The following is a 57,671-nucleotide window of genomic DNA, read 5'->3' as shown; positions in this document are numbered from 1 at the left end:
GAGAGAACGGTATACAGGACTGGTACTGGAACAAGCCTCCGATTGTATAATCTCAGGTTCTGACCGAAGGTTCGCAGGCTAAAAAAGAGAAGTACTACACCTGCTACGGCATAGGAAGTGACGTTCAGCATGAACATGTCTTGATCTGAATGAACAGTAAATCCTATCACAAACTGCACAAGAATGGTGATTACAAAAACAGCAAGAAACTTATCCCTATCTCGCCTAAAATCATACTTCACTAGCTTTAGCATTCTGCGTACACCTCTCTGAACAGTTCGTCTATACTTTTACCTTGGCGCAGCCGGATATCTTCTACCGCCGTATGCATCACAATTTCTCCCTCTTTTATAAAAATCACATCATCAAAGATCCGCTCGATATCCGATACTAAATGAGTAGAAAGGAGAATGGTGCTGTCCTCTTCATAAAACTCTACTAACGCGTTAAGAATTTTAGTTCTAGCTACTGGATCAACACCACCGATTGGCTCATCCAGTAAATACAAGCTAGCTCGGCGTGATAAAGCAAGTGTAAGCTGTAGACGTTCATTCATCCCTTTGGACAAATCCTTCACCTTATCTTGAGCTCTTAGTTTCATAAACTCCAACATTCGAGAAGCCTTAGTCTGATCAAAATCCGGATAGAAATCACTTTGGAACTTTAGAGCATCCTTAACATTCATCCAGGATTCTGTAAGCGGCTTATCGGGCATAAATGACACTACTGCTTTACTATCTATGCCTACAGCCCCTCCAATAATGGATACACGACCGGAAGTAGGCTGTGTCAGCCCGGCGATGATTTTCATAAGTGTACTTTTACCGCTGCCGTTACTGCCCAGCAGTCCCGTGATTTTACCCGCACTCAGATTAAAGGATACTCCGCGGAGGGCGTGCTTGGATCTATATTTTTTTGTAACGTCATGAACCTCAAGTATATTTTCCAACTTGCTTCCCCCCCTATTCTCCATCCTTGTTTCGGATACTCTCTGCTACTGCCGCTAAAATATCTTCACCTTGAAAACCAAGGTCCTGCATGCCACGAATGAAACGATCTAGTACATCTTTTGCCATTTCTTTTTTGATGGTCAAAATAGTACCTTCATTACTAGTGACGTATCTTCCCATTCCACGCCGGGTCTCCACGATTTCTTCACGCTCCAGTTCCTGAAAGGTTCTTTGTACTGTATTCGGATTAATCTGCAGTTCATTGGCAAGCTCTCGTACCGAGAGAATTTTATCTCCTGGTTTTAACTTACCTGTGACGATTTCTCCTTTAATGAAATTCATGATCTGAATATAAATCGGCAGGTTGTTATCGAATTCGATTGTCATGATTAAGCAACATCCCTTCGTCTAAAGACGGAGAAGCCTATGAGTAGAAAGACAGCTGTGTATAGAAGTAGCATTACTATGGAAAAGGTCAGCGTCATTCCAGGCATAGGAGCTCCTCCACCTTCATAAGCAGCTAAATTTAGGTTGGGGAATAATACATATTTATAAAATTCACGAAAAATAACCAATTTGTCTATCATCAGCATAAACATTGTAGCACCAATTGTAACACCCGTAGATGTTGTCAAAATCCCGATCATAAAAGCAAGTGTTGTATATACAACTGTACTAACTGAGTTATACATTAAACTGGTTAACATCTCACGAATACCAGCCTCACCACCACTCAAGCCAAACCACAAAGCGCCTGATGCAAAAACCGCCAACATGCCGACAACTGCCACTGAGAACGCGTAAATCAATACAACAGCATATTTGGACGCAAGTATTGCTGTACGACTTCTCGCACGGATTAGAAGGAATTTGATAGTGCCCTGACTATATTCTTTTGAGACAATACCCGCTGTTCCGATAATTGCAAGAATGGTAATCACTTGCCCAATCCCTTGGGAAATCAGCATCATTGCTGAAAAATCATAAGCCGATCCAAACATATCAGGTGAGACAGAATGAACAATGTAACCTAACAGCAGAGATAATAAAATTAATATCAGGTAAGGCACAAAAAACGTGCGTTTCTTCGAGAGCTTGAGCCATTCATTAACCACCAAATTATTAAAACTACGCAATGCGGTTCCCTCCAGTCCATTTCAAGAAATCTTCTTCTAAGCTTTGTTTATTCTCTGTAATCCGGAAAATACCTACCCCTTTATCACTAAAAGCAGACACTAGCTCTGGCACTCTGCTGTCATGCAGACTTACCGTCACCTCAGAACGAGCACTGTCCATAGTTAATAGTTCTGCGTATTCTAACCTCCCCAAGAGGATTATTGCGGATTCAACTGAGGCTACGCGAATCGTTAGCTTTACTTCTGCAGTTGCTTCCTGATCCCCTCCGATCGCTGTAACGGTCACCAATTTGCCGTTCTGAATCACGATGGCCCGGTGACAAATTTGTTCAATTTCAGTCAGTAAGTGACTGGATATTAGAATTGAAATCCCTTCAACCTCAGCAATCCTACGCATATAATCACGCATTTCTCGTATACCTGCTGGGTCAAGACCGTTCGTAGGTTCATCTAGAATCAATAACTTTGGTCGGTTCAGTAACGCCTGAGCAATCCCAAGACGTTGACGCATACCGAGCGAATAGGCCTTCACTTTCTTGTTCATTGCTTCCTGAAGTCCAACCAATTCCACAACCTCATCAATTCTGCCAGCCTCAATATTATCTGTCATTCTCTGGTATTGTTTTAAATTATCAAGCCCTGTCATATACGGATAGAACTCTGGATTTTCAATAATCGCTCCAATATGTCCGATAGCTTTATTAAAATCATTCTTCACACTGTGTCCTTGAACGATCACATCGCCTTCGCTCATCCGTATTAGCCCCGTCATCATCCGAATCGTTGTTGTCTTACCTGCACCATTGGGTCCCAATAGCCCAACAATTTCTCCCTTACGGATATCAAATGTCAGCTTATCCACAATGGATTTTCCTTTAATGATCTTGCTTACCCCATTCATTTGCAGCACGATTGAATCCTGCATCTGTTCGTTATTTTCTGAATTCATAATAATCCTCCCTGCCATCTTCTTATTATTGATGATTCATTTTAATGTGTCGGTGTTATAGTTGAATAGTACACTAATGCAATGTTGATGTAAAGCCCAAAATTATGAATTTCCAAAAAGAAGGGCTTTCTATTAGACTATCTGCCAAACCAAAAATTGAAATGAACATAGATTAGATAGCAAAGGAGGAATGGCAAATGAAAAAAGAAGTTCATGTATCTCAGACTTTCCCACGTTTGACCGTGTACGATGAAGAAAACTTTAGGGGTAGCAGTAGAATCTTTACTGGTAACCTTGGCATTCGTAATACGGATAGGATTTTAGATGGCATTGAGAGTCTTCGTTTCTTCTCTACTAGCAGCAATGCAACATTGGTATTGTTCACTAGAACCCGGTTTAGAGGAAACTTCCGCGTGCTCCGTGGAAATCGCAGTATCCGTGATTTGGACGACTTTATATCCGGTAATGATGTGGAATCCATTATTTCAACTAATCAACGATTAACTCTCGAACAGATTCGCAATATCCGCAGCAGCGGCACTTTGCCTGCGGGATATCGCTTGATCTAACATTTCCATTCAACAAGAAAGGAGCAATCTGGAGCAAGAGCCCAGGTTACTCCTTTTAATAGATTAATCCCCTAAAGGGTAATATACATAAATGCCACAATTGAGGTAGAGTTATTATAAGATCAGAATGTAAAAGTCTACAGTAAGATGCCAGAGAAATCATTCTCATTTAACTGATGCTACAAACATAGGGATAGAAAAAGGCCAAGCCATCCTTCGCAAAGCAGCCGGAAATCCTGATAAGCTCAAGTCTGGGGATTGCAGTCTTAAACTGAATATCCAGTCTTCATACACACCAAAAAAAAGCCCGCGCTTGTCGGGCTTTATGACATTCAAATCAAACTTTACGGTGCTACAAAGAAGAATAACTGATTGTCCGCTCCGGTATAAGACCACTGCTGGATTTTAGTACCGTTCATGGTTGAAGTGCCTGGAATATCCAGCACTTTGCCGCTATTCTTATTCACAATCTTATAATAGCCTCCACCTGCAGCTTCAAGCTTCCACTGCTGATTATTTCCTCCCGTACCGGTAAGCGCCCACTGCTGAACGCCCGCACCGTCCGTGGTGGAGCCGTTTATCACATCCAAGGCTTTGCCGCTGGCTGCGTTAACGATGTTGACATACCCACTTCCTGCATCGCGGATCGTCCACCGCTGGTTATTTCCGCCTGTATACTCCCATTGCTGGACAAGAGCTCCATCCGCCGTAGAAACGTCAGTCACATCCAGGGACATTTCACTTGCTTTGCTCAAGATCTTATAGGTGCCGCCGGTCACCGGTGCCGAGGTGGACGACCATTTGAACGTGATCGCGCCTCCGGCAGGAACCATGTACGTGAATGACTGCGAATTCCACTGAATCTTGACGGTCTTAGCGCTGGAGAGCCGGTTGGACAGCACAAGAGCAATGGTGCCGTCCGGATTTTTATAGGCTACGTCCTCCATGCTGTCCTGAAACGTGTTCGAATCAATGCGGGACGCATTCAGGTCGACAAATTTGCTGCTGTGCCCCAGACCGTAAAACTGCGGGTTGTAGGTCACTGAGTCCATAGTGTCAGAGCGGATGGTCAGCAAGCCGCGGTTGGCAGCATCAATTCCGGCGAGCGCGGGGCCGCCATTCTGATCCAGCGCAACATTCCACATGATATAGGACTTCGCCCAGTTTCTGGGAAATCGGATCGTATGCATCATCAGATCCTGGAACATTCCCATGTTCGTGCCGCCGCCAATCCACGTTCCGCTGCCGCCTTCCGTGAACCAGATCCGTTTGGCCGGATACTCGTTATGCAGCGTAGTCAGATTGGAATGGCTGAGGGCCGAATAATAATGAAAAGCACTGCCCTGCGTATAGGCAGATGCGCTGGATCCCAGCACCGACGAGGCATAGCTGATATCGTCATAGTTGTGGTCATAGGCCATAATTTGAGTGTTAAGTCCGTTCTGTGCCAGCTTCGGACCCAGCACATTGATCAGATTGATTTGTTCACTGGCAGACATTTGCAATCCGGGATAGTGTGGGGCAAATTTCGGTTCATTCTGCAGGGAGAGGGCATAGACCGGTGTTCCAAGTGCGGCATACTGCTGCAGATATTTCACCAGATAATTAGCATAGGCATCATAGCTATCGGTACGCAGTGTGCCGCCCGTGTCGCCGTAGAGGCTTTTTTGCGTCTTCATCCAGGCTGGCGGACTCCACGGGGCGGCAAACAGCTTGATCCGGCCCGGATTAACGTTGTAGGCCTGATTAAGCATAGGGCGGATATAGGCATCTTCCCGCCAGAGCGAAAAAGCGCTCAGGTTCATATCATCACTGTTCCCGCTCGTATCATCATAGGTCCACATCTCCCAGTTGAAGTCACTCGCGCCGATCGGCTGGCGGAGGGCGCTGATGTTGATGCCGCTGGCGTTGAACAGCTGATTCATGACCTCAGTTCTTTTGGCTGTAGACAGCTTGTTTTGCAGCAGCCAGCTGGATGAATCTGTGAGTGAAGCTCCAAAACCGTCCATCGTCTGATAGGTGCTTCCTTCATTGACAGTAATCGTATAGTCTGCACCTGCGCTGGACGCAGAGAACTTGACATCCGATTGTCTTGCCAACCAAGTATTTGTGTTGGGGTTGGACAGCCATATTTGTACGGTTTCCCCTGCAGCCTGTGCCTGTTGCGGTGCGGACACCGCCCCCATGGGCACGCTAATGGCTAGAACAGTTGCCAGAGTCAGCATTTTTTTGATTGCCATAACAGTTCACTCTCCCTGAATAATATGAACTTCTCAAAATGCCCTTATAGTGTTAATAGCAAATGTGACGACAACGTGGGATTAGTCCAGTACAGCCACCCAGCAATAGGTCCCGGCTATCCCCGCTGGCAGAGACGTGAACTGCCAGCCTTCGTAGAGCAGTCGGAAGTCCTGATCACGGTGGTCAGTACAGTTGACCACTACCGCCATGAACCCGCCATCCGGCTTGCGGATGACGATAGGGGTCACGCTGTCCATACCTCCGCTGCTGGCGATTATTACCGCGCCTCACCGGACTTCGACTCGGTCCAGAGCAGATCCCGTAATCTGCTGCTTTGCCACATTCCCCTTTCTTTTCTGAATAGGAACTGGAACAGCAGCGAAATTGCCTCCGCCGCTGTTCCTCATAATTTCAAGTTCTATTTAATTCCTTTTTCGTCAAAAAACTGATTCGATTGTTCCTTCACATAAGTCAGGAGTTTTTCGATACCGGCACTTTTCAGCTTGTCGCGGTAGGTCTTGAGTGCAGCGTCCACATCAGGTATCAGCCCGAGCATCAGCGGCTTGCCGTATTGCTCAAACACTTGGTTGACCGCTGCAAGCTCGGTTTTAACCGGATCATAATCCATATAAATCGGTCCGAAAATATCCGGTTTGCTGATCGGCTTGAATTCCTCCTTCAGCTTATCGAGGCCATCCCAGCCTCCTTCTTCTTTCAGCATGTTGGGCTCATAGCGCCAGCCCCAGCTTGCGATATCGAAACGCGGCGTCACATTGAGATCGACACCCGGTGCCGGAATGACAATCGTTTTGGCGTCCTTGCCCTTGGCCCAGTGCTTGCCTTCGATCCCATAGGTCATCAGATCAAAGTAAACAGGATCGTTGCGAAGCTTATCGAGCACCATCAGCGTGCGCTCCGGATTCTCCGAGCTCTTCGGAACAGCCATCGCGTTCGAGCTTGGCAGCGTCGGAAGTACATAATTGTGGAACCGGGTGAATGGGAAGTAGCTGATTTCCATATTCAGTTTTTTCGACTTCACCTCATTAATAAAGCCTCCGGCGCTGGACGGGTTGCGCCAGTAGATCGCTCCTTGTCCGGTCTTGATGAAATCGCCGGCTTCTTGCTTCGAGGACAGCGAGTTTTTGTTCCAGTAGCCCTTGTCTGCCCACTCCTTCATCTTCTTGACCCAAGCTTCGTACTTGTCAGTAAACGGTACGATTTGAATGTCCCGCGGAGTATCGTAAGAAGTGGCCGCGATCACCTCACTTCCGCCAATCATCTGGAAATCATTCCAGTATTGGGATAGGAATTTCACGTTATCATAGACCAAGCCATTGATCGGGGTAACATGCTTCTTCGTCTTCACGGCATCCATGTAAGCCTCAATCGAATTCAGGTCGGTGAACTCCGGCAGGCCTAATTCCTTGCGCCAGTCCTCCCGGTAGACGTAGCCGGCTGGAGTGTATTCCGGAACCGTATTCGGCACCGCGTAAATACCACCGCCGACCGTGACGGAGCCCCAGTCATCCTTCGGCACATTGCCCCAAGTTTCCGGTGCATATTCAGGGAGCAGATTCGTCAGATCCAGGAACGCACCCTGCTTGGACAGCTTGTAGAAATCTGCCCAGCTGGATGCGAAGATCATGTCGATCTTCTCACCGGAGGTTAGCAGCAGATTATATTTAGTCTGCCAGTCGTTCCAGGTGGTAAACTTGAGATCGACCGTAGTGTTCAGGTCTTTTTCCAGCATTTTGTTCCATTCGGCTAACACCTTGTCCATATCCTTATGCGTATCGCCGACCAAATACCAGGTCAGCTTTACCTTTTTGAGCGGTTCCTTCGACGATGTGGCCTCACTTGCCGCTGGACTGGCATTGCCTCCGGACGTAGCCGGATTGTTCTTTTCCGACGCACCGTTATTCGATCCGCCGCAGCCTGCCAGCAACGATGCCAACATGGAGAGCGAGACGAGCAGTGTCCATCTTTTTTTGATTTTTCCCAACTTCATTCCTCCTCAATTAATGTGCTAAGTGCTTCGACTGTCTGACCTTGCCCTTTATTACTTATAAAAAAATACTATGTTAGCCGGCAAGCCGGTTCTAACCTTTGACCGCTCCAACAGTAAGCCCTTTCACGAAGTAGCGTTGGACGAAAGGATACAGTAGGATAATTGGCCCTGTCGCCACCACAGCAACGGCCATTTTGAGTGTTTCCGTCGGCGGTACGACATTAGCGGCCAGGTAGGCCCCGTTATTCGTCTGCAGCACCGCTGCACTGGACAGGATTTTATAGAGCAGGAATTGCAGCGGATATTTACTATCCGATGTAATGAACATATTGGCATTGAACCAGTCGTTCCAGTAGCCGAGTGCGAGAAACAGCCCGATTGTGGCGAGTCCAGGCGTCGACAGCGGCAGAATCAGCCTCTGGTAGATCTTGAAATCACCGGCGCCATCAATTTTGGCGGACTCTACAATGGATTCAGGGATCGACTTCATGAAGCTGCGCATCAGGATAATGTTCCAGGCACTCAGCAGAGGAGGCAGAATCAGCGCCCAATAGCTATCTTTGAGTCCCAAATTTTTGGTCATGAGAATATACCAGGGAATTAGGCCACCGCTGAACAAAGTCGTGAAGTAAATAAAGAACGAAATGCCGTTACGCATGGCGAAATCCTTGCGGGAGAGGACATATCCGGCCATCGAGGTCAGGAAAATGCCCAGCAGCGAGCCGGCGATCGTCACACCGATCGTTACACCGTAAGCCCGGTAAATTTGCTCCGGCGTACTGAATACGGACTTATAAGCCTCGAACGAGACCGTGTTCGGGAATAATTGAAAGCCTTTTGAGATAATCTCCAGCTCATCGGTAAAAGAACCGGCGACGATCAGCCAGAAGGGGATGAGACAGATCAGGGAAACGAATGTCAACAGTGTGTAGCCGATGATATTAAAAACGATGGTTTCCTTATCCTGCTTGATCCGGCTGCCCTTGAAGGCATCCGCTTTGGCCAGTTGATTGACTTGAGTACTCAAGCGTATACCTCCTTTCTAAAACAAGGAGTAGTCCTTGTTCGTCTTACGAATGATGAAATTGACGATCATGATCAAGGCAAAGCCGAAAAAGGATTGATACAGGCCGGCTGCCGTACCCATCCCGATGTCAAAATTGACCGTCAGGGAACGAAACACATACGTGTCGATAATGTCTGTGGCATCATACAGCATACCGTTGCTGCCGATAATCTGATAGAACAGATCGAATTGCCCCTTCATAATGGTGCCAAGGCTGAACAGAATCAGCAGGATGAAGGTAGGCTTCAGCAACGGCAGGGTGATATTGCGGATTTGCTGAAAAATAGTCGCCCCGTCGATTTTCGCCGCCTCATAATATTCATCGCTGATCGCCATAATGGCTGCCAAATAAATGACAGTGCCGTAGCCGAGCCCTTTCCAGATATTAAAGAACACAATAATGAACTTCCAAGGCGCCGTATGTAGGTAGAAATCATAGGGATGAAGTCCAATCTGCTTAAGTACGCTGTTGACTACCCCGAGGTCAGAGAACAGGTTGTAGACGAACGCGCCTACCAGCACCCAGGACAGAAAATAGGGAAGAAACATCAGCGATTGGGCCGTCTTCTTAAACAGCTTGCCGGACAGCTGAGCAAGGAATACGGCACAAATAATCTGCATGATATTGCCCAGTAAAATGAACGCCAGATTATACAGTACGGTATTCTTGGTCAGATTCCACAGTACTCCTGTCTTAAACAGGAAATTGAAATTCTCCATCCCGACAAACTGGCTTCCAAACAGCCCCCCGTCAAAATCAAACTTCGTAAAGGCGTAATACACGCCAATCATCGGGATGTAACTAAACACAATGAAAAAGACAATTGTTGGTGCAATCATCAGCAGTAGCGTCTTGCTCTGACGCAGTTCCCGGATGATCCCGCCCTTTCCGGACATCGAATCAGCCTCCTTCTCCTTCTATTTGAAAAATTCCGCCGGTACTTCCGGCTCAAGGTCAATACTAGGAGACAGCCTCTTTCCGGGCAACTTACCATATGCGATATGACTCACTTTTTGCTTAAAAAGCAGACTAATTTTTTCCGAACTGACTGCTTATTTGCTACCTCTGTACGTTAAAAAAGGCGATCCTGCGCAATTTTATCGCCATGGGTCGCCTTCTCTTCTAATCTGCTGCAATGCCTGCTTCTTCGCCGTTATCATCTGTTCGCCCCCGGCCCGTTCTGCGGTATTCCGCAGGCGTTACACCGTTGTACTTCTTGAACGCTTTAAAAAAGTACGGGCTATTCGAGAAGCCGGCGCGTTCTGCGATTTCTCCGACGGGAGCATCCGTATGCAGCAGCAGCTCGCGCACTCTGCTCATCCGCATTTCCTGGATATAACCTAGTATCGTCTGCAGCGTATGCTGTTTGAACACGCGCCCGATATAGGTGGCGGACATGCCAAGCTCCTCTGCCAGCATGTCCAGAGACAGATTCGGATCGGCATAACGTTCATCGAGAATTTTTTTGATCCGGCACGGTAATTCATCCTGCCGGCTCTTCTTCCGTTCATTCATCTGATTCTCCAACTGATCAAATAGGGACATACAACGTTCAATGAACTGCTCCATCGTCTCAGTCCGGGAGTGCGGCATATACAGCTGCAGATTAATGAACTCCCAGTCCTCGTTCGACAGTGAATGTGACCGGATAATCCGCAGCGCGTTCTGCAGCGCAAAGGTCAGATGTGAAACAGCAAACTGGTAGGAAATATAGGTATAAGCAGCTGTATCTACAATGATCTCGCGGAACAGCTGCCTTACATCAGCTATCCGCCCCAGCATTAGCTCATCAATCATCTGCTTCTCTTTATGCAGTGGATATTCATAACGTTTGGTCTTGTTCTGTTCCACTTCCTCGGCTTCGATATGGCTGCCGGCTCCGCTGAACACCCAGCTGTATGAGGCTTCCACCGCCTGCTGATACAAGGCGTGCACCGCTTCAATACTCGGGCCACTCAGGCTCGAGGAAACAGTGACTGACAGCTTTAAATATTCGCTGACTGCCGTCTGAATCCAGGAAGCAGACTCCTTGCACCGCTCCCGGTCACCTTCAGCATCGCCGGACATCTGAAGAAGCACCGCCGCCTGTTCATCCCCGATATCCACCGCGGTGGCGGGAATGCCAGCGGCGGCGAACAGCTCTTGGACAATGTTGAGCACTCCATAGATCAGCAGCTTGCGGTCCTCCGCTTTGTATCGGTTCACGAATAGCAGGTGATCGTCTACCATGATCAGCAGGACACGGACAGGCCGTAAAGGATCCAGTGGAATGCTGTATCGTTCAAATCGGTCGGATGCATGCCGGGCGTTCATCTGGGTATATCCCTTCAACAGGCTGCGGAGATAATCCATGCGCATGGCCTGGACACTCTCCCGCTGCTCTGTCTCCAGCTTACCTAACCGGGAGAGCTTGTGGTTCAGCCCGCTAAAAATCCGACGGGACAGCAGAGAAGACAGCACAAGTCCGGCGAGCAGGATGCCTCCGGCAACGATCATTGTCTTGATCCGCATACTGTCGATATTCTGGCTGATTACTGAATAAGGCACAATGCGTATATACCTCCAGCCTAGATAATCAGACCTGCTGTAGGTGATCAGAGATTTGACATGATCGACCTCAGCAGCAAAATACCCGGAACCCTCCGGATCTCGCAATATCCGGTCTATATACGTCGTGCCCTTAAGGCTACTCAGCATCGGCGTCTTCCAGCTGTTCGTGACAAGTGTGCCGTTTTCGTCGATCAGAAAGGTATTCGTCGGATCATTCGTCAAAGAACCGTCGATATGCTTATGCAGCTGCGTCTCCTTGATGTTGACGACGACCGCATTCTTCCGCGACTTCTTGCTGAGCGTGTCATATAGCAAAAAAGTATACGTATCGCGTTCCCGCTCTGCGATATTTCCGACGAGCCCATCGATCCTCAACTTGCGAGGAATCGGCATTAGCGTGTTGTAATCGTTTACATGCTGGAGCATGTTGCGCAGCTCCTGATCGTAAAATTCCGGCTCGCTGAACACAGAAGGTACATTCATATCAGAAGTGACATAGAAGGTGCGTGCCTCGGCATTGTAAACATAGATAGACTCGATAAATGGCGAGGTTTCACGGTAATTGGTCAGCTGCCGGATGGAAACGGCGATGTCCAGCGCACTGACGTCGGGAAAATTAAGCAGATTGGCGACATTCTGATCGCTGTAAATCTGCTTGGCGAACGTGGCGGCGGTCACAGCCATCACGGAGGCTTCCTGAGTCGTCTGCGCCAGACTATCCATCGTCTGATCATAGGATTGGCGGAGCGCAATTTTCTCAAAATTCATATAAAGGATGATGGACAGGATGGAAATTGTCAGAAAAATCGTGACTACCATTACGGAAAAAAACTTCCCGAAGTAGCGTTCTACCTTTCTATGCGGCATTTTCATGCATGATTCCCCCACCAAAGGATAGTGTCATTCCAGCCCCGTAGGTGGGCATTCATTTCAAATCAGCTCCTTTTTGCGAAGAACCTTTGACAATCAGCCTAGAATCGATCATAAAATTACTTTGACCCTGTTGGAGATTCCCGTTGATCTGATCGATAACCTTGTCCGCCAGCAGCGCCCCCAACTCGTACAACGGCTGTTCGACTGAGCTGATCTTAGGCGATACATAGTTTGTAATCCGGATATTGTCGACACCCACCACCGCCATGCGGTCTGGAATCGCAATGCCATACTCAGAGCAGGCTTTGTACACACCTAATGCCATCTCGTCATTGGCGGCAAAAACCGCTGTAAAATCGCCGCTTTCTTCCCATAACCGACAGAAAGCTGCATATCCTCCTTCTTCGGAGAATTCTCCTTTCTCAACCAGAGTTGACAGAAAAGGAAGTCCCGCCGCAGCCAGTCCCTCCTTGAACCCTTGCAGCCGCTCGATGCTGTCGAGCGCCTCCTCGTAGCCGTTCAAAAAAGCAATCTTCCGGTGCCCGTTCGCCGCCAGATGAGTGACAACATCACGGCCGATTTTCCAGTTATCCGTAGTGGTACAGGGAATATTAGGATGTCCAAGCCGGCGTCCGATAACTCCAATCGTGTACCCTTCACCAGCGAAGGCCGCGATCTCTTCGTCGCTCAGCATCGGCGCCACCAGGATAATGCCGTCTACTGTCCGGTTCTGAAGCAACGACAAATACTCCAGTTCCTTCTCCTTCTCATTTTGCGAGTTGCAGATGAGAATTTTGTAATTCATTGCGTTCGCCCTTTGTTCAATTCCCTTGATAATCTCGGCATGATAGGATATCCCGATATCGAGTACGACGACACCCAGAGTCATGGTCTTCCTGGATCGGAGTTGCTTGCCCATGGCGTTCGGTGTATAGTTCAATTCCTGAATGGCCTTCAATACCTTACTTTGCGTTTCCTTAGTTACTAGCGGACTGTCATTCAATACGCGTGATACCGTCGCGGGTGAGACATTGGCAATCCGGGCAACATCGATAATTTTGCTATTCTTCATCAGATCACATACTTTCGAGGGTTAATAAATCCATTATAACTATCAATGAAATCGATTTCAACATCCTTTCGACCTCTGCCTCAGATCCACATATTTTCTCAACAAACATTGCTAGCCTACATTTCTTTAAGGTTTCAGGCAAAGCAAATCAGGCACCGCCTAAGCTATGCCTGATCTCTGCTCTTCCTTTCGTTTGATAATCGGGCCGGCTCCGGCAAAAACGTTCACCGAAACGACCCGCCAATTCAACTAGTACATTATTCCGTACAACCGGTAAAGCGTAACAGCAGCTTCCGCCCTGTTGATCGGCGAAACGGGCTGCAAATAACCGTTATAGCCCTGGAACAAACCGGATGAAACCGCACGGGCCACACTTTCCCTGGCATAAGAGGATACCTGCGAAGCATCCCTGAATTCCGCCAATGCCTCCCCTCTGACCACAGAGCGTTCCCTGCCTGCCGCAAGCATGGCACTGTCCAGCATCATCATCATTTCCTGACGGGTTACCGGCTGCTCCGGCCGGAACTCACCACTGCCCGAACCGCGAACAATGCCCAGCGTCCGTGCAGCATTCACATCTTCATAGTAATAAGCAGCCTGCGCTATATCCGTAAAGGAATGGGTGGCTTGCGCCTGCAGATCAAACAGCCGCATAATCATGACCACCGCATCCGCGCGGGTAACAGTTTGCGCAGGCGAATACGAATGTTGCGAAACTCCCTGGATGGCGCCCTTAGAGGCAAGAGCTTCCACCGCTGCCTGCGCCCAGCCGTAGCGGCCCAGATCGCCGAAATTCTTGGCTACAGAGACAACTACATAACGGCTGAAGTGATGTGTGGTGAATAGCATCTCACCACCTACGCTGTCATATCGTCCGCTGACTACCGGCTGTCCCTTTCCGTCTTTACCGATCTGCCAGAACGTCAGCTGAGACGGGTTGAGCGCTTCAGCGGAGGAAAGCTGGTAAGGCGTGCGGAACGTAACCGTCGCTAGATTGTTCTGCCAGTTGACAGGATTTCCATCCACAGTAGCGCTCAGTTCGACAGCCGGACGGCTGCCCGCAGCCTGCTTGACGTCCTCATCCGCACCGGACAGATCCGCGAGTTTAACGGACACAGCAATCTGCTTTGCTTCTTTAGCCATGCCCGCAAACATATCGCCCGGAAGTAGCAGGCTACCTGCAGGAGTAATAAATTGGATCCGCACCTGCTTCATCGAAGCCAGATATGAGGCAGGCAGCTGCAATTCGAATGTTGTCTTACCCGCAGCTGATCCGGCCTTAAACGTAAGCGTCCGCACTCCATTGGTATCCGCCGGAGCGGCGGCGAGCGCCTTCGTAAGCTCCGCTGTGCCGGGAGCAAGAACAGACTTCGTACTGTCTGTTGCGGCTACGGAGACGGAAGGGGCCGGTGTTGGGGTTCCGGTATCAGGAGTGGGAGTGTCCGTTCCCTTCTTACTGATAACCAGCATTTGCGTTCCAGGCACGGCTTCGTAATAGACGAATGCACCTTCACCTTCCCGGACCGGCTTCAGGTTATAAGAAGTGGCTCCCCGTGTGACAGTAACCTCGTTCCACTCGGCCGGAACCTTCGTTCTCAGGGTTAGCGGCTCATTGTAAACTGCGGGGTCCAGTGTGCCCTCCAGCTTAACCTCAATTGCACCGGAAGCGGCTTTTTTCGTAGCCTTAACTGTGGCGTTCTGTCTTTCACGCAAATATTTGCCCACCTCGGCAATGGTACCGTTCCAAAGAGCATCTATACGCTGGGCTACATATCCGTAATGATTGTCATACAGGCTGAGCGGAGGTGAAGACCAGCCTTCACCATCATTTCCATGGCCGGTCAGAATCAGCCAGTTGCCCTTGGCGATGCCAAAGTCGGTCCACTCATCCAGTTGGACGGTCGTTGTCGTGCTTTCAACCATTGTGCTGCTCAGATTGTAATACTGCTCTGTACTGCTGGCGTTGCCGGCATTGTTGCCTCCCTGACGAGCAGCAACGAAATACTTGGCTGCTTCTGCCGCAACCGCCGCATTGCCCGTATTGTACGGGAGCGCCAACGATTCCGGTGAGTAACCGGTCTTCTCCTTGATCCGGGCGACAGAATCCTTGAACTCGGAGGACACATTGGACGCGCTGAGCGTGGTCAGATTCCGGTGAGTAACCGTATGGCTCGCTACATCGAAAATCCCTTTATCCAGCAGTCCTTTCCACTGATCCCACGTGCCCGTGGAAGCGCCAGTGTCATTAAAACCATCGTCGATCCAGCCGCTGATGAGCGCTAGCGTTCCCTTCAGGCTGTATTTTTCATGCAATCCGGCAAACCGTAAAACGGAGTTGTAGATACCATCATCGTACATAATCGAATACGCGCCGGCCTTGCCGTCTTTCCAGGTGGTAATCTCCGTATCCCCGATGCTGTAAAGTGTACCCCTAATGGCTTTGGCCACTGTATCGGCTAAAGTCCAGGCTCCCTTCGGATTCGGATGAATCTTATCCGGGAAGTCGCTGCGGCTTCCGGCTGTGGCCGCGTTCACGTCGATCAGGGTTGCGCCTGTCGCTTCAGCCGCCTGCCGGATCAGAGGAATGACCCCGTTTTGCAGGACGGAGTTGACAATGCCATAAGCCTGGTTCGGATCATCGTTGAACACTGCCGGTGGCAGATTGACAAAGACCTTCGGATGACTTGGCAGTGCCTGATACAATTGAATCAGCTCTTTATAATTGCTCAGAAACTGGTTCTGCCCCTCCTTCCAGTTCCAGGATTTCGTGTCATTGGTACCAAGCTGGATAACCACGACATCTGGAGCATAAGTCTGGCTGGCCGCAAATGCTGATTCGTTCCAGTATGGATCGTCGCCGTCCTTTAGCAGCGTGCGGCCGCTGACACCGAAGTTCTTGACTACAAAGTTGCTCCCGAGCAGCGACTGGAGCTGTGCCGGATAACTCGTTACCCCGGCATATTTCAGCCCAGCACCCGCTGTGATGCTATCGCCGACCGCTGCCACCTTGAGTTGACCTTCCGGACGGTTCTTCTCCGGAATTTTTTCCGTATACGTGGCGGGAATTTCATCCGACGGATATTCGGCGAAGTACAGATCGTCAAAATAATAAGTGCCGGGATTCCACTCCGACAACCGGATTTCCTTCAGACTGCTGATATCTGCAGAGGTCTTCATCAGCGGAAGAAACACTTTCGTCCACTGCCCCTTGACTGAACCGATATCGGTCCAGTTATTCACGGAGACCGTGCCGTCTGTATCCACAAAGGTAACGTGGACGGTATTCGATCCCTGCATATCCTTAACATAGAAGGCCAGATAATTGAAGCCGGAAGCATCTATGGAAGCTGCGCCGCCCTGGGGCTTAATGATGACAGATTGCTTATCCGCTCCCGGTGAGCCGCCGTCTCCAGTGACTTCCAGCTTCACACTTCCCGTTCCTCCAGGATTGACCCCGAATGTCCGGTCCACCATCGCGGTGGCATTCACACCCTGGCCGACCTGCACATCAGTCTCCTCAAAAGACTGGAACCAGCCACTGGAACCTATAGGATACGAAGCGGGCTCCGCACCGGTCTTGTAGGTTGCTGCGAAAAAGTTGTCGACCCATAGCTGCTCAGAAGCGTTCATGCCGATCCTGATCTGGGTAATCGCCAGCGTATTCAACTTCCGGCCGGACAGTGGAACGCCCTGCGCCTTCAGAAGCGGAACACTCAGCCGCGTCCATGCATCTTTCACCGTCTTCCCTTCCGTCTCCGTTGTCCAGGAACGCCCCTCGGCATCCACGAGCGTAATGGAAAGAGGTCTGTCCCCCACGCTGTCCTTGGCGTAGAAGTTCAGGTAATTGTAGCCTGTCAGATCGCTGTTGATCGCGCCGCCCTGCGGAACAAATGAGGCATAAGTCCCGTCCGCTCCGGAACCGGCTGTGATCTTGAGACTCTTCGTGCCGTTGCCTGCCGCGCTGTCTGCTGCTGATTCCAGCTGCAGCTGAGCGGATGAAGATAAATAACCCCTGCCCGACTCAAAGCTCTGGAACCAAGTCGAAATCCCAGCCGGCTTCGGCTGCGTTCCAGCCGAAATCCGGTTATACCTGTTATACCGATCCGCCAGAATATCCTTCACCTGCTTCGGCGTTGTCCGGTCCATATGATACAGACCCATCGTCTGCAGTCCCGTAATATTGGTATACCAGTTATATGCGGTCCACCAGGCCGCGCCGCTCAATAGTCCGTCTGGGTTCGGTGTTCCGTCCTCCGCCCGGGTAGCTGTGCGGGCAAAGGCATTGAAGGTGCCGGTGAACAGGGTCGTCTGCCTTGTGTCCGAGGCGGTTTCGTCACCCGACCAATAGCCGTACTCTGTGGCGATAATCGGCTTACCCGGATGCAGCGCATGTATGGCCTCAATTTCCTCCTGTGTCTCCAAGTCAGTATTCGCACCGTAGAAGGCGCCGAAATACATAGTCATTCCGATGATATCCGCCGGGGAATGCGAATGGTCGCTCACGCCTTTGTACGGATTCGCCACGGCCGACTGGCCAACCAGTCTTGTTCCGTCGATAGCATGTGCAGCGTCGCGCAGCTCTTGGATAAAGTTGACACGCTCCAGCTGCCCGCCTGACTCATTGCTGACTCCGTCAAACCAGACGGAAGGACGGTTATAATTACTGAAGATCATTTCCTCCATCATTTGCTTGGCCTGGCCCCGCTGCCGCTGCAGGTCGAAGGCTTCTCCACTGAACCAATAGGCCGGAATTTCCTGCCAGATGGCCAGGCCGATCCGGTCGGCATACTGATAGGTTGGCAGGCTGTGCGGAAAATGCCCAGTTCGGACGAAATTGGCTTTCAGCTCCTCCCTGATCTTCAGCAGGTCGCTGTACCGGGTAGCATTATCCAGCGAAGGTCCTTTGTCACTACTGTCCTCCGTATAACCGACCCCGGTGAGGAAAGGTGCCAACTCTCCGTTCAGCTTAAGCTGTACACCTTCCGCTTCCAATGTACGGATACCGAACTGGGTATAGAAGGTGTCCGTTACTGCTCCACCGGTCTTCTGCTCTACCTTTAAAATATACAGATTCGGTTCGGACGGACTCCACAGCTTCGGCTCAGGTACTTTCACCTCGATTGTTTGTACCGCCTGCCCGTTGACCGGAACCGTAAATATGCTTCCTTGTGCCGCGACAGCTTCCGTACCCGTCAGGTCCTGCGCATATTCGCTGAGCTGGTTACCCTCTCCAATCTCCGCTTCATAGACTGTATAGGACAGCTGAACCTGCTTCAACGTTTTTCCCGTATGATTCAGAAAGGTGCGGACCGACAGTTGTCCATCCGTATCTAGCGTACGCACATCACTGCGCACCACATAGGTTTCCGGCATAAATTCAACATAGGCGTCCCGCAGAATTCCTGTGTAGTTGAACCAGTCAGACGTCGCGTACGGCAGTATTTCCCCGTTATTGAACGTGTCCCATTTCGGATTGTCGACCCGCACAGCGATTACATTGTCGCCGCCGTAGTTCAATAAACCGGAAACGTCCAATGCGAATGGCGTGTAGCCACCCTGATGCCCGCCCGCATATTGTCCATTGATCCACACATCCCCAAAATAGTTGACGCCAAGGAAAGTAAGCTGTGCTGGCTGCCCCTTAAGAGAGCTACTCACCTCAAAATGTTTGCGGTACCATACACCTCCCTGATAACCCGATTTGTCACTCTTGTTTTCCGGACCACTTAGTGATTCGTAAACCACACCCTCATCCTCCGGGAGAGGCAGCGTCTTGCCGGTCCAGCTAGAGTCGTTGTAACCAATCTCCTGTCTGCCGCCCGCCTCTTCCTCAAGACCGGCAGTTCTGGCGCTGTCCCGGGGTGCTGCTGACAGCTTGGAATCCAGGGTGGTTCTTTCTTTTTTCCAGTCCCCGTTTAAAGAGAGATACGTTCTGTCCTGCTGCTTCTCGAAAGAACCCAGCGGCAGATTGCTAGAATAGGGCATCGCTTCGCCGTTCACATCCTTCAGTACCAATTGCGTAAAGCCGGCATTCGGGAAGCCGGCGCTTTCGTTTTTACCGAAATAAAATTCATCCAAATAATAGGTCCCCGCTTTCACCGGTGTCACCGTCACTGCACTAAGGCGTGCAAATTGGAAATTCGCGCCCTTGTCCAAAGGTATAACGATCCGATTCCAGCCGTCTGCTGTCGTCTCTCCGGTCCGCCAGTCTACCGTTTTGCCTCCAGCATCCTTCAACTGTACGGACAGCGTCTGACCGCCCTGCTCATCCCACACATAAAAGATCAGATGGCTGAAATTAGTGGCGTCGAACTCCGGCTGATAGTCGTATGGCAGGTTCTTGTCCGGAGACTCTTCGAGCGCCTGCGGCCTGACGGCTATACCATTCATGGCAGGGTTGGACGAATCCTGGGACAGCACAGCCCGAATGCTCGCTGAGTTGTATGCACTCGCCGACTTCTCCATGCTGAGCGCAGTGCTCACCCCGGTACCGGCCGTAATCCCGTACCGTCCGTCCTGCCCTTTCGTCTCGAAACTCTGATACCAGACCGCTCCGATATTCTGAGTTCCGCTGATGAAGCCTGCCAGCACATCGTCTTCGGCCATGGCAAAATACATATCATCGAGATAATATACTCCGGCATTGTAAAAGCCGACTTCGACCGATACGATCTTTGTCAGATCAATCTTCGAGGCTCCTTTCAGCGAAAGCTGCATTTTGACCCATTTATTCTTGGTCGAGCTGGAGGTTCCCCACGTATCCCAGACGCCCCCGTTGGCATCCTTGATACGGAATTCCACTCCATTACTTCCCTGGGTGTCCTTCAGATAGAAAGCAAGATATGAATAAGCCGACGCATCGAACGTACCGCCTTCTTTAGGCTGTACGCTCAAATAACTCCCGGCCGTATAAGGCCAGTCATTTTTGCTCGTTGTGACCATGACACCGGCTATGCCCGCTGCGTTGGCTATTTCACCTGAGGCTTCGGCGGTGGTGGCGCTGCCAGCAGAGTAGCCGGTTCTGCTCTCGAAATCATTGAACAAGGCTGTGCGCTCCGGCTTAAAGGCAGGCGAAGGATCTGTTTCGTTCTGGGCCAGATAAAGATCATCGTAGTAGTACACATTACCGTAACCCCAGTACGTTCCGAGCTCAATCTGCTCCAGTCTGGACAAATCAATTTTCGATTTGTCCAACTTTACGGTCATTTTCACCCATTGCTTCGACTCCGTCTTGACCGCTGCGTTTGTTTCCGTATCCCAGACCCCGCCTTCGGCATCCTTGAATACAACATGAATACTGGATCCGGCTGCCGCTGTCGTATCCTTGACGTAGAACAACAGATAACTGAAGGGGGAAGCATCCATATACGTCGCACCGGATACGGTCAAGCCGCCTTCAGGTTTAATTCCGGCTCCATAAACGCTGGTGTTCCAGGCTTCGTTCCGTTCCTTCCCTTCCCCGTCCATATAGGTGTTCTGCATCATTTTAAGACTGCCGGAGCTTGAGGAATAAGCAGCAGCCGCAGTGACACGCTGGGCGACCGTCGCGGTTCCCTGACCTGCCAAGCCATAGCTGCCATCACTGCCGGGTTGTTCGAAGCTCTGGTACATGACAGGCGCCGATGGCTCCACGCCATCATCCGGATAAGCGGGCGGCGGAGCGGTAGCAGATTTAGCAAAGTACAGCTCGTCAAAATAATAGATGTTGCCCCAGCCCCAATACTCGCCCAGCGAAATGGAGACAATCCGCGAAAAATCGAGTTTTGTCTTATCGAGCGGAATCGAAAGCCTCGTCCACTCATCCTTCACGGACAGCGCCTGGTCCGTATTGGCATTCCATTCTTTCCCGTCTGCATCCCTGATGACAACATTCGGGTTATGAACATCGGCGTCCAGAATGTAAAAATTTAAATAGTTATAGGCAGAAGCATCATAATAGGTCTCTTCGGTAACTGTATCCTTCTGCGGCGATACCGTGAATCCGTAAACAGCGATGTTCCAGGCTCCGCCGCCTGGATTATTGTCGTTCGTCTGGATCAGGCGTACACTTCCCCGACTTCCGCCTCCCGGTGTCCGATTTGTAACCGACGCTGTTGAAGAGGTGCCAACGGCAGAAATTCCATAGGTCCCCCCCTCTCCTGCATGCTCAAAGTTCTGATACCACTTGCTGTCTGTCTGCGTCTGCGTTTGCGTCTGCGGTAGCGTCTCCTGCGCGTAAGCGATATCTCGTGCCATTCCCCCGAACACGACTGGAAACAGCAAAACCAGTGCCATGGCCGCCGCGAAATATTTGTTATGCCCCCGCTTTCTATTTACCGATGTACTTATGGACTGCATAGATAACTCCTTTCGACTCTCAATTATTGAAATCGATTTCATTTTAAAGATAAAAAAAGAAAATAGAATTATGTTTCATTCCTTCCTCTTTCAAAATATATAAAACAGTTTGAGCGAATAAGGCATCCAGTGCAATATGACTCCATTGGACTTTTATTTTCATTGAAATCGATTTCATTTTCAAATAAAAAAAAGATAACCTCCTTTCCATTCCTTCCCTCACTATAACCTGTATACAGTTGAAGCAAATAAGCAACGATTGTAATCGATTTCAAATCTATTATAAGAAGGCTCCAATAAAAATGTCAACGCTTTCTTTGATGTTTTCATACATACACTTTTTTAGCCAAGTGTATCAGCTTCCTTATGGATTTCCTTAATTTACACCCGGAGTATTGGACTACTTTCGGCAACTTCTATTAGCGCTGAGTTATTCTTCGTTTTATAGTTCTGCAAAATCTAATAATACTTGTTAAACTGAGTTTATCTACAGATATAAAGTGATTTGATTTTGTTCAGAATCTAGCACTAGAACCCAACATGACTATCACTCCGGCGCAGGTTCACACCATACAGCGCACTGGTAGCTTGCCTTCAGGATATCGTTTGATCTAATCACTTGAGGACGCAGTTTAAGCTATAAGCTTAAGGTGCGTCCTCATTTATTTTCCGCTATAATGACTCCATACATATTAATAGAAAGAAGGTATCTTTATGGAACCAATCGTTTCTACCCGATGGCTGCTTGCTCGATTATACGAACCTGAACTGGTTATAGTCGATTGCCGTTTTTTACTCACAGATCCGGAAGCTGGGCGTAAAGCCTATACGGAAGATCATATTCCTGGCTCAATCTATTTGCATCTAGAAGAACAACTCTCCGCTCAAGTAAGCGCACACGGTGGACGCCACCCACTGCCTGAGATCTCGAAGCTTATCACCTTTCTTAGCAAGGTTGGCATTAACAGGGATAGTATTGTAGTAGCTTATGATGATCAAGGTGGTGCCTACGCTTCCCGTCTGTGGTGGATGCTTAAATATTTGGGGCATGAACGTGTGTTTGTAATGGATGAAGGCTACTCTGCTTGGAAAAAAGCCTCCTTCCCCGTCAGTGATCATCAAGCGGTTAGGATTCCTAGCCAGTATGAAGCAGATGTTCAGAAGAAGATGCTTGTTAGCATGGAAGATGTGCAAAATGTAGTTAACGACGGTGGCGCACTATTGATTGATTCCCGCGAGTCCCGTCGCTATGAAGGGCTGGAAGAACCGATTGATCCGAAGGCAGGACATATTCCTGGGGCGATCAATAAGTTCTGGAAAGAAGTGCTGGATGACCAAGGACGCTGGAAATCAACAGAGGTGCTGAAAGAGCATTATGAGGGGATTGATCCTGAACAAGAGATTATCGTATACTGCGGTTCAGGTGTAAGTGCCTGCCCGAATGTGCTCGCGCTCGGAAAAGCTGGGTATAGGAATGTGAAGTTGTATGCGGGTAGTTGGAGTGATTGGATTTCGTATGAGCAGAATCCAGTGGCGATAGGAGTAGAATAGAATAAGAACCCGTTCGCGGATTCTTGTGATTCCCTGGAAATCAAAAACCCGATTTACCAGACTGGAAAAATATCGTGTTAGATTTTTCGTGTATATTAGGCTCGTTCAGCTTGTCCGTGGCACATTGTGTTCGGTTTTTCGCATACATTTGGCTCGTTTACCTACAGTCGGCACATTGTGTCGATTTTTCGTATACACATGCCTCGTTCAGCTTGCCCGTGGCAGTTTGTGTTCGGTTTTTCGCATACATTTGGCTCGTTTACCTACCGTCGACACATTGTATTCGATTTTTCGCATACATTTGGCTCGTTCAGCTTGCCCGTGGCACATTGTATTCGATTTTTCGCATACATTTGGCTCGTTTACCTACCGTCGGCACATTGTATTCGGTTTTTCGCATACATTTGGCTCGTTTACCTACCGTGGCACATTGTATTCGATTTTTCGCATACATTTGGCTCGTTCAGCCTACCGACGGCACATTGTATTCGATTTTTCATTCACATTCTCACGACGGACTTCATCTTCAAACCAAATCTGGACTTTGTAGCGTACCAATATATTCATAGTAAATGATCCGCTGAGATGAACCTCTTGCCACCGGGCGAAATTTACCTTTATCCACCAGCTGACGGCAGTATTTAATGATCGTCATCGTGTGCAATTCCAGCTCTCTCGCGGCATCAGCCGGGCGAAGGACTCGATGGTGCCGGATGGCTGCTCGCATCAGATCGCGCTCGATTCTGGAATAGGCTCTCTCAACGGTTGTCTTCGCAGACTTTTCTGCTAACAAATAAGAAAAGAGAATGTTCCGCAGCGCGGAGAGAATGAAGGATGGATTTTCTTTTAGCTCATCCAGCGAGATATAGAGCACCGTGCAGTCTTGAGACTGTAGAAAAAGCCCGCGGTTCAAGTCCATCCGGTATTTGCTACGATCCGTTCCATGTGAGCCATAGTCCATAATCTCAAATGCAATACGCGAGGCTCCGATCTCCCACAAAATATCCACAAAATAGGATCTGCCGCGCCAGTCCTTAACTTCATATTCCGGGTGTAATCCGTGAAAATGTCCGGCTAGAGGCCACCACACCTGCTCGACAAACAAGCGGTTTCCGTAACCATGACCGCGTTTAAGTGCATCGAGCCGCTCTCCCTTCCTTCGTTTAAGATGATTACATAACCATTCATTATGCTCCCTCTCGAAACCCATTACCTATCCCCTCGCTCTGCAACGAAATATGTTTTTAATCATACAAAACCCCGCCTCTATTCCAAAAGGAAAGGAGACGGGGCATTCTTTGCCTCGTTTGGTTTTATATATACATAGTGTGCCACATTATCATTAGAATGCACAATAGGAAATCGGCAGGTCCCTATTAATACATTTTCACATGGAATATTTTTTCTGTTTTTGTGTTTTCTTTCCGTTTTCATCAACTGGCCGCCCGAGGGTAATACCGCTGGAGAAGGCCGGATATACGAATATACAACGGTATGCGTTTATAAGAAAGAGAAGCAACTGTCAGCATGCCGGAGTATCTGGCCGCACTTCTGCGAAATGGTCCGCTGAGGACTCCCCTTCCATTCTGAGAAGTGCTCACCCTATCTAAGGAGGGTTGCTCCGCGTTGGGTTCGACCAGGATTTTCTGTATAATGGTAAACGTTACGTCGGATGTGATGTTAAACGCACGAAATGACAAGTAAACAAAGTCCATCCGGCGTTTGAAACCACGAACCGGAAAGGATGAAGTAAATTGAGTTATACGGAACTGCTGGAACGGAAGAGCGAAATCTTGAAGAAAACGGTCGAGAACTGGGTTTTGAAAGAAAATCGCGACGGACTGAACCTTCAAGAGGCTCATATTTACCAGAATATACTCAAGGAATTTCATCAGAACGAACATGAATTGAATGGTACGAGACGAGGAAGCAGTTAAGCGTCAGGACAACAGATCCACGGAAAAAGAAGACACTGTAACAGCTCGCAAACATGAGGCGCAAACGGCTTGATCTCAGAAGACGTACGCGTAAGAATATGAGAGGCTGCCCGGGAAGTTTGGGCAGCTTTTTACGTACAATCAATTCGCTGCCGGCCTCCGAAGCAAACGCCCTAAAATCCAGACTTTCGTATAATCCAGCAACCTGAGGATATCGCTCTATGACGTTAACCTTTTCTGTGCCAAGTATAAATTAGAGTACAGAGCTAGCTCCTGTGCGTCACGACTGCCAGTATGTGCTGGAGGTGGTCCGTATACCTCACACTTTAGTTTCTCAGATGTATTCGATATCAGCAATTTATATTTGTAAATATTTTAATGATAGATGGAAGACACAATACAACAGTTTGTTAATTTTGTTAAGGTAACGGTTCGCAATGTATGGATTCATTTCTTTCTTTTTTGACCACATAATTTTCTATCCTATTAGGTATTATCGCCTATGAAACTATCAACCTTCTGGACAATCCTTCCTCTAGTTGTATATAGTGTATAACGAAAGTGGCACTTAGTGAGCAAGGTACCAGGAGGAGAAATACGAAATGGCAAATATATTGGTAGTAGAAGATGAACGAGCGATTAATGATTTAATTACAATGAATCTCAAGCTCGTTGGACATACATATAGCAAGGCTTACCGTGGACCGGAGGTTTTCGAAATTCTGGAGCGTGAAAAGACTGATTTGATTCTGCTGGATGTTATGCTTCCGGAATTGGATGGTTTTGAGGTGATGCAGCGGATTGCACATTTGCAGGTTCCAGTGATTTTGATTACCGCCAAGAATTCTTTGGCTGACCGCATTAAAGGCTTCGAGCTAGGCGCGGATGATTATATCATTAAACCATTTGAAATTCTTGAATTGCTGGCAAGAATCAATGTAGTCCTGCGCAGGGGTGAAAAAGGCACTTCCAGCTTCATTTGCGATAATGTTGAGGTGCGTTACCTGGAACGGCAAGTTTTAGTAGATCAGACACCGGTTGATTTGACCGTTAGGGAATTCGAGCTGCTTGAGGTATTAATTCGTAACCGGAATATTGCATTGTCGAGGGAAAAGCTGCTGGAATTGGCGTGGGGCTATGATTTTGAGGGCGACACCCGCACCGTGGATGTTCACATCCGGCAGCTACGTAAAAAGCTGGGCTGGGAAGAACGGATCAAAACCATTTTCAAGCTAGGCTACCGCCTGGAAGTTCAGAGCTAATCATGAGATTCTGGCATAAGATTCTGCTGTCGGTACTCGCTCTCTTTATTGCCGCTCTGGATGTAAGTGTCATTATGGTGATGAAAAAAAGCTGGCAGCTAAACATGGACAGTGAAATGCAGAGAGCATCCAGTGAGCAATTGTTAATCGCCAACAATATTTATGAGAACCTTAATTCAATTCAAGCGCGGGGAACGGCATTGACCCCTATTCTACTGGCCAGCGTCTCTGAGTCCTATGGCGATTACTACCGTAAGCAGGGAATCTATTTGCAGCTATGGGAGAACGAACGAATGATTTACCCTCCCCAAAAAGGACAATTCGGGAAATCTAATTTGGGAAAAGGCGATCAGCCTGTATCCTCAGACGAACGCTCTATTCGGCTCTCCACTCAGCTTCCTGCTCCTTACCAGCATTTGCTGCTTGTCTATCAGCGTGATATCAGTGAGCTCTTCAACAAGCAACAGGATCTGAACCGCTTTTTTGTAATGATTAACTGGATCGTGGGACCCGTTCTGCTGCTACTTCTTTATCTTCTAATCCGACATCTAAGCAAGCCGCTAAAGCTCCTGTCAGAGACCAGCAAAACAATCGCCGAAGGCGACTATACGAAACGGGTGCAGCTGCGCAGCAAAGATGAATTTGGCGAACTGGCCTTGAACTTCAACCGGATGGCGGAGGCCGTGGAACAGAGGGTTACCGAACTCTCGGACATGGCTGAAGAGAAACAAAGGATGGTGGATAATTTGGCCCACGAGTTGCGTACACCTTTGACCAGCATGCAGGGGTTCGCCGAGTTTCTGACCACGGCCAATATTGGACAGGAAGAACAGCAAACTGCGGGCGGCTATATTCTTAGTGAAACCCTTCGTCTCAAGAATCTGGCCTTCAAGCTGCTGGATTTGTCTGTCCTCCGGCATCAGCCGTTGGCACTTCAGCAGGTGGATATTTCTAAACTATTTCAAGCTATCCAACAGACGGAGCGCCCAAAATTGACGGATGCTGGCATAAGATTTCATGTTCAACATACGATTTCAAATGTCTGGGGAGATCCCGATTTACTAGCTTCATTATTGGTAAATCTGGTTGAGAATGCGATTCATGCCTCCAAGCAAGGCAGCGAAATCCACATGCTGGCCTATGAGCTGGATGGAGAAGCCGTGCTAGAAATCCGTGATACGGGAACCGGAATCACCGCAGAGATGGCTAATCGTGTGTTTGAACCTTTCTATCGGGGAGACCAGGCTCGTTCACGTGAATATGGCGGCGCTGGCTTAGGATTATCCTTATGTCGGCAAATTGCTGAAGCGCATAAGGCCAGACTGTCCTTAAACTCTGTCCTCGGCGAGGGAACTAGCATCAGACTCTTTTTACAACTCTATAACAACTGCCCTCCTACTCTATAACATCTTTGGATTAAGGTTAGGAAGATTCATCATCATCCGATCCCAATGGAGGTTAAGTTAAATGAAGAACAACAAGATTTCCGCTACACTCGCTGTACTCTTGTTCTCTGGAAGCGTGCTGGCAGTGAGCGCAATGATTGTCCCAGGATTTGTGAACATCACCGCCGCCAAGAGCATTTCTGCAGTACAAGACTCGAGCAATCTAACCTTGAACAGCAGCAAGGCACCCGTACTAAAAGTAGAAGCAGAAGCTCCGGTATCTACTGTGAACAGAGATCTAGAGCAGCTGATGACCCAAGAAGAAATGCAGCAAATTTATGATTTTGCGGACAAGCCCAATAACGAAATTATCACCATCGGAAGGGAGATGACCGAGGATGAAATAAACCGGAGGCTGATATTGGAAGACCAGTATGTGTATGACGGCCTTCGTCCCAAGCAACTGTTCCCGTTAAAATCGGGACAAGCGGAGTTTTATTTTGACTTGGAGAAAAACACGCTCAAGTATCCGAATTCGGACATTGACTGACGAGGAACTGTTACAATATATTGACTGGTTCTACCGGGAGGCCTATGCCTTGTCCAAGCGGAATATTGTAACCCCTCCAGACACAGGGAGTTTGAGCCAGACCGACGCCATTGCCATGGCCGCTTCAAGTGTGCGAAAAATATTCGGAGCAGACATCTCCAAGCTTGAAGTAAAAGCAAGCCAAGGAGAATCCATGCTATCAAAGAAAAAGACCTGGATGGTACTATTCACCCCTTATAAAACCAACACCTTAAGAGGACAAGGTAAGGAATTTTGGCAATATACCGTAATTATTGATCCCTCCACCCGCACGGTAGTAGATACGACCGCAGCTAATTTTTCACTCACAAGAACCCCAATCAATGCTGAAGCTGCCATCGCTATCCAAAAGGATGCAACCTGGATTAACGAGGCTACAAAAATAGTTACAGATAGACAAGGAGAAACCCGGAAAATCGCCACGGCTTCCCTTACAGACACTGACGTAAATAATAAGCGCGGTATGGTAGCAGTCAAAATGTTGCTCGAAGATGGCAGCAGTTATACTGCAGAGTTACGCTACCCAGATCAGACTCTTCGGTGCCTCATCTATGAAGAAGCAGAAGCTGCCAAATAGGGTTATATTAGCGGTTCAAGCAGTTCTACAACATATTAGCAAGATCATATTTCCGATGTTAATTATTCTGATTTTGAGCAAGGACAATGGGAAATCCTTATAGACATGCGATTTTCCCCCTCTGATAATAGAAAGGAAATATTTCTAATGATTCTCTTCATTCATCGCAAAGATCTGCGGACTAGCGATCTTCCAGCCTTTGAGGCTATACGTTCTTCTGGCACTCGCAGCCTTCATCTGTTGATTTTGGAGCCTTTTTTACTGCGAAAACAACGCTATCTTGAGCATAGCGGGGTAAACTTCCTGACACAGGTCTCAAGACTTCAGCAGGAATACGCCACTGAGGGCAAGCAGCTACATATTCTTTATGGCGAGCCTGATATTATTGTCAAGAGGCTGAGCGAAACCTACCCAATTCAGGAATTGATGGTTCATGCCGATTACACCCCTTATGCATTAAAAAGAGACATGAGCCTGCGTGATACATCGGCTGCACTCGGCATCCGTTTCAAAATTTTTCACGACAGCATGCTCTGTGATCTGGAAGATTTCATGGATTGGTGCGGGCGTCGAGAGCCCTTCAAGGTATTCACACCGTTCTACCGCCGCTGGCGCAGCTACTTGGCTGAGCGCTTTCATCCGCCTTATTCTTCGACCTTGGCTGATCTGTCAACGTCCACACTGGACGATAAGATTGCCGAAGATTTCCAGATTCCTGAAGAGATTACACTTCAGTTTGAAAAGCTAGTGCCTTCAAGAAAAAAGATGGATGTACACGATACTCTTGAGCAATTTATAGACTTGCATTTACGGGATTATCATGTGAACCGTGACAGGTATGCACAGGTGGGCACCAGCCAGATCAGCCGGCACCTCAATACGGGTACCATTTCAGCGCGTACTGTGTATACTCGGCTGGCGGAAGAAGAAACCGGCGGGGAAGAATGGCTGCGACAGCTGGCCTGGCGGGATTTCTATCTGTATCAGGCCCGGCTCAATGCTGATTTCTTCAGCTATGAGAAGGTGTATGATTTGAGCATGCTGGGTACGAAATACTTTGAGGCTTGGTCTTTGGGCAGAACTGGCATTCCTGTAATCGATGCCGCCATGACCCAACTGAACACAACCGGATGGATGCCGAACCGGCTGCGAATGATTACCGCAATGTTTCTTACCAAAAATCTGGGCTGTCCATTTATTTACGGAGAGCGTTACTTCAGGCTGAAGCTTAGCGATTATGATAATGCGCTGAACCGTGGCGGCTGGCTGTGGAGCTCCTCGCTCGGATTCGATGCCTCCCCTTACTTCAGGATCATGAATCCGGTAACCCAGTCCCAGACTCATGACCCGAGCGGAGATTATATACGCACCTGGCTGCCAGAGCTGGCAGTTTTGTCCGATAAAGCTATTCATCTGCCTAGACCATATGCCATCGTTGATCTTAAGCAGTCACGGGCGCTGGCGATTGAGGTGTATAAAGAAATCCTGAACAGCAAGGGAGCGGCGGTTCATCCTAATCACGGAAATGAGCTATAGCCTGCTTGCGCTTCCCTGCTCTTCTTGCAATATTACTAGAATTTCTGCAGTTCCTGCAGACAGCTGGACTAAATCTACGGACAGCCGTTTTGTCTGCTCATGAAGTACCCGGGATTCATCAGTACCCTCCAGATAACGGGTGACAAAATGAAGAAAGACATCGATTTTCCGCAGCAGCATTAACACTGGAATGGCGTTGATTTCGGCTGGGGTGAGGCGGATACTACGGCTGAAGCCCCGGCAGAACTCACGAATCATCTTCTTCTCCTCCGCATGCCCAAGCAGCCCGGATAGAATAACCGCTAACTCCATGACCCGCAAATCATATGTACAGAACTCAAAATCAAGCAGCGAGGATACCTGCCCCGGGTCTTCTATATTTACCAAAAGATTAGAGGCATTCAAGTCACCGTGTACCAGTTGGTGAGGCAGTCCCTCCAGTTCATTCAGAGAACCTGTAATATTTCTATAAGCTCTGTAGAGCATCACTAGCTCAGCCCCCAGAGCCTTAAAAGGTTCCGGCGGATTCAGGCACAGTTCCCGGATGACCTCTGCACTGCATAACGGATAGGACGACCGCAATTCATAATATGGCCGGTACACCGGAGTAAGACCGGGATCAATAACTGATAGGACTTCTGATAAAATACCCGTCACCTCTCCAAAGGATTCTAGGTAGGAAACCTCTTCCTCCACAGGTGAATCACCATCGATATATCGGAACAAGCAGGCGAATTTGCCACGCTCCCTTAACTGAATCATAGTTTCACCGGTAGTCGTTAGAATAGGAACAGGTACTTTGAAAGGCAAAGCTCGTGTTCCAAGCTGCTCCAGCACAGCATGCTCGAACTCAATCTTGTTTCTGTCCTTATGTGTATCATATATTCGAAGGACCGCGCGTTTCCCGTTATTTCCCACAAAATAAGTTGTGTTGTTCCAACCCCCGCTCCGCTTCTGTAGCGTACCACTCCATTCTGGCCAAGCTTGACTTACTATAGTTTCCACAGCGTATGCCTCTCTCTCATAAGTCTATCAACTCATAGGCAATTGTAAAAGCAGCGTATGCCTGTGTCAAATCCCCAAAATCGGATTCAGGAGCCTGTATGCACCTCTTGTACTTTTCTGCTAGAGAATTGAAATTATCCACCTAATGACAACTTAAATAAGTTGGCGATGAATGCTTAGAGTTTTAAGTTTTACGTTATGCTATTCATGATTTGTCCAAATTGCATTTAATAGAATATTTTGGTAGATTGAATCCGAGGATATCTTAACCGACTGACAGCGCAATTATTGTTCAAAACTAAGCGTATTTCTACCGAGGGGAGCTCAGATTTCTATGAATATAGCTGTCAAATTGATGCAAAAATTCAAAGACCGCGATACCCAGAATAAGCTGAATGTTTATCAGGACAAAGTGGAGCTCATCAGAAAACGGAATTTGGAAGCATGGGACGATGGGCAGCTTCTAGCGGAATCCCTACGGCTACAAAAAGAAGCAAAATCAGGTACACCATTGGATGAGCTGCTTATCGCTGCTTATGCGTTAGTATGCGAGGCAGCGAAGAGAAAGCTTGGATTAAATCCTTACGATGTCCAGATCATGGCTTCCATCGCTCTGCACGAGAGATTCTTGATCGAGCAGCATACCGGTGAAGGAAAAACACTTTCTGCTGTTATGCCTGCATATCTAAATGCACTGACTGGCAAAGGCATTCATGTGCTGACTTTTAACGATTATTTAGCCAAACGGGATGCGGAATGGATGGGCCCGATCTATCGTTTTCTCGGATTAACGGTAAACTCGGTTCAAGCGGGCATGAGCCTGTCCGAGAAACAGGAAGCATACGCCAAGGATATAACCTATGTTACGGCAAAAGAAGCGGGATTCGATTACTTGCGTGACACAATTGCACTAAACGAAGCCGATACTGTGCATCGTCCTTTCCACTACGTCATCGTCGATGAAGCGGATTCGCTGCTACTCGACGAAGCACGGGTGCCGCTGGTCATCAGCGGAGATATGCCCTCTTCCAGGAGCAACGGCTTTCGTTTCGCAGAAGTAGCTCGGCAGCTCAAGCGAGATGAGCATTACGACTTCGACGAGTTCCAGCGGAACGTTTATTTAAATGAAACCGGCGCTGCGCAAGCGGAATCGCTTCTGGGATGCGGCAATTTGTACGATAGCCATAACAGTCACTTGCTGACATCATTAAATTGCGCGCTGCATGCAGAATCGTTATTAAAGAAAGACGTCGATTACATCGTCCGGGACAACAAAATCGAGCTGATCGAAGAATATACCGGCCGAGTGGCGGAGAACCGCTATTTGCCGGATGGGCTGCAAGCCGCGCTTACGGCAAAAGAAGGGCTGTACTCCATAGCCGGCGGGAAAATTCTCGGGACGATCACCATTCAACACTTCATCAGTCTGTATCCGCAGATTTGCGGAATGACGGCTACCGCTCATGTATCCGCAATGGACTTCGAAGATATTTATGCGCTGCAGGTGCTGCAAATTCCGCCGAACCGGCCAAACATTCGAATCGACCATCTGCACCGGATTTATACCCATAAAGAAGCCAAGCTTAAAGCACTCGTACAAGAAATCTCATCCATCCATAGGACGGGACGTCCAATTCTCATTGGTACGTTAAGCGTCGAGGAGTCTGCCATGTTGGCAGAGGCGCTAGCGGTTTCGGGCGTATCTTGCCATGTTCTAAATGCGAAAAACGACGCAGAAGAAGCCGATATCATCGCCAAAGCGGGAGAAATCGGTGCAGTGACTGTGTCTACAAATATGGCGGGACGCGGGGTCGACATCCGCCTCGGCGGCGGCGACCCCGCGCAAGCAGAGCTAATCGCCAAGCTGGGCGGGTTGTACGTAATTGCCACCCATGTGAACGAAAGCGTGCGGATCGACGACCAGCTGCGCGGGCGTTCCGGTCGCCAAGGCGACCCGGGAGCTTCCGTTTTTTATGTAAGCTTGGAGGACGAGTTACTGCTTCGCTTCGGCATCCATAAAACAGTTCGCGCTCCCAGGCAGGATGAGGCTCTTGAAGAGACGGGGCTCAGTAGCAAGATTACAAGTACTCAGCGTATTGTTATGGGCCAAAACTTCGATATCCACAAGGAACTGAACTGTTATTCGGATATGCTGGAGGATCAGAGGCGAATTCTATACGCGGAGCGGCTGCGAATTTTGAAAGGCGAGCAGCCGTTGAGCCCAGCGGAGCAGCGGGTACGGCTTTTTTATATCGACGAATTCTGGGCTGACCATCTTGCTTACGTTTCTTACCTTCGCGAAGGCATTCACTTGGAGAGCCTTGCCAGCCGCAATCCAATCGACGAATTTCATGCGCAAATCACTGAAGCCTACGAGCAAATTCCTTCTAAAATAAATATCGCGTCGGAAAATATGCTTGAAAAGCTCGGAGGTTCGAATGATCCGGCAGAGTGGGAAAAGTTCGGCCTGAAAAGCCCTGCTTCCACCCGGACTTATATCATCAACGATCAATACCTGCAGAGTAAGCGAACCTCATGGACCGGAACGACTGTATTTGCTTATTGGCTTCGCACGGTTGCGAGGCCGATATTCAAGCTGTCAAAATATTAATGCAACGATGGGGCGGTTAGCCCCTACTCCTCTAGCTCATCCAGCTTCGCTTCCAATTCAGCCAGCTTGCGATTCGCTTGATCCAATATTTCCTGTTGTTCTGCGGTTTTTGCTCGTTTTATTTCTTTTTTGATGGCCATAATCTGCTGTTCCAAATAGAGAATTTCAGCTTCATTTCCTGCGTTGTTCCACATCTGTGAATAAGTCATTGTCGGTCTCCTTTTTTCTAATTAAGAAAAGCTTTCCATAAAGTTCAATCGAAACTTTAGGAGAGCTTCTTGTTTATCTACACAAGGGTTTCAAGCTCTCACTTCTAGTAAAATTCTACTCTTGTGATACTTCCTGTATTAAAGGCATCCCCGCTTCAACTAAACGTTTGTTTCGAATGAAGATAATGGACAGTATTACAGTTAACACCCCTGTTCCAACAAGGAGCCATTCAATCTCAATTACATCCGCGAGCGGACCGAATATCAGCATTCCGATGGGCATCATGGACGTCGATATCATACCAAAGACTCCGAATATGCGTCCCAAGTAATCCGGATCTACCTTCTCTTGTAGCATTACGGTTGTCGGTGTATTAAAGACGGGCATAGCTACGCCGAAAATAGCCATCATAACCAAGTAGATCCAAAAAACAGGTACAATACCCAAAGCGAACGTACATACACCCATAATTAAGCTAGCAAAAGTCATTGTATATACTTTGTTTCGAAAGCCGCCCCATGAAGCAATAATTGCTCCGCCAGCCATCATACCGATAGAAAAAGCAATTTCAATGGCTGTTAATCGCCAATAATCATCTCCGAAGCTGCGTGTCACTTGTAGCGGTGTTAAAAATGCAGCCGGTGCCATCAATACGAAGAAAAAGGCGAAAAAAATGAAAAAAGTTTTGAGAAAGCTGTGGTTTTTAATATAGCTTAAACCCTGTTTAAAATCGTCCAAATAGCTTGTCGTTTGTTTATCAGTCGCTTTTTTATGCAACGGTATTTTCAAAAAGAATGATAATGTAAAGATCGCTATCGCCGCTGTGATAACATCGATAAAGAAAATGACCTCAATTGTTGCCAATGAAAGCAATGACGCGCTAACGATAGGTGCAACAAACATCATTAGTGCTTGAAGACTTCCGTTAATCCCATTTACTTTCGTCAGCTTATCCTCTGGTACAATTTGAGGTAATATTGCCCCAACCGCAGGTGATTGAACCCCAGCTCCGAGCGCACGAACTGCAGCAATGGCGAACAACAACCATATCTCATCATAACCAAGCAAAAATGTAATGGCTAAAATCAGTGTAACAAAGGCAATCATGGCATCTGCTATCATAATAAGATATTTCCGGTTGAAACGGTCCGCCCATACACCTGCAAACGGAGATAATATAAAGGTAGGAATGAATCCACAAATAATAAATAATGTCATCATCATACCTGATTTTGTTGTAAGCGTAACGTACCACATAATAGCATATTGAACTAAAGCAGAACCGAATAACGAAAATGTTTGACTACTTAGAAAGATAATTATATCCCGTTTCCAATGTTTTTTGTTTTGTGCTTCGTTTGGTATCACTATAACTTACTCCCCCATTTTAAAAAAATATCATTCATTCCCCATTCGCCTATTAAAATTAATTACCAAATCAGGTACTTCTAATTCTATGTACAAAAATTTTATATAAATCACATTTCTAGAATAGCACAGAAATATTCACCCCACCATTCAGCCAGCACTTTAAATTTAGCCTGTGCACACAAAGAGCCGGTATCCCCCTCTTTCGAGAAGCCACCAGCTCTTTTTTACGTCTATTTCATTCTCCGTTTATACACTCGCATTGCGGAAGCCCAGAAAAACGCAAGTATTGCTAAACTCCATAATACCGCCACAAGCGTAGTTTTATCTGCCGTTCCTCCGAGTAAAAGAGAACGAATACTCTCGATAAGCGGTGTCATGGGCTGATATTCTGCGAATATGCGTATAGCTGAAGGCATGCTGTCGGTCGGCGCAAAGGCAGAACTAACGAATAAAAGTAACATCAAAATGTAAGAAAATACTCCTGCTCCTTCGAATGATTTAGCAAGCAAGCCGAAGGTAACGGCAATCCAAGTAAATGCAAGTACGCTAAGCAACAAAATACCAATGGCTAATACCCAACCGAGCACATCCGCTTTCGGCCGAAATCCCATTCCGAAGGCAACAAGGAAAATGGCAAGCAATGAAATGACGTTAAAAACTAATGAAGCAACCACATGACCGCCTAGAATAGAGGCTTTGGCGATCGGCATGGAGTGGAAACGCTCGAATATGCCTTTCGTGAGATCGTTATTGATACGAAGAGAAGAATAAGCCACGCCACTAGCAATGCAAAAGAGCAATATTCCGGGCACAATATAATTGATATAGCTTACTTCACCGGTGTTCATCGCTCCGCCAAAGATGTAAACAAAGAGCAGCATGATCATGATCGGCATGGCGATGACGGTAATAATCGTGTCGATGCTACGTGTGGAATGGCGAATGACACGCCCACTCATGACGGCGGTATCGCCTAGAAAATGAATGAATTTCATCGGGAGTCCTCCTTTTTGCTAGTGACGATCGCGAGAAAAACATCCTCAAGCGAGGGCAGTTTCTGCGCAAACTCAGCAATTTCTATGTCAGCTTCCGCTGCTTTCGTTAGCAGACGCATCATCTGTCTCGTACTTCCGTCTGTAATGACGGAGAGCGTGAGATTGTTCGAATCTGCAGTCGCGTTAAATTCCTTTAACAGATCTTGTGCTTGATTTAGCGTTGGTTCATTATCGAATCGAAGCTCGATATGACCCTTAGGCAATCTATTTTTTAGCTCCGCAGGACTGCCGCTTGCCACGATATGACCTTCGTGTAAGATCGCGATTTGATCGGCAAGATGGTCAGCTTCCTCTAGATACTGCGTAGTTAAAAAAACAGTGACACCTGATCTTGCTAAATCCTTGATCATATCCCACATAGCAAGACGCGCTTGCGGGTCAAGTCCGGTGGTCGGCTCATCGAGAAAAATGACCGAAGGGTTACCCAGTAAGCTCATGGCCAAATCCAAGCGCCGACACATCCCTCCGGAATACGTGGAGATTCGGCGATCGGCGGCATCGAGCAAGTCAAAACGACGTAATAACTCCTCGGCTTGTTTGTCAGGATCGGGCAAATGGCGGAGTTTGGCCATCATTCGCAGATTCTCGCGTCCGGTCAGGATATAGTCAGCGGTGACGCTTTGTCCTGTCAGGCTGATCTCCTTACGTACTTGCTCTGGTTGCTTAGTTACGTCGGCTCCATTAATCTTTGCGCTTCCGTTGTCGGGCTGGAGCAGGGTGGCAAGAATTTTGATCATAGTGGTTTTACCCGCGCCGTTAGACCCTAGAAGAGCAAAAGTTGAACCCTTCTGAACAGTGAAGTCCACCCCCCGCAATACTTCCACGTTTTTATAGGATTTTTTGAGGCCTATTACTTCAATCGCCCAATTGTTCGATGTCATCCTAATCCCCCCTATCTTCCAAGTTTTTTGTGAATGGACTCGTTCATTTTGGCTCGCATTTTCCCTGTCCAAGTCTGAGCGGAAACGTCCTCGAGCAGCCCGTCACAGAACGCCATTACGTCATTCCCCACGATCTCCAGAACATCTCGACCTTCAGCAGCTCCCATCTCAAACATGTCAAGCATTTCGGGAAAAAGGTTGATGACGCTAGAATCGTTAGTTGAGAAGTTCAGCATGTAGCGCGATGCGATATTGTAAACTTCCCGGTAATCGTTCGGGAGCGCTTTTGAACGTTTTACGCACTCTTTATAAGCCTTCTTTTGTTCACGTAAATCTTTAAATTTAGCGAGCATGTTCTTATACACGGCTATCCTCCTTCAGTTGGGTAAGTCTTGACGAAACATATCCCCATTTCTCCCAAAACATGGACAGTTCCCGCCATCCCTCTTCATTTAGACTATAAAATTTCCTTGGTGGTCCTATTTCGGACGGTTTTTTCTCGATATCGACGAGTTTATTTTTTTCTAACCGTATTAAGATGGTGTAGACTGTTCCTTCAACAACATCTTCGAAACCGAGCGCATTTAGCGTTTTTACGATTTCATACCCATAGGTTTCTTTCCGGCTGATGATTTCAAGTACACAGCCTTCCAAAACTCCTTTCAGCATTTCTGTTAGGTTATCCATTAAAATCCTCCAATGCTACTCTGTATTGCTTAGTACCACTATATAGTATCACCGAGTAGCTGAATTGTAAATAGGAGGAAAAGCGGATTGCTGAAAAAAAAACACGACAGTAGTTGGGACTGGATTTGGTGTGAGTGGAAAGCATTTGCTAAGTCAGTAACAATAAAGAAAGCCCGTGCTAGGCACGGGCTTTCTTTATTGTTACGAGGTTCTTCGACATCGACATAACTATTTATACGGGTCAGCAATCTCTTCCCATTGCCCGGTGAAGACATCCACTTTTATCGTGAACTCCCTGCCGCCTTGCCTAACATTACTGAACAAATAACCATCTCCAATAAAGCCGGAAATCCAATCCACATCTGTTGACTCGAAGCCTTCTGTATCAAAGATTGGCTGAAGTAATTTATACAGCTCTTTCTGGTATTCGGTACCGTTAGATATGTCCCACAGATCTATCGCTTCTCGATTCACAAGGCTTCTCACTGGACTGCCAGAAGTTACATCATGAACCGTTCCGGTAAGTGGATTAATTTTATAGCTAAGGCCTTCCCCTACGTCATTCGGTGGATCCATAAAATCAATCCTGTATTGATCGCCTTCTTTACCAAAAGTCCAGCCGCTAGCTGGAAGCTTTTTTTCCAGCAAGGACTTAATATCCTGTTCACTGAGCGGAGGAGAAATAAACGAGCCATAGTACATCTGTACACTCTCAATGGTCAGTTCATTGCCGTAAACGACAATAACTTCAAGCGGAAACTCAGAGATGGATGCTGCACCTGCCAAACGGGCTACAATACGGCCCCCTTCCAGCTCATACGAAACTATGGCGCCAAATCCAATCTTCTCGCCCCAAGCCCCCTCAGTGTAATCATACACTTTAGTCAAATGCTTTCCGTCTAGTTCAGCGGATACGTAAGTGTGGTTATTCCGGTGTGTAATGGAGGATTTCAGCCTCCGATTTAGCGTCTCGACCGGATCCTCTACCACAAGCTCTTCCAGAGTGACAGGCTGGAGCACATGAATCTCACTCATTGAGAGCCCTGTTCCAGTGCCGGTAGTAATACGAATAAAGATTTCTTTGGTACCATCCCCGTTAAGATCGGATTCTTCAATGGAAGGAGGCCGCGTTTCATCTTCACCGGCATTCCACAAAAACGTTCTGTTAACTTCACCGCGCACATCAACCGTGACTTCATGCAAAAGTGCATGCTCAGCCGTGGGCTTTGCAGTTACAGTAATTCCGTTCTTCTCCGCTAATAGGGTTCCTTTGGGATCGATTGCAGTTGAATCTTTAGCCTGAGAAGCTGACGGGATAACAACACTCTTCTCCGGGGCTGACGTAGAACTCAGCTTTGCCCCAGTCAAGGTACAGCCACTTAAGACCATAATTACAGCTAACCCCAACACCGTGTTTTGTGCTGTGATTTTTTTATGCCTGGTGATCATGGTTATCCTTCTTTTCATTTCCTTCTTGCTGCTTGAAATGCCGGCTGCACCAGCCACTCGGATTGGATCGGTCAATGTTTCCATTAGTTTAAGAAGAGTCCGTGCGTAGTCTTTGTGGTGCTCCGATGCAAGATGCTTTAAAGCCAGCGCATCACAGGCGACCTCTTGATCCCGTTTCATTTGGCTAACGGCATACCAAAGCAACGGATTGAACCAATGCAGGGCCAGCAGCAGTCCTGTCAGCAGATTCAGCGAAATATCACGACGTTTCACATGCGCCAACTCATGCAGAAATATATGACGCAGTTCGTTTGCCTCCAGCGTGTGCAACATGGATGTCGGCAGCAGCAGCTTGGGGCGCACAACACCAAGCAGTGTGGGCACGGCAATCTGCTTCGTCTCAACCAGCTTCACTGGTCGCCTTGCCTTCATCTCTCGTTGACACGTTTCGAACAACCACAGGATATCTGCGGAACGGATCTCCGGTTCCCCTCGAACCCGTGCCGTGAATCGCAGCTGCTCACGAACCGACAGACTTATCATTACCACTGCTCCGCTAAGCCATATCAGAACCAGCAAATGCATCGGCGTCCAGCCTGTATTGGATGTCTCATAAGGATCGTAGATTTCCGGAGTCACCGGTGTCCAAGGGACAGCTAATCTCACGATCAGCGGTATCCACAATAGATACGTCCAGGTCGGTTTCAATCGATTCTTGAACAAGAAACGGGTTGCCAGGATCAGCAAAGACAGCACGCTCGCCATAGCGGATAGTGACAATATCTTAACGAACAGATTGTATGCAGCTTCCAGCAAGCGACTCAGTCCTTTCGCTCATCCAAAATTCTCTTCAATTCTTCAATATCTTCTCGGGACAGCTTCTCATCCTGTAAAAAGTTGACTAACATCGGGCGCAGCGTTCCACCGTAGATCCGCTTCAGAAAAGATTGTGTCTCCGATTGGACGCATTCCTCTTCCCGCACCAGTGGGTAATAAGAATACACCCTTCCTGTCTGGTTGTAACCGATAGCCCCTTTCTCGGTCAGACGCTTAATCAGCGTCCGCACCGTTTTTGGGTTCCAGTCCCGGCTGCCCTCAAGAGCTTCAACAATCTCTCCTGCCGTACGCGGGGCTCCAGTCCACAGCACCTTCATTACTTCCCACTCGGCATCCGAGATTTTTGGAATTTCCGTAGACATAATCCTATCCGCCTTTCTTTTCACCGAATGACTACACTTGTAATCCAATGTAAAAAATATACAAGTAAGTATCTTTTATGTCAACCTTAAAATAACAATACGAATCACTAGTTAGGCTGGCCCCTTCTCTGACTCGGTGTATGGACAATGTACAAGAAGAATTATGATTACGTACATTAAAAATAATAATACAGCTCTTCAAAGAGGTGGAACATGTGCCTATTAAAAATGGTAATCAATACATCGAACGAATCAACCGGCAAAATATCAATATCTGGTACAAAGGAACACGTATCGAAGGGCCCTTATCCAAACATCCTGCATTTCATGGCCTCATACAAACACAAGCCGAAATGTACAACATGCAGTGTGACGAACTTTATTTAGCGCAGATGACCTACCCTTCGCCTGATACTGGAGAACTTGTTGGTCTATCTTTTCTCCCACCCAAAAGTGTTGAAGATTTAGAACGTCGAAGAAAAATGATTGAACTCTGGTCAAACAGACATCACGGTTTTTTAGGACGCTCCCCAGATTATATGAATACGGCAATCATGTCTCTGTTTACTGCTGCCGATATCCTTGAGGACCTTCATCCGAAATATGCTGAGAACCTCAGGAATTACTATGCCTACTGCCGAGATCATGACATTACTTTATCCCATGCATTCATCCAGCCTCAAGCAAGTAAAATATCCGGTCAGGTTGATGCCACAGAGGATTCTATCGCTGCTAAAGTCGTAGAAATCAAGGACGAAGGGATGGTTGTGACCGGTGCTTTTATGATGGCAACACAAGGGGCTACATGCGATGAAATGCTAGTATTCCCTACGCCTTCACCATCCCTTGTAGATGATGATAATCCCTTCGCATTTGCCTTTGCAGTACCTAATGATCTGCCTGGGATGACTTTTTTTTGCCGTGAAAGTTACTCAGCCCCATCTACTTACGACCATCCCTTAAGTTCTAGATATGAAGAAATGGATACGCTTGTTATATTTGACCGCGTACTCATCCCTCATGATCGAATATTTTATTATGGAGATGAGATCTACTGTGCCCGATTGTTCGGTGAGAGTCACTTTCATACCCATATTGGTCACCAAATCATCACCCGCTATATTGCTAAGACTGAGTTCTTTCTCGGTATGCTAGAATCTTTGGCAGAAGAACAAAACGTTGAGCTCGAGCCATTCACCATTCTGCCGATTTCAAGAATACTGACGTTTCTAGAAACATTCAGAGCGTTAAGACTAGCTTCTGAAGTAGGAGCATCCCACGATAAATTTGGATTTCTTGTTCCTGATAAAGGCCCCCTTCTAGCTTCAACCATTCACTTTTCAGAGTTTTATCCGAAGATGGTTGAAATGGTTCAAAATCTCAGTTCAAGCGGGCTTATTATGATCACCTCTGAATCGGACTTTAGTTCAAATGCCGGTTCATACCTCCATCAGTATTTGAAGGGGAATGTCTCGGATGCTCGGTACCGAAATGCCTTATTCCGGGTCGCATGGGAACTAGGAGCGGGTGCATTCGGTGGCCGCCAAACCCAGTTTGAGCGGTTATTTTTTGGGAATTCAGAAACAATGGCCTGGCGTATGTACAATAGCTATGATAATCACGAATACTTCCGTCAAATCATTCACGAATTTATTTCACCAGAAGACCCCTTCCCTAAATCAACAACAGATGAAGTCTCTAATTGAGCTTTTTGTTTACTTTTCATGTTGAATTGAACTTTTCGAATTGCTCTCACAGCCAGGTGACACGAAGCATTATAGCCCTGGCTGGAGCGTTAAGACTTAGATGTCGCACCTAATTATACGAGGTCAGTGATACAATTTTTTCGCACGAATACTCATCCCTTCAGGTTACTCCTTTGTTAATAACCAAAAAAGAAGAGCCAGAGCACTCACAATTGCACCTAACAAACTCACTCCGTTCCAGCCAAAGTAAACATAGATACTGGTAGATGTGATCGACCCAGTGGCGCTGCCAATGGAATAAAAAATCATGTAACCGGCAGTAAGCCTACTGCGTGCTTCAGGTCGCAAAGTAAGGATCATGCTCTGATTGGTGACATGTACAGCTTGTACTGCAAGATCAAGTAGGATAATACCAACGATTAACGCAATAAGCGAGTGTTGAACATAACTTATTGGCAACCATGATATAAGCAAAAGAATCAAAGCTACACCTGTGGTCTTCTGCCCTAAACCCCGATCGGCGAGGCGACCTGCTCGCGCTGCTGCTAACGCGCCAGCAACACCTGCGAGACCAAACGCTCCAATCGCAGTATGTGAAAGAGAAAACGGTGGGGCACTGAGAGGTAATACTAGAGACGTCCATAATATACTGAAAGCGGTAAAAATCATCATGCCTAGTGCAGCACGGATTCTAAGAGTTCGTTCCTGAGCAAACAACGTGAACATTGAACGAATCAACTGTAGGTAAGATAATGTTTCTCTTTTGTGCTCATAATGTGGCAACACCCGAAACAATACCCATGCCATGATTAGTGTTAATACCGCGGAAACAAGGTAGACAGAACGCCAACCTGCTAAATCCATTAATACGCCAGCGAAAGTTCGCGCCAATAGAATACCAATTACGATTCCACTTGTCACAACACCAACGACACGCCCGCGTTCGGCTGGAGCAGCCAAAGTTGCCGCGAATGCAACGAGCGTCTGTGTCACTACGGCAAGAAACCCAACCGCTGCTATACCTATGAATAACACTATACTGCTGGTGGCAGTACCAACGACAATTAAAGCCAATACGGATAGGAGCATCTGTCCAGCGATCAGCCAACGCCGATTTAATAGATCACCCAGAGGCACTAATAATAACAGTCCAAGTGCATAAAAAATTTGAGTGATTGTAATAACAAGTCCAATGAATGAATGAGAAATACCAAACTCGTTCGAAATAGCGTCCAGTAAAGGTTGCGCATAATATATGTTAGCAACAACTATTCCGCAGGCGATGGAAAATAAAAGTGCCACATTACGTGATATTATTGATACAGGCACTGGTTCCGACGCTCTAAGCCCTCCTCGTACTTTTTCAGTTTTTTTGACTGTTTGATCCGCAATAATAGCTTTCGATTCCTCAACAGATTCCCCCAAAGATAACGCCTCCTGATTAACTTTTATCAGATTCATATATTACATACCAATCAGTACGTAAATACGTTTGACAAATATAACTCTAAAAAAAGATAACTGTCAAGAGATTAGCTTATAGAACAATTGGAAATTAGAATCCGACTATTTATACGTTCATTGCTTATTGACATAATAATATTCAAACCATAAAATAATATCATACCGTTCGATATGAAAAGAGGGAGTTACTATGGCTCGACCACGTGAATTTGATGAGGAAAAAGCATTGGATGCAGCTATGCAAGTATTTTGGGAAAAAGGGTTCGAGGCTACCTCTTTAAGCGACCTGACATCAAGAATGGGTATTCAGCGGCCTAGCATCTACTCTACCTTCGGAGATAAAAAAGGACTATTTGAAGCTGCGTTGCGGAAATATACGAGCTCTCATGCTGCCTATGTTCGTAACAAGCTTCAAAACAATTCTTCTGTTAAAGAGGCATTCCGTGACTTTTTCGAAAATATAGTGGCAAATGAATATGGACAACATCCGAACTGGGGATGCTTTTGCATTAATTCGATGGTTGAACTTTCACCCCACGATGAGAAATTTGAGCTCCTAACAAGAGAACACCAGATGTATCTCTCGGTAATATTTCAAGAAGCGATTGATCGAGGTTTGCGCTCAGGTGAGCTTGATCCCACTATTAACGCAAAAAGTTTAGCGCAGACACTAGTCATATCATTAATTGGACTTACTGTGATCATGAAATCCCGTCCTGAAAGATCATTTGTAGATAATTCTGTAAAAGAAATACTTACATTGTTACGATAAAATCAAAAATTTGGTATGCAGCTTTTGTAACTCCGAAACTTTAATATGTTTAATAACTCTTCACTAATCCTGTTTTCCTGTCGATAATTTATAGTAGATGGAAAAGTATGGAGGAGCATATGAACACTAATCGCAGAACTGAACCTTTTCGATATACCCTTAAAGAACCTGTAACCCTTGATCTTCATATTCTTAGTATTAACGGAATCCAGGTTCCTTCTAAGCCTGTAAGAGCTGTACTGTTCAACATCAGTCGAACAGGCTGCCACTTATCGTTACCCCTCAACATCAATCCAGAAAATAACCTAGTACGGATTGGTATGGAAATGAATCTTACGGATGAATCTATTTACTTAGAAGGAATTCTAAAATGGAATAGAGAACAGCAGGACTGTTTCCATTACGGTATTCAATTAGACATACCTGAAGCAGACATTGAGTGTCTTCCAAGGGTACTACGCAGGCTTGCTGGGGAAGGTAAAATATTGGTTCGTTAAGATGTTAACAAAAGAATAGTACTCCATTAATAAAAAACAAACCCGCGTGTAGACGCGGGTTTGTTACAGTTTTTGCTGCTGTTATTGAAAATCAAGATAATTCCTAACACCTCTACCTTTGTTCTTGAGGTATATCTCGTTCAGGGGTTACTGGTATAACTTGTTCTTTCTCCAACACCTCTTTTAAATCATCCTGAATTCTTCGATCCCAATGAGGAACACCGGAGCGATATGCCGCTCTGCCTGTTAAGTGGGCGGATAAAGGTGCAGTTATAAATACAAAGACAATTCCTAGTAATAGCTTTGCACTAATATGATTCTGAAAAAATGCAAAATATAGAAATGCCCCAACCAAGACACATAAAACACCGAGAGTGGCACTCTTCGCGGCAGCATGTGATCTTAGATAAACATCAGGTAGCCGTATCAAACCAATAGCACTAACGGCGCTAAGCAATGCCCCTATAAGAATTAACAAGGCAAACAGCAACTCACCTGTAGTCTTGATCATTTCCATTTTCTAGCACCACTCCCTTTTCGATATATCTGGCAAAGGCTGTCGTTCCAATAAAGGAAAGAATTCCAATCAACAAAATAATTTCTATAAAAGCCTGCGTTTGGAGAAAGACAGATAACACGGCCACCATAGCTAGCAGATTAATTCCAATCGTATCTAGTGCAGCGACTCGGTCAGGTAAAGAAGGTCCTTTCACCAAACGCCATGCACATACGCCAATAGCTAAAGCCATGATCGTAATGGATAGCATAAGAATAAAATGAATCATTAGCGGGTCACCTCCAGTATCGCTCGCTCAAAGGTATCACGGATATTTGCTCTGAACTGTGCAGGGTCATCAACATCCATAGCGTGAATATACAATGTCCGATTATCATCCGACACTTCAAGCACCACCGATCCAGGAGTGAGGCAGAGCATCGTGATTAACGTTGCCACTTCCCAATCTGATTTTAGTTCTGTAGTATATTTGAGGATAGCTGGACGTATATTAGGCTCCGGTCTTAGAACAGCTTTTACCACTACATAACTTGAAACGACCAGCTCCCGCAGGAGCAACAGGATGAGCTTAATGATCGCCCACACTTTTCCAAGATATAATCTGGGCCAAAAGCGCCGCATTCCGAGCAGAATGAGTATACCTAGCAAGAAACCAATGACGAAACGCGGCCCAGTCCAGTCATTGTGCAGAAACATCCACAGGAATGCTATCATGAAATTCAATAATAGTTGAAAAGCCATAGTATCTACTCCTTCATGACAGCGTTAATGTATAATGCTGGATCAGCCAGCACAGCTCCGGCTTGGCTGACATATCCGTTTACCGTCTCAGCACCTACACCCATCAGAATTACAATCGCGAACAGAACAGCTGCCGGTGCCATCATAGCTTTATAATGAAGCGGTTTGACTTGTTCTTCCCTTTTCTCGCCACCCCAGAATACCTGCTGGAATACCTTGATCAAGGAATATAACACTATGAAGCTAGATGCAAGTGCAATTAGCGCCAGAGCCACATGATTCTGTCCAAATCCGCTACGTACCATCATCACTTTTCCAGCGAAACCACTAAGTGGCGGAACACCAACCAACGCCAAAGTCAGTACGAAGAACATCCAGCCGGTCCACGGATAGCGTCGGATTAAACCACCCATTTCTTTTAAGCGGTCGGTGCCCGATGCTGAGATAATCATCCCGCCCAGGAAAAATAATAATGCTTTGGCAACCATGTCATGCATTAAATAAAACACTACACCATTTAACGAATCCTGAGTCGCGACAGAAATCCCAAAAGCAATAAATCCAACACTGATGATGATATTATAATTAAAAATTCGCCCCAGATCGTTGTAAGCCAGTGCACCGATTGCACCAAGGATCATCGTCGCTCCCGCCATCCAAGCAATCAGTGAATGGGTGAGTCCCGGTTCTTGAATAAAAATCAATGTAAATGTACGTGTAATTGCATACAATCCCACTTTCGTTAACAATGCCCCAAACAGCGCTCTAACAGCCACAGGTGGTGCGCTATATGAATCCGGAAGCCAGAAAAAGAGCAGCAAACCTGCCTTTATCGAAAATACGATCAGCAGCAGAACCGCAATAACGTTCATTACACCGCCTTGTCCCGCCTCTGCTACACGCATAGATAGATGTGCCATATTCAGCGTTCCTGTCGCGGCATATAAATAAGCAAGCGTTGCTACAAACAAGGATGAGGAAATCACGTTAACTAATACATATTTTAACGTCTCTCTCAGTTGACCTTTGGAGCCACCGAGTACAATTAAAGCGTACGAGGCAACTAACAGGACCTCAAAGCAGACGAACAAGTTAAACAAATCTCCGGTGAGAAAGGAACCAAACACCCCAGTTAATAGAAAATGGAAAAACGGATAGTAATAAAACCGTTCTCTTTCTTCCCCAATGCTGGCGAAGGAAAAAAATAGACAAGCCGCACCAACAATAGCACCGATTAGGACAAGTAAGGCCGCAAACATATCGGCAACAAACACAATGCCATAAGGTGGAAGCCATCCACCCATATATAGGGTCTGGATGCCCTTTGCACTTACCTGGTACACAATGATTCCAGCAACCAGGATATTTAAAAACACACTGACGGCACTGATAATACGTTGCAGATCCACTCGTTCTTTTAGAAAAATCAGTATAACTGCCGTAAAGGCCGGAATCAGCAGAGGCAGCACTAGCAAGTTGTTCATTGTTGTCTCTCCTCCTTGGTTCCTTCCACATCATCCGTGCCCGTCGAACGGTAAGTCCGGTATGCCAAAACAATGAAGAATGCTGTTACTCCGAAACTAATTACAATAGAGGTCAAAATGAGCGCCTGCGGTAACGGATCTACGTACGCCTCCGCTTTTTCACCTAGCAGTGGTGGAGCACCTGTCTTGAGACCCGACATTGTCAGTAGCAGTAAATGAACACCATGGGTAATTAAATTAGTACCCAGTAGGATGCGTAGCAAGCTTTTGGAAAGGACTAGATAAACACCTACGGAAAACAATACGCCGATCGCCAAGGCAACAACAAGCTCCATTAGCTATCCCTCCCGATCGTAAGTATGATATTCATAGTGACACCAATAACAGCTAGATAAACACCAAGATCAAAGAACATTGCAGTGGTTAGTTCTGTTTTGCCCATAAGCGGCAATTGGAAATATCCGAACGTTTGGCTCAGGAAGGGTACGTCGAATATAAATGAGCCAACGCCGGTAAGAAAAGCAATCGAAATCCCGATCGCAATTAACTTACGATAATTAATAGGCAGCACCTTCTCAACCATATCCATCCCAAAAGTAATAGCAAGTAGCACCAAACCTGCAGATGCCATCAAAGCCCCAATAAATCCGCCTCCCGGATTATTATGACCGGCAAAAAACAAAAACAACGAAAATATCAGAATGATAACGAATGCTACTTTAGCTACCGCTTGCAGTAACACATCATCACTTCGAGAATAACGAGGCTTATTATAGGGAACAACCCTCTTCAGTTGGTCATCTGTACCATCTCCATCCAACTGCAGCTTGATCATGGAATAAATAGCAAGTGAGGCAAGGCCTAGTACTGTTATTTCAAACATGGTATCAAAGCCGCGGAAATCAACGAGCAGTACATTAACAATATTTTTACCGCCACCCAAAGTATAGCTATTCTCCACATAATATTTCGAGATGGATTCGAACGGACTACTACCTAAAGCAGCAAGTGCAACCAATGTCATCGTTACGCCCATCCCGATGGAAATAATTAGTTTAAGGAAATGCGCACGAGGTTTCAGCTTCTCTTTTTCCAGCCTAGGCAAATGCCGGAAACATAGCAGAAACAATGTAACAGAAACCACTTCAACAATCATTTGCGTAAGCGCCAGATCAGGAGCTCTGAACAGAACAAAGAGCAAAGTAACCATATAACCAACCATTCCTGTTAACAAAATGGCTGTTATTCTGGAACGCACAAATGGAATAGCTAAAGCACCTAGAAGTAAAACCATTACAGCAATAACCTCAAACAAAGAAAAAGGAGTATACTCAGTCGTACCAAGTGTAATTCCATCTGAATACCAGACGACACCGCAAATCGTTACGATCAAGAAGGAAAAAATATACATTAAATAATGTCTCATGGAACCAGTCATATAAGAACCAGTGACCCATCTAGACAATTTCTCAACCAGCCGGATAACTCCGTCATAGACTTGATTTAAAGTGTAGCCACTGCCCCATTCTTTATCGACCAGACTTAAGCGGCCATAGATTCGGTATACAGTAATACCAAGAATCACAACACCAAGTGTCATCCATACTTCTGGTGTCCAGCCGTGCCAGAAATGGATATTCACAACAAAAGGTTCCCCGGTCTGCAAGATAGGGTGTATAGCATTCATTGCAGGGATAATAAGTGTATTAGATAATATATTCGGGAAAAAACCGATAAATATAGACAGCACTGCTAGCAGGCACGGGGCAAGCAGAAGTCCAAATGGGGCTTCATGCGGTTTTTTGTCCAGCTTCTCAGGCTGATATTTTCCGAAAAAGGTGTGGAATACCAAAATCATACTGTATGCAAAAGTAAACACGCTGGCAATCCAGGCCAAAACCGGGAAGAGCGTAAACAACGAGGGAATAGAGAATATATCCAAGTTTCGGATATTCAGGACAGCTGTAAAAAACATCTCTTTACTTAAAAATCCTGAAAATGGCGGCAAACCAGCCATGGAGAAACTGCCGATCATCGCTACCGTAAAGGTAACCGGCATAATGGAAATCAGTCCGCCCAGCTTTCGCAGGTCGCGGGTACCCGTCTCATGGTCAACTATACCGACCATCATAAACAAAGAGCCTTTAAAGATGGCATGGTTAATAAGGTGAAAGATAGCCGCTGTTGTTGCAGCAGTGTAAAAGACTGAATCTTCCCCTGCATAAAATGCCGCTGCCGATCCCATTCCTAGCAATCCCATAATCAGTCCAAGTTGACTAATCGTTGAATAGGCTAATAGAGCCTTCAGGTCCGTCTGCTTCATCGCCTGGATCGAGCCATAAATCAAGGTGATCAAACCGACGCCTGACACAATCCAGAACCACTCATATTGCCCCGCAAAAATAGGGCTGAAACGGGCGACAAGATACAATCCAGCTTTAACCATCGTTGCCGAGTGAAGATATGCGCTGACGGGTGTCGGTGCCTCCATGGCATCCGGCAGCCAGATATGGAACGGGAACTGCGCTGATTTGGTGAATGCACCTAATAGAATTAATAGCATCGCTGGAATAAACAACGCATGCCCACTAATATCGCCAACCTCGCTCCAAATTTCCCGAATACTAAAGGTGCCTGTCATCACATACAGCATTAAAAAGCCGGCAAACATCGCTAAACCACCAAATACGGTAATCAACATAGATTTAAGAGCACCATACCGCGATTTTTGCCGCCGATGCCAGAAAGCAATCAACAAAAATGACGAGACACTTGTTAATTCCCAAAAACCGTATAGCACCATCAAGTTATCCGAGAGCACAACGCCAAGCATCGCTCCCATAAACAACATTAAATAAATATAAAAAGGGGTCAACGCTTCTTTTCGCTTGTCTAGATAATAAATCGAATAGATAATTACAAGACTACCCATTCCAGTGATTAACAAAGCGAACAGTAAACTTAATCCATCCAGATGGAAAACCAAATCAATGCCTAGGGAAGGAATCCATGAAACGGTTTCATATCCCAAATCTCCTCCCTTAATAACGGGAATCCGGGTTAAAAAATATACAAACAAAGCGAGTGAACCGGGGAAAACAAGCCATCCTCTATGAAGGTTGGATGCTCTCTTGGTCAAAAGTGCGATTACTAAGGCCATTAGAAACGGAACAAGTATGATTACATGCAGCAAAGGCAGTCCTCCTTTTCCACTTGAGCTTATCAAGTTGTGAACTTTAGTACTTACTTTTTTACCAAAAGCCAAAGATCATATGATTGGAAGGGCCCTTAATAATAGGCCCTCATGAAGATAAGGGCACGCCGATTATAAAGAATCGGTCAATGTGCCATCACAAATATGCAAATATCTAGCCTTTCCATCTTCTTGCTCAATTCTGAATAAACCGTTCTCAAATTCTGTGTGTAATTCGTGAAAGAACTTTCCTTTAAGCGAATACTCTCCCTTGGGTTCATCACTGAGCTGATACTCATCCCCGATTTTGACCAGGTAGGCGATTACGCCTTCCTCATGGGTTTCTTCCAGCCCGGCGCGCATCCGTTGAACGGCAACTACATGCAGATCCATCATTTTCATTTTACCAATGAGTTCATTGATGAAATTGCGTTTGGTAAGCTCCTGCCATCGTGTCTGAGCAGATTGTCCAATGACGATCTGTGTAACCTCATTCTTCTCAGCTACTTCTACAATAATATCAGTTGTTTTTCGGCCTTCACGTTTCCGAATGATAAATTCTGCGCCAGCTTCATCGGCAAGACGTTTCCAAACCGTCATATACATTTCTTTGCTCTGATTATATTCATCATTGTCCGAACTATCGACATTTAATACAAACAATGGCGCCCCTATTATTTCAGACAGTTGCACACCACGCCGGATTAAACGCTCCCCATGCGGACCATAATGAACACAAACCATAATCTTTTCATTGTGTATGACCTTCACCCTCCTGTAACATGGCCAAGAAATACAAAAGGAGCCTACTGGCGTTAGGCCCCTTGCGTAAATCTAAAACCGATAAGTTATACTTAATTATATCTATTCCTATGTTTTTTGTAAAGTTTACTGGTTATCATGGAACATATTTCTACGTAATGCTTGTACTATGCCCTTCTCTTGAAGTTCTCATACAATGAAAATTTAAATATCCCTTTACAGGAATATTCACTTAATGTTATATTGTAATCACGAATAGGAAATACGAATCAAATCAATGAATCGAAGTGATGCTTGTTTATGAATACTAACGTAATGAGTGCTTTAGCAGAACCTAATCGTATGCAGATCGTTGAATTATTACGCGAGAATCCCCTAACCGTTGGAGAGATCGCAGAAAGTCTTCAGTTGCGTCAGCCTCAAGCGTCCAAGCATTTGCGTGTTCTCAGTGAAGCAGGCCTCATTGAAGTTCAAGCTGTTGCTAATCGGCGCATTTGCAAGCTCCGCCCTGACCCTTTTAAGGAATTAGACACTTGGTTAGAATCCTACCGTCATATGTGGGAGGAACGCTATGATCGACTGGATGATTATTTGCAGAAGCTACAAAGCAAGGAATTAGATAATGAAAAGTAAACGAGGAGGATTTATCCAATGACAAATTCTAACCAAACCAACCAGCTAGTATCCAAAGTTGAAGGCAGCACTCTAATATTAGAGCGTATTTTTAAAGCTCCACGTGAGCTAGTTTTTAAAGCTTTTTCTGAGGCTGAGCATTTGAAGCATTGGTGGGGGCCAAAAGGTTGGACACTTCCCGTATGCCATGTCGATTTTCGGCCAGGAGGTACTTGGCATTATTGCATGAAGTGCGAGGATAAGAGTCAGGGAGATTTCTACGGTATGGAGTCTTGGGGTAAGGCCATTTATCGGGAAATTTCGATTCCAGAGCAAATTATTTACACAGACGGGTTCTCAGATGCAGAAGGTAATATTTCACAAGATCTGCCCGAGACACTAGTCCAACTAGATTTTATCGAGCTGGATGGTCAAACGAAGCTGGTTAACACCGGTAAATACACTTCTCCAGAAGCTTTACAACAAGTGATTGATATGGGGATGCTACCGGGTATTTCACAAACTTTTGATAATTTGGACGTACATCTTGAGAATATACAGAAGAGCAGCTAAAGTAGCGATCAGATAAATAGGACGACGCAAGGATACTCTCTCCTGCTCGTCCTATTTATTTATTTGGCAGGAAATAAGAACCTGATACTATTCGGAAAATATTCCAGGAAAAACGTGTCATTATGCGTGCCAAATGGATCTGTCTCAAACATCACCCGCTGATCCGCTCCATCTATCTTCTCTTTTATAAAATCATAAGCACGTTTGCTGTTAGCCACCATGTCCTTCTGTGCATTTGTCTTGTGGATACCTTCTTGTTCACCTACATACATGTAGACTTTGACTTTCCTGTTAAGAACAGCCGTGCCACGATGATAAACACAATCACATAACTTCCCGTAATGCTCATGGATTAGTCTTAGAACATCATCAATTTCGCTGTCGCTTAATTTCCGACTCTTTGTGACAGCAGCCAAAAATTTGGGTAACGAACCGCCGAAGGTTTCCTTCACGAAAGTCTTGCTCTGCTCCGCATAAAAGTCATCCTTTTTGATAAGAGAACCTACCACACCATTATCATTGATAAAGATCTCTTTAGCTTCAAGTCTTTTTAACATCGTATACGTCGTTGATTTCTTCCAGTTGAGCTCAGATTCACATAACTTCACCAGATTTCCTGACGGAATCGGTTCATGATCCCATATTAATTCCACAAATCTCCCTTCCATTTCGGTCAGTCTGAGATCCTTCAACCTTGCGCCTCCCGTTGGTCTACAATTCCTAGACCTTCCATTTGAATTAGAGTTTACAACTTGTAGACCATATACAAAAATTTCCAGCACAAAAAAAGAGACCCTGTCTTTGCAAACATCGTCTCTTTGTTATCTTTATGAAGGGTAAAACACAGATAAGTCACGGAACAATAGTCCGCTCTCTTCTAGTCTGTTAAGCACCTCTTCTACATCAGTTACAATATGGCTTTCTCGCTCATGTGCTGTATTGATTAACCACGGTTGCCCCTGTCTTAAAAAACAAAGATCATCGGGCACCCTAGTCTGTACCCATGAGTACAAGCTCGTAGAATAGGATAGTAAAACATCGACCGCATCCGGTGAACATCTAAAATAATAAACATCTGCATAATGTCCCATAGGCCGAGTTCCCGGCCAATAATCATCTTTGACGATCTCTTTAAGAAAAGGCTGTAACCGTTCCAATAGTTCATATCCTTCTGGCTCTAACTCCATCTGATCCCGTTTGACCAAAATAAATTCATCACACACTTCCATAGCTACCTGTATCAGCGTCTTATAGACCTGACCCGTTGGGTCCTGCAAAATAGTATTTATAATAATGTCCGCCCCTTACTTATTTGTATTATTTAAATACTCCTGATGCATCCTTCCCCAGCCACACATGCTATCCAAAACAGTAATTAGTGATTTGCCATGTTCTGAAATACTATATTCCACCCTCAATGGAAGCTCATGAAAAACCACACGATCGATAAGTTGATCCTCTTCAAGCTCCCGTAGTTGCTTCGTTAATGTCCCTTGAGAGACATCTGGAATAATCCGCCTGAGTTCGCCAAATCGTTTGGTACCATCTATCAATAAAATAAATAAAATGAGCGGCTTCCACTTTCCACCGATCTTATCAAGCGTTGTAAGCACTCCGGCCAATCTCGGCTCCAGTAAATCCATGTGATCATCTCTTTCGATAGTTAATCTATTTCACAGCTAGTACGATCAATCGTACCTAGTACGAAAAAAGAGCGTACTGTGCAGAATTTCTTTTATACCTAATAATAAAAAACAGAACTTAAAAGTCCATTTAACTATGAACGGAGTAGATAAAAATGTCCAGTATTTCATTAAAAAACCAGCGAATCGTCATTATCGGAGGAAGCTCCGGAATAGGGCTCGCGACTGCCAAACAAGCGGCTGAACAAGGCGCATATGTCGTAATCGCTGGGCGTTCACAAGATAAATTAGAAAAAGCTCAACAATTTCTAGGGTCCGAATCTACCGAAATTCATTCGCTTGATAATCAAAATGAAGAAGACTTAAAGTCTTTTTTTGAAAAAATCGGCAACTTCGATCATTTGTTTACTCCCGGCGCCTCCTATATTAGAGGACCAATTACTTCTAGCTTAGAGATTGCGCATAGCTGCTTTAATGCAAAGTTCTGGCCTCAATATAATGCTGTGAAATACGCGATCCCATATATAAGTCCAACTGGCTCCATTGTTCTGATGTCTGGTGCATTCAGTCAACGACCACTTGCAGACGGTGCATCTTATGCAGCTTGTAACGGCGCGATTGAAAGTCTGGGAAAAGCATTGGCTGTAGAGTTAGCTCCGATTCGAGTAAATGTCATCTCCCCAGGCACCATTCATACCAACTTTAATTGGGTAGGAGCAAAACAAGAAACTAGAGACAAGTCTTACGATGAATATACGAATATGAATATCCTTGGCAGGGTAGGACATGCCGACGAAGCAGCACATACAACCATTTATTTGATGACTAATAACTATACTACGGGAAGTACCCTATTTCCTGATGGGGGTTATATTTTGCGATAAAAATAGCTGACTCCATAAGTAGGAAATACTACTTAGGGGGTCAGCTCCTTTTAGTTTAAAGAATTAGGGAGAAATTTCTTGATTATCAGCCAGGAAATCCGTTTTAGGATGATAGTGAATTCAAATATAAATTTCTATGACTACTTCGTATTAAAGGTTATACGAATTATATCCTCCTGAATCTTTTTAATTTTATATATACCGATTTTTTCAGCGGCTCTCACTAGTGCTGTGATATATTCAGGAGTTGAATTAATTTTTCGAGCTGAGGCCTTAAGGTTAATGGAGAACTCATTCCCGTTCTCGTCAACATCAAGAGATTTCACATAAACTTTAAATACCTTTACATAATGCTCATAGTTAACCAAATGTTCTTCATTAACATCTTGAAATGAAACATTTACTTTCAAGGATTCCGGTTTCAGAAAGCTCACCTTACCTGCTATATCTACCTGCCCCACTTCAGGATTCAACACTTGATATCCAACTCCGTCAAGGACTGTATAATCCATCCCATTATCCATAGTGGCAATTAAATTAAGACGCACATTAAGAGCTTCCGGTCCGAGTAATGTCAGATAGTCACTTACTTCAAGCTTGATCTTTTGTACGGCCTCTTTCCCGGCGAACATAATCAATGGACTATGTACACGTCTATTCCATGACTTCTCTTCATGTGTACCCAAAGGGTCCATCTGAAAGAATAGGTCCTTGCCTAATACAAATCCCTTCGACTTTAATTCATTCACAAGCGGATCAATTGGCATTCCTTCGGTTACACCCATATCGAGCCAAATCTTCAGAGCAGGCTTCCCGGACTCTTTCGCCAGCTCATCCAATATACGCCCATTGCTTACCCAAGTGGAAGGGGATAAAGCCCCTATCGCTGAGAAGGTCTCTGGATGTTGATAACCCATCCACAATGCCTGCATAGCACCGAATGACGATCCCATAATCATACGGTGATCCCGATCGGGAATAGTGCGATAAGCACCGTCAACATAAGGAATAACTGTATTAATAAAATATTGGGTAAATTTCTCTGCACTCGTTCCATCCGAAGGAATCGACTCATCCGGAAATGGAACATACTCCATTCCCCGTTCTGATCCATTACTTGAAGCGACTCCTATCACGATAACCTTCTCCATGGTTCCATCAGCAACGAGCTGATCAATGATCTGCTCAACTCTCCATTCTTTGCCTAAAGAGCTGGTATTTGTATTAAAAACATTCTGCCCATCGTGCATATACACAACGGGATAACGCCCGTTGTCAGTTTCATATCCTGCAGGCAAATAAACAAAAATTCTCCGCTCACCTATATTTTCGATATGCACGGTACCTTTTGCCACCCCCACACTGGTTGGGCTCTCCGATGCATTAGAAGTATTGCTTATCGTTGGATTGGGGGTTGGTGATGTTGCAACTTTTTCATTTACATTTCCGATACTGGAACATCCCGAAAGCGCTAACAAAAAAAATATCACAAATCCCCAAAAGCTCCATTTAAATAATCCACTTGAATACATAGAACCCCTCCTGATTATTGTTCAAACGTTTTCACAACTCTCATTATACAGGATTTATATGGGATAATGAACATTTTTTCACAAGTGGATTGTTCACTTAGGAGTAGTATACTCTCTCAACTTTATATAAAGTTTGCTCAATCGTTGGGCAGAGATCGGCATCTACTTTATAAAATTTAACTCGAAAGTATAAACTTTTCAGAAAGTTCTTTATATTATTCTTTTGCCTAAAGG

Annotated in this window: 51 protein-coding genes (1 of these 51 running past the window's edge); 16 read left to right on the top strand and 35 right to left on the bottom strand. The window is 46.2% G+C overall.

Annotated features, from left to right (window positions below):
* The 5 genes in view from ACWNM1_RS18130 to ACWNM1_RS18110 are tightly spaced (at most 13 nt apart) and all read right to left on the bottom strand, a layout consistent with a single transcriptional unit that may run on beyond the window.
* Positions 1 to 254, bottom strand: partial view of a hypothetical protein gene (locus ACWNM1_RS18130; RefSeq protein ID WP_449602071.1) — the beginning only. It extends 475 nt beyond the left edge of the window; only the first 254 of its 729 coding nucleotides appear in the window; the start codon lies at positions 252 to 254; the stop codon falls past the left edge of the window.
* Positions 248 to 949, bottom strand: coding sequence for an ABC transporter ATP-binding protein (locus tag ACWNM1_RS18125; protein WP_449602069.1), 702 nt, complete (start codon positions 947 to 949; stop codon positions 248 to 250). The genes ACWNM1_RS18130 and ACWNM1_RS18125 overlap by 7 nt, the downstream gene beginning before the upstream one ends.
* A 13-nt stretch (positions 950 to 962) precedes the next feature.
* Entirely contained in the window at positions 963 to 1,337 is a 375-nt protein-coding gene (locus tag ACWNM1_RS18120; protein ID WP_449602067.1) for a GntR family transcriptional regulator, read from the bottom strand.
* 2 nt (positions 1,338 to 1,339) lie between these two features.
* A complete protein-coding gene (locus ACWNM1_RS18115) occupies positions 1,340 to 2,086 on the bottom strand; it encodes an ABC transporter permease (RefSeq protein WP_449602065.1) in 747 nt (248 codons plus the stop codon).
* Positions 2,079 to 3,035, bottom strand: coding sequence for an ABC transporter ATP-binding protein (locus tag ACWNM1_RS18110; protein ID WP_449602063.1), 957 nt, complete (start codon positions 3,033 to 3,035; stop codon positions 2,079 to 2,081). Before ACWNM1_RS18110 ends, ACWNM1_RS18115 begins: the two co-directional genes overlap by 8 nt.
* A 197-nt stretch (positions 3,036 to 3,232) precedes the next feature.
* On the opposite strand from ACWNM1_RS18110, the gene ACWNM1_RS18105 reads away from it, so the two are divergent.
* A complete protein-coding gene (locus ACWNM1_RS18105; RefSeq protein WP_449602061.1) occupies positions 3,233 to 3,604 on the top strand; it encodes a hypothetical protein in 372 nt (123 codons plus the stop codon).
* A 344-nt stretch (positions 3,605 to 3,948) separates the two neighbouring features.
* Here the strand turns inward: ACWNM1_RS18105 and ACWNM1_RS18100 are convergent, their stop codons facing one another.
* The 6 genes from ACWNM1_RS18100 to ACWNM1_RS18075 all read right to left on the bottom strand — a co-directional run bounded on the left by ACWNM1_RS18100 (position 3,949) and on the right by ACWNM1_RS18075 (position 11,896).
* Positions 3,949 to 5,844: an RICIN domain-containing protein gene (locus ACWNM1_RS18100; RefSeq protein WP_449602059.1), complete on the bottom strand. Its 1,896-nt coding sequence runs from the start codon at positions 5,842 to 5,844 to the stop codon at positions 3,949 to 3,951.
* 81 nt (positions 5,845 to 5,925) lie between these two features.
* Complete coding sequence (locus ACWNM1_RS18095; protein ID WP_449602057.1) at positions 5,926 to 6,102, bottom strand: hypothetical protein; 177 nt, start codon at positions 6,100 to 6,102, stop codon at positions 5,926 to 5,928.
* A gap of 161 nt (positions 6,103 to 6,263) precedes the next feature.
* A complete protein-coding gene (locus tag ACWNM1_RS18090) occupies positions 6,264 to 7,853 on the bottom strand; it encodes an extracellular solute-binding protein (protein WP_449602055.1) in 1,590 nt (529 codons plus the stop codon).
* Between the two features lie 91 nt (positions 7,854 to 7,944).
* Entirely contained in the window at positions 7,945 to 8,880 is a 936-nt protein-coding gene (locus tag ACWNM1_RS18085) for a carbohydrate ABC transporter permease (RefSeq protein WP_339270873.1), read from the bottom strand.
* 15 nt (positions 8,881 to 8,895) lie between these two features.
* On the bottom strand, positions 8,896 to 9,816 hold the full coding sequence (locus ACWNM1_RS18080) for an ABC transporter permease (RefSeq protein ID WP_339270871.1): 921 nt from the start codon (positions 9,814 to 9,816) through the stop codon (positions 8,896 to 8,898).
* A gap of 226 nt (positions 9,817 to 10,042) precedes the next feature.
* On the bottom strand, positions 10,043 to 11,896 hold the full coding sequence (locus tag ACWNM1_RS18075; RefSeq protein ID WP_449602052.1) for a helix-turn-helix domain-containing protein: 1,854 nt from the start codon (positions 11,894 to 11,896) through the stop codon (positions 10,043 to 10,045).
* Here ACWNM1_RS18075 and ACWNM1_RS18070 point away from each other — a divergent pair.
* Complete coding sequence (locus tag ACWNM1_RS18070) at positions 11,885 to 12,349, top strand: hypothetical protein (RefSeq protein ID WP_449602050.1); 465 nt, start codon at positions 11,885 to 11,887, stop codon at positions 12,347 to 12,349. The genes ACWNM1_RS18075 and ACWNM1_RS18070 overlap by 12 nt on opposite strands.
* Positions 12,350 to 12,395: 46 nt before the next feature.
* Here the strand turns inward: ACWNM1_RS18070 and ACWNM1_RS18065 are convergent, their stop codons facing one another.
* Both ACWNM1_RS18065 and ACWNM1_RS18060 read right to left on the bottom strand, forming a co-directional pair.
* Positions 12,396 to 13,415, bottom strand: coding sequence for a LacI family DNA-binding transcriptional regulator (locus tag ACWNM1_RS18065; protein WP_449602048.1), 1,020 nt, complete (start codon positions 13,413 to 13,415; stop codon positions 12,396 to 12,398).
* 249 nt (positions 13,416 to 13,664) lie between these two features.
* Entirely contained in the window at positions 13,665 to 21,752 is an 8,088-nt protein-coding gene (locus ACWNM1_RS18060; protein WP_449602046.1) for an S-layer homology domain-containing protein, read from the bottom strand.
* A 714-nt stretch (positions 21,753 to 22,466) separates the two neighbouring features.
* Here ACWNM1_RS18060 and ACWNM1_RS18055 point away from each other — a divergent pair.
* Positions 22,467 to 23,303, top strand: coding sequence for a sulfurtransferase (locus tag ACWNM1_RS18055; RefSeq protein ID WP_449602044.1), 837 nt, complete (start codon positions 22,467 to 22,469; stop codon positions 23,301 to 23,303).
* 526 nt (positions 23,304 to 23,829) lie between these two features.
* On the opposite strand, the gene ACWNM1_RS18050 is transcribed toward ACWNM1_RS18055, so the two are convergent.
* Positions 23,830 to 24,513: a hypothetical protein gene (locus tag ACWNM1_RS18050; RefSeq protein ID WP_449602042.1), complete on the bottom strand. Its 684-nt coding sequence runs from the start codon at positions 24,511 to 24,513 to the stop codon at positions 23,830 to 23,832.
* 544 nt (positions 24,514 to 25,057) lie between these two features.
* Between ACWNM1_RS18050 and ACWNM1_RS18045 the strand changes: the two genes are divergently transcribed.
* From ACWNM1_RS18045 to ACWNM1_RS18020, 6 genes are all read left to right on the top strand, one after another.
* On the top strand, positions 25,058 to 25,240 hold the full coding sequence (locus ACWNM1_RS18045; RefSeq protein ID WP_339270856.1) for a hypothetical protein: 183 nt from the start codon (positions 25,058 to 25,060) through the stop codon (positions 25,238 to 25,240).
* Between the two features lie 602 nt (positions 25,241 to 25,842).
* Complete coding sequence (locus ACWNM1_RS18040; RefSeq protein ID WP_149644295.1) at positions 25,843 to 26,502, top strand: response regulator transcription factor; 660 nt, start codon at positions 25,843 to 25,845, stop codon at positions 26,500 to 26,502.
* Positions 26,503 to 26,504: 2 nt separating this feature from the next.
* Positions 26,505 to 27,908 carry an ATP-binding protein gene (locus ACWNM1_RS18035; protein WP_449602040.1) on the top strand — a complete coding sequence of 468 codons (1,404 nt, stop codon included), beginning with the start codon at positions 26,505 to 26,507 and terminating at the stop codon, positions 27,906 to 27,908.
* Between the two features lie 61 nt (positions 27,909 to 27,969).
* Positions 27,970 to 28,437, top strand: coding sequence for a hypothetical protein (locus ACWNM1_RS18030; RefSeq protein ID WP_449602038.1), 468 nt, complete (start codon positions 27,970 to 27,972; stop codon positions 28,435 to 28,437).
* A gap of 49 nt (positions 28,438 to 28,486) precedes the next feature.
* Positions 28,487 to 29,053 (top strand): hypothetical protein, encoded by a 567-nt coding sequence (locus ACWNM1_RS18025; RefSeq protein ID WP_449602036.1) that lies wholly within the window; start codon positions 28,487 to 28,489, stop codon positions 29,051 to 29,053.
* Between the two features lie 147 nt (positions 29,054 to 29,200).
* A complete protein-coding gene (locus ACWNM1_RS18020) occupies positions 29,201 to 30,589 on the top strand; it encodes a cryptochrome/photolyase family protein (protein ID WP_449602034.1) in 1,389 nt (462 codons plus the stop codon).
* Here the strand turns inward: ACWNM1_RS18020 and ACWNM1_RS18015 are convergent.
* A complete protein-coding gene (locus ACWNM1_RS18015; RefSeq protein WP_449602032.1) occupies positions 30,584 to 31,594 on the bottom strand; it encodes a phosphotransferase enzyme family protein in 1,011 nt (336 codons plus the stop codon). The two genes, ACWNM1_RS18020 and ACWNM1_RS18015, sit on opposite strands and share 6 nt — an antisense overlap.
* Positions 31,595 to 31,928: 334 nt before the next feature.
* Between ACWNM1_RS18015 and ACWNM1_RS18010 the strand changes: the two genes are divergently transcribed.
* Positions 31,929 to 34,205 carry a preprotein translocase subunit SecA gene (locus ACWNM1_RS18010; protein ID WP_449602030.1) on the top strand — a complete coding sequence of 759 codons (2,277 nt, stop codon included), beginning with the start codon at positions 31,929 to 31,931 and terminating at the stop codon, positions 34,203 to 34,205.
* A gap of 23 nt (positions 34,206 to 34,228) precedes the next feature.
* Here the strand turns inward: ACWNM1_RS18010 and ACWNM1_RS18005 are convergent, their stop codons facing one another.
* The 8 genes from ACWNM1_RS18005 to ACWNM1_RS17970 all read right to left on the bottom strand — a co-directional run bounded on the left by ACWNM1_RS18005 (position 34,229) and on the right by ACWNM1_RS17970 (position 41,057).
* Positions 34,229 to 34,414 carry a hypothetical protein gene (locus ACWNM1_RS18005; RefSeq protein ID WP_042187647.1) on the bottom strand — a complete coding sequence of 62 codons (186 nt, stop codon included), beginning with the start codon at positions 34,412 to 34,414 and terminating at the stop codon, positions 34,229 to 34,231.
* A 115-nt stretch (positions 34,415 to 34,529) separates the two neighbouring features.
* Positions 34,530 to 35,783, bottom strand: coding sequence for an MFS transporter (locus ACWNM1_RS18000; RefSeq protein WP_449602028.1), 1,254 nt, complete (start codon positions 35,781 to 35,783; stop codon positions 34,530 to 34,532).
* 233 nt (positions 35,784 to 36,016) lie between these two features.
* Positions 36,017 to 36,781, bottom strand: a complete 765-nt coding sequence (locus tag ACWNM1_RS17995) for an ABC transporter permease (protein ID WP_449602026.1) — start codon at positions 36,779 to 36,781, stop codon at positions 36,017 to 36,019.
* Positions 36,778 to 37,722: an ATP-binding cassette domain-containing protein gene (locus ACWNM1_RS17990; RefSeq protein ID WP_449602024.1), complete on the bottom strand. Its 945-nt coding sequence runs from the start codon at positions 37,720 to 37,722 to the stop codon at positions 36,778 to 36,780. Before ACWNM1_RS17990 ends, ACWNM1_RS17995 begins: the two co-directional genes overlap by 4 nt.
* A gap of 11 nt (positions 37,723 to 37,733) precedes the next feature.
* Positions 37,734 to 38,087 (bottom strand): DUF1048 domain-containing protein, encoded by a 354-nt coding sequence (locus tag ACWNM1_RS17985; protein WP_052404266.1) that lies wholly within the window; start codon positions 38,085 to 38,087, stop codon positions 37,734 to 37,736.
* A complete protein-coding gene (locus ACWNM1_RS17980) occupies positions 38,080 to 38,409 on the bottom strand; it encodes a PadR family transcriptional regulator (RefSeq protein ID WP_042187640.1) in 330 nt (109 codons plus the stop codon). The genes ACWNM1_RS17985 and ACWNM1_RS17980 overlap by 8 nt, the downstream gene beginning before the upstream one ends.
* A 228-nt stretch (positions 38,410 to 38,637) precedes the next feature.
* Positions 38,638 to 40,674, bottom strand: a complete 2,037-nt coding sequence (locus ACWNM1_RS17975) for a M56 family metallopeptidase (protein ID WP_449602021.1) — start codon at positions 40,672 to 40,674, stop codon at positions 38,638 to 38,640.
* A gap of 5 nt (positions 40,675 to 40,679) precedes the next feature.
* Complete coding sequence (locus ACWNM1_RS17970; RefSeq protein WP_156114790.1) at positions 40,680 to 41,057, bottom strand: BlaI/MecI/CopY family transcriptional regulator; 378 nt, start codon at positions 41,055 to 41,057, stop codon at positions 40,680 to 40,682.
* A gap of 215 nt (positions 41,058 to 41,272) precedes the next feature.
* On the opposite strand from ACWNM1_RS17970, the gene ACWNM1_RS17965 reads away from it, so the two are divergent.
* Positions 41,273 to 42,763 carry a 4-hydroxyphenylacetate 3-hydroxylase family protein gene (locus ACWNM1_RS17965; protein WP_449602019.1) on the top strand — a complete coding sequence of 497 codons (1,491 nt, stop codon included), beginning with the start codon at positions 41,273 to 41,275 and terminating at the stop codon, positions 42,761 to 42,763.
* Between the two features lie 165 nt (positions 42,764 to 42,928).
* On the opposite strand, the gene ACWNM1_RS17960 is transcribed toward ACWNM1_RS17965, so the two are convergent.
* A complete protein-coding gene (locus ACWNM1_RS17960) occupies positions 42,929 to 44,224 on the bottom strand; it encodes an MFS transporter (RefSeq protein ID WP_449602017.1) in 1,296 nt (431 codons plus the stop codon).
* Positions 44,225 to 44,417: 193 nt separating this feature from the next.
* On the opposite strand from ACWNM1_RS17960, the gene ACWNM1_RS17955 reads away from it, so the two are divergent.
* Entirely contained in the window at positions 44,418 to 44,999 is a 582-nt protein-coding gene (locus ACWNM1_RS17955) for a TetR/AcrR family transcriptional regulator (RefSeq protein WP_449602015.1), read from the top strand.
* A 119-nt stretch (positions 45,000 to 45,118) separates the two neighbouring features.
* The gene (locus ACWNM1_RS17950; RefSeq protein ID WP_042187629.1) at positions 45,119 to 45,496 is read left to right on the top strand and encodes a PilZ domain-containing protein; all 378 of its coding nucleotides are present in this window, start codon (positions 45,119 to 45,121) and stop codon (positions 45,494 to 45,496) included.
* A gap of 112 nt (positions 45,497 to 45,608) precedes the next feature.
* Here ACWNM1_RS17950 and mnhG read toward each other — a convergent pair whose 3' ends face one another.
* The 7 genes from mnhG to ACWNM1_RS17915 form a co-directional block, all read right to left on the bottom strand.
* The gene (gene mnhG, locus ACWNM1_RS17945) at positions 45,609 to 46,013 is read right to left on the bottom strand and encodes a monovalent cation/H(+) antiporter subunit G (protein ID WP_076282804.1); all 405 of its coding nucleotides are present in this window, start codon (positions 46,011 to 46,013) and stop codon (positions 45,609 to 45,611) included.
* Positions 45,988 to 46,281, bottom strand: coding sequence for a Na(+)/H(+) antiporter subunit F1 (locus tag ACWNM1_RS17940; protein WP_042187626.1), 294 nt, complete (start codon positions 46,279 to 46,281; stop codon positions 45,988 to 45,990). Before ACWNM1_RS17940 ends, mnhG begins: the two co-directional genes overlap by 26 nt.
* A complete protein-coding gene (locus ACWNM1_RS17935; RefSeq protein WP_234532979.1) occupies positions 46,281 to 46,754 on the bottom strand; it encodes a Na+/H+ antiporter subunit E in 474 nt (157 codons plus the stop codon). The genes ACWNM1_RS17940 and ACWNM1_RS17935 overlap by 1 nt, the downstream gene beginning before the upstream one ends.
* Positions 46,755 to 46,759: 5 nt before the next feature.
* Complete coding sequence (locus ACWNM1_RS17930) at positions 46,760 to 48,238, bottom strand: Na+/H+ antiporter subunit D (RefSeq protein ID WP_449602011.1); 1,479 nt, start codon at positions 48,236 to 48,238, stop codon at positions 46,760 to 46,762.
* The gene (locus ACWNM1_RS17925) at positions 48,235 to 48,573 is read right to left on the bottom strand and encodes a Na(+)/H(+) antiporter subunit C (RefSeq protein WP_042187622.1); all 339 of its coding nucleotides are present in this window, start codon (positions 48,571 to 48,573) and stop codon (positions 48,235 to 48,237) included. The genes ACWNM1_RS17930 and ACWNM1_RS17925 overlap by 4 nt, the downstream gene beginning before the upstream one ends.
* The gene (locus tag ACWNM1_RS17920) at positions 48,573 to 51,437 is read right to left on the bottom strand and encodes a Na+/H+ antiporter subunit A (protein ID WP_449602075.1); all 2,865 of its coding nucleotides are present in this window, start codon (positions 51,435 to 51,437) and stop codon (positions 48,573 to 48,575) included. Before ACWNM1_RS17920 ends, ACWNM1_RS17925 begins: the two co-directional genes overlap by 1 nt.
* Positions 51,438 to 51,563: 126 nt before the next feature.
* Positions 51,564 to 52,202: a universal stress protein gene (locus tag ACWNM1_RS17915; protein ID WP_231573438.1), complete on the bottom strand. Its 639-nt coding sequence runs from the start codon at positions 52,200 to 52,202 to the stop codon at positions 51,564 to 51,566.
* A gap of 291 nt (positions 52,203 to 52,493) precedes the next feature.
* Here ACWNM1_RS17915 and ACWNM1_RS17910 point away from each other — a divergent pair, with 291 nt between their 5' ends.
* Both ACWNM1_RS17910 and ACWNM1_RS17905 read left to right on the top strand, forming a co-directional pair.
* The gene (locus ACWNM1_RS17910) at positions 52,494 to 52,826 is read left to right on the top strand and encodes an ArsR/SmtB family transcription factor (protein ID WP_340969103.1); all 333 of its coding nucleotides are present in this window, start codon (positions 52,494 to 52,496) and stop codon (positions 52,824 to 52,826) included.
* A gap of 18 nt (positions 52,827 to 52,844) precedes the next feature.
* Positions 52,845 to 53,378, top strand: a complete 534-nt coding sequence (locus ACWNM1_RS17905) for an SRPBCC domain-containing protein (RefSeq protein ID WP_449602008.1) — start codon at positions 52,845 to 52,847, stop codon at positions 53,376 to 53,378.
* Positions 53,379 to 53,437: 59 nt separating this feature from the next.
* On the opposite strand, the gene ACWNM1_RS17900 is transcribed toward ACWNM1_RS17905, so the two are convergent.
* The 3 genes from ACWNM1_RS17900 to ACWNM1_RS17890 form a co-directional block, all read right to left on the bottom strand.
* Positions 53,438 to 54,070 (bottom strand): BlaI/MecI/CopY family transcriptional regulator, encoded by a 633-nt coding sequence (locus ACWNM1_RS17900; protein ID WP_449602006.1) that lies wholly within the window; start codon positions 54,068 to 54,070, stop codon positions 53,438 to 53,440.
* A 135-nt stretch (positions 54,071 to 54,205) separates the two neighbouring features.
* Positions 54,206 to 54,601, bottom strand: a complete 396-nt coding sequence (locus tag ACWNM1_RS17895) for a hypothetical protein (RefSeq protein WP_449602004.1) — start codon at positions 54,599 to 54,601, stop codon at positions 54,206 to 54,208.
* A gap of 81 nt (positions 54,602 to 54,682) precedes the next feature.
* Complete coding sequence (locus ACWNM1_RS17890; RefSeq protein ID WP_076282818.1) at positions 54,683 to 55,021, bottom strand: winged helix-turn-helix transcriptional regulator; 339 nt, start codon at positions 55,019 to 55,021, stop codon at positions 54,683 to 54,685.
* Between the two features lie 155 nt (positions 55,022 to 55,176).
* On the opposite strand from ACWNM1_RS17890, the gene ACWNM1_RS17885 reads away from it, so the two are divergent.
* Positions 55,177 to 55,905, top strand: a complete 729-nt coding sequence (locus ACWNM1_RS17885) for an SDR family oxidoreductase (RefSeq protein ID WP_449602002.1) — start codon at positions 55,177 to 55,179, stop codon at positions 55,903 to 55,905.
* A 140-nt stretch (positions 55,906 to 56,045) separates the two neighbouring features.
* Here the strand turns inward: ACWNM1_RS17885 and ACWNM1_RS17880 are convergent, their stop codons facing one another.
* Positions 56,046 to 57,437 (bottom strand): alpha/beta hydrolase, encoded by a 1,392-nt coding sequence (locus tag ACWNM1_RS17880; RefSeq protein WP_449602000.1) that lies wholly within the window; start codon positions 57,435 to 57,437, stop codon positions 56,046 to 56,048.
* Between the last annotated feature and the right edge of the window lie 234 nt (positions 57,438 to 57,671).

It is taken from the genome of Paenibacillus sp. Marseille-Q9583 (genome assembly GCF_976954365.1).
This window is presented reverse-complemented; position numbering and strand designations above follow the sequence as displayed.

Excerpts from the sequence above, each read along its gene's own strand:
- ACWNM1_RS18070 (WP_449602050.1), top strand. The coding sequence starts at position 11,885 with ATGCTGGAGCATGTTGCGCAGCTCCTGATCGTAAAATTCCGGCTCGCT.
- ACWNM1_RS18005 (WP_042187647.1), bottom strand. The coding sequence starts at position 34,414 with ATGACTTATTCACAGATGTGGAACAACGCAGGAAATGAAGCTGAAATT.
- ACWNM1_RS18095 (WP_449602057.1), bottom strand. The coding sequence starts at position 6,102 with ATGGACAGCGTGACCCCTATCGTCATCCGCAAGCCGGATGGCGGGTTC.
- ACWNM1_RS18090 (WP_449602055.1), bottom strand. The coding sequence starts at position 7,853 with ATGAAGTTGGGAAAAATCAAAAAAAGATGGACACTGCTCGTCTCGCTC.
- ACWNM1_RS17980 (WP_042187640.1), bottom strand. The coding sequence starts at position 38,409 with ATGGATAACCTAACAGAAATGCTGAAAGGAGTTTTGGAAGGCTGTGTA.
- ACWNM1_RS18060 (WP_449602046.1), bottom strand. The coding sequence starts at position 21,752 with ATGCAGTCCATAAGTACATCGGTAAATAGAAAGCGGGGGCATAACAAA.
- ACWNM1_RS17925 (WP_042187622.1), bottom strand. The coding sequence starts at position 48,573 with ATGGAGCTTGTTGTTGCCTTGGCGATCGGCGTATTGTTTTCCGTAGGT.
- mnhG (WP_076282804.1), bottom strand. The coding sequence starts at position 46,013 with ATGGAAATGATCAAGACTACAGGTGAGTTGCTGTTTGCCTTGTTAATT.
- ACWNM1_RS18120 (WP_449602067.1), bottom strand. The coding sequence starts at position 1,337 with ATGACAATCGAATTCGATAACAACCTGCCGATTTATATTCAGATCATG.
- ACWNM1_RS17950 (WP_042187629.1), top strand. The coding sequence starts at position 45,119 with ATGAACACTAATCGCAGAACTGAACCTTTTCGATATACCCTTAAAGAA.
- ACWNM1_RS17885 (WP_449602002.1), top strand. The coding sequence starts at position 55,177 with ATGTCCAGTATTTCATTAAAAAACCAGCGAATCGTCATTATCGGAGGA.
- ACWNM1_RS18010 (WP_449602030.1), top strand. The coding sequence starts at position 31,929 with ATGAATATAGCTGTCAAATTGATGCAAAAATTCAAAGACCGCGATACC.
- ACWNM1_RS17930 (WP_449602011.1), bottom strand. The coding sequence starts at position 48,238 with ATGAACAACTTGCTAGTGCTGCCTCTGCTGATTCCGGCCTTTACGGCA.
- ACWNM1_RS17890 (WP_076282818.1), bottom strand. The coding sequence starts at position 55,021 with ATGGATTTACTGGAGCCGAGATTGGCCGGAGTGCTTACAACGCTTGAT.
- ACWNM1_RS18075 (WP_449602052.1), bottom strand. The coding sequence starts at position 11,896 with ATGCTCCAGCATGTAAACGATTACAACACGCTAATGCCGATTCCTCGC.
- ACWNM1_RS17880 (WP_449602000.1), bottom strand. The coding sequence starts at position 57,437 with ATGTATTCAAGTGGATTATTTAAATGGAGCTTTTGGGGATTTGTGATA.
- ACWNM1_RS17990 (WP_449602024.1), bottom strand. The coding sequence starts at position 37,722 with ATGACATCGAACAATTGGGCGATTGAAGTAATAGGCCTCAAAAAATCC.
- ACWNM1_RS18110 (WP_449602063.1), bottom strand. The coding sequence starts at position 3,035 with ATGAATTCAGAAAATAACGAACAGATGCAGGATTCAATCGTGCTGCAA.
- ACWNM1_RS17955 (WP_449602015.1), top strand. The coding sequence starts at position 44,418 with ATGGCTCGACCACGTGAATTTGATGAGGAAAAAGCATTGGATGCAGCT.
- ACWNM1_RS18100 (WP_449602059.1), bottom strand. The coding sequence starts at position 5,844 with ATGGCAATCAAAAAAATGCTGACTCTGGCAACTGTTCTAGCCATTAGC.
- ACWNM1_RS18080 (WP_339270871.1), bottom strand. The coding sequence starts at position 9,816 with ATGTCCGGAAAGGGCGGGATCATCCGGGAACTGCGTCAGAGCAAGACG.
- ACWNM1_RS18105 (WP_449602061.1), top strand. The coding sequence starts at position 3,233 with ATGAAAAAAGAAGTTCATGTATCTCAGACTTTCCCACGTTTGACCGTG.
- ACWNM1_RS17935 (WP_234532979.1), bottom strand. The coding sequence starts at position 46,754 with ATGGCTTTTCAACTATTATTGAATTTCATGATAGCATTCCTGTGGATG.
- ACWNM1_RS17970 (WP_156114790.1), bottom strand. The coding sequence starts at position 41,057 with ATGTCTACGGAAATTCCAAAAATCTCGGATGCCGAGTGGGAAGTAATG.
- ACWNM1_RS17940 (WP_042187626.1), bottom strand. The coding sequence starts at position 46,281 with ATGATTCATTTTATTCTTATGCTATCCATTACGATCATGGCTTTAGCT.
- ACWNM1_RS18030 (WP_449602038.1), top strand. The coding sequence starts at position 27,970 with ATGAAGAACAACAAGATTTCCGCTACACTCGCTGTACTCTTGTTCTCT.
- ACWNM1_RS17995 (WP_449602026.1), bottom strand. The coding sequence starts at position 36,781 with ATGAAATTCATTCATTTTCTAGGCGATACCGCCGTCATGAGTGGGCGT.
- ACWNM1_RS17960 (WP_449602017.1), bottom strand. The coding sequence starts at position 44,224 with ATGAATCTGATAAAAGTTAATCAGGAGGCGTTATCTTTGGGGGAATCT.
- ACWNM1_RS18035 (WP_449602040.1), top strand. The coding sequence starts at position 26,505 with ATGAGATTCTGGCATAAGATTCTGCTGTCGGTACTCGCTCTCTTTATT.
- ACWNM1_RS17910 (WP_340969103.1), top strand. The coding sequence starts at position 52,494 with ATGAATACTAACGTAATGAGTGCTTTAGCAGAACCTAATCGTATGCAG.
- ACWNM1_RS18065 (WP_449602048.1), bottom strand. The coding sequence starts at position 13,415 with ATGAAGAATAGCAAAATTATCGATGTTGCCCGGATTGCCAATGTCTCA.
- ACWNM1_RS18050 (WP_449602042.1), bottom strand. The coding sequence starts at position 24,513 with ATGGGTTTCGAGAGGGAGCATAATGAATGGTTATGTAATCATCTTAAA.
- ACWNM1_RS18020 (WP_449602034.1), top strand. The coding sequence starts at position 29,201 with ATGATTCTCTTCATTCATCGCAAAGATCTGCGGACTAGCGATCTTCCA.
- ACWNM1_RS18040 (WP_149644295.1), top strand. The coding sequence starts at position 25,843 with ATGGCAAATATATTGGTAGTAGAAGATGAACGAGCGATTAATGATTTA.
- ACWNM1_RS18055 (WP_449602044.1), top strand. The coding sequence starts at position 22,467 with ATGGAACCAATCGTTTCTACCCGATGGCTGCTTGCTCGATTATACGAA.
- ACWNM1_RS17905 (WP_449602008.1), top strand. The coding sequence starts at position 52,845 with ATGACAAATTCTAACCAAACCAACCAGCTAGTATCCAAAGTTGAAGGC.